This window comes from Pseudomonas sp. G1002, assembly GCF_013385455.1.
GTDB lineage: Bacteria > Pseudomonadota > Gammaproteobacteria > Pseudomonadales > Pseudomonadaceae > Aquipseudomonas.
Genome location: NZ_JACAPY010000056.1, coordinates 1 through 49,307, shown reverse-complemented (window position 1 = coordinate 49,307; position 49,307 = coordinate 1). Strand labels below are relative to the sequence as shown.

At 61.4% G+C, this 49,307-nt stretch carries 49 protein-coding genes; 33 read left to right on the top strand and 16 right to left on the bottom strand.

Annotation, left to right across the window (positions count from 1 at the left end):
- Positions 1-352: 352 nt before the first annotated feature.
- The gene (locus tag HX801_RS30370; RefSeq protein ID WP_003211652.1) at positions 353-655 is read right to left on the bottom strand and encodes a DUF2288 domain-containing protein; all 303 of its coding nucleotides are present in this window, start codon (positions 653-655) and stop codon (positions 353-355) included.
- 340 nt (positions 656-995) lie between these two features.
- Here HX801_RS30370 and HX801_RS30365 point away from each other — a divergent pair, with 340 nt between their 5' ends.
- The 10 genes from HX801_RS30365 (at position 996) to HX801_RS30320 (ending at position 8,714) form a co-directional block, all read left to right on the top strand.
- Positions 996-2,123: a branched-chain amino acid ABC transporter substrate-binding protein gene (locus HX801_RS30365; protein WP_087693197.1), complete on the top strand. Its 1,128-nt coding sequence runs from the start codon at positions 996-998 to the stop codon at positions 2,121-2,123.
- A 45-nt stretch (positions 2,124-2,168) separates the two neighbouring features.
- On the top strand, positions 2,169-2,351 hold the full coding sequence (locus HX801_RS30360; protein ID WP_003211657.1) for a hypothetical protein: 183 nt from the start codon (positions 2,169-2,171) through the stop codon (positions 2,349-2,351).
- Complete coding sequence (gene livH, locus HX801_RS30355) at positions 2,351-3,274, top strand: high-affinity branched-chain amino acid ABC transporter permease LivH (RefSeq protein WP_017137212.1); 924 nt, start codon at positions 2,351-2,353, stop codon at positions 3,272-3,274. The genes HX801_RS30360 and livH overlap by 1 nt, the downstream gene beginning before the upstream one ends.
- Positions 3,271-4,524, top strand: a complete 1,254-nt coding sequence (locus tag HX801_RS30350) for a high-affinity branched-chain amino acid ABC transporter permease LivM (protein WP_003211661.1) — start codon at positions 3,271-3,273, stop codon at positions 4,522-4,524. Before livH ends, HX801_RS30350 begins: the two co-directional genes overlap by 4 nt.
- Positions 4,521-5,288 carry a high-affinity branched-chain amino acid ABC transporter ATP-binding protein LivG gene (livG, locus tag HX801_RS30345; protein WP_003211663.1) on the top strand — a complete coding sequence of 256 codons (768 nt, stop codon included), beginning with the start codon at positions 4,521-4,523 and terminating at the stop codon, positions 5,286-5,288. Before HX801_RS30350 ends, livG begins: the two co-directional genes overlap by 4 nt.
- A 1-nt stretch (position 5,289) precedes the next feature.
- The gene (locus HX801_RS30340) at positions 5,290-5,991 is read left to right on the top strand and encodes an ABC transporter ATP-binding protein (RefSeq protein ID WP_003211664.1); all 702 of its coding nucleotides are present in this window, start codon (positions 5,290-5,292) and stop codon (positions 5,989-5,991) included.
- Positions 5,992-6,251: 260 nt separating this feature from the next.
- Positions 6,252-6,557 carry a DUF2282 domain-containing protein gene (locus HX801_RS30335; protein ID WP_003211666.1) on the top strand — a complete coding sequence of 102 codons (306 nt, stop codon included), beginning with the start codon at positions 6,252-6,254 and terminating at the stop codon, positions 6,555-6,557.
- A gap of 26 nt (positions 6,558-6,583) precedes the next feature.
- Complete coding sequence (locus HX801_RS30330) at positions 6,584-7,459, top strand: DUF692 domain-containing protein (RefSeq protein WP_003211668.1); 876 nt, start codon at positions 6,584-6,586, stop codon at positions 7,457-7,459.
- Complete coding sequence (locus tag HX801_RS30325) at positions 7,456-8,232, top strand: DUF2063 domain-containing protein (RefSeq protein WP_087693196.1); 777 nt, start codon at positions 7,456-7,458, stop codon at positions 8,230-8,232. The genes HX801_RS30330 and HX801_RS30325 overlap by 4 nt, the downstream gene beginning before the upstream one ends.
- The gene (locus tag HX801_RS30320; protein ID WP_003211673.1) at positions 8,229-8,714 is read left to right on the top strand and encodes a DoxX family protein; all 486 of its coding nucleotides are present in this window, start codon (positions 8,229-8,231) and stop codon (positions 8,712-8,714) included. Before HX801_RS30325 ends, HX801_RS30320 begins: the two co-directional genes overlap by 4 nt.
- Here the strand turns inward: HX801_RS30320 and HX801_RS30315 are convergent.
- Positions 8,711-9,619 (bottom strand): LysR family transcriptional regulator, encoded by a 909-nt coding sequence (locus tag HX801_RS30315; RefSeq protein WP_003211675.1) that lies wholly within the window; start codon positions 9,617-9,619, stop codon positions 8,711-8,713. The two genes, HX801_RS30320 and HX801_RS30315, sit on opposite strands and share 4 nt — an antisense overlap.
- Before the next feature lie 104 nt (positions 9,620-9,723).
- Here HX801_RS30315 and HX801_RS30310 point away from each other — a divergent pair, with 104 nt between their 5' ends.
- Positions 9,724-10,323, top strand: coding sequence for a short chain dehydrogenase (locus tag HX801_RS30310; protein ID WP_003211677.1), 600 nt, complete (start codon positions 9,724-9,726; stop codon positions 10,321-10,323).
- A 16-nt stretch (positions 10,324-10,339) separates the two neighbouring features.
- Here the strand turns inward: HX801_RS30310 and HX801_RS30305 are convergent, their stop codons facing one another.
- Positions 10,340-10,699: a hypothetical protein gene (locus tag HX801_RS30305; RefSeq protein WP_003211679.1), complete on the bottom strand. Its 360-nt coding sequence runs from the start codon at positions 10,697-10,699 to the stop codon at positions 10,340-10,342.
- 172 nt (positions 10,700-10,871) lie between these two features.
- On the opposite strand from HX801_RS30305, the gene HX801_RS30300 reads away from it, so the two are divergent.
- Together HX801_RS30300 and HX801_RS30295 are read left to right on the top strand one after the other, a co-directional pair.
- Positions 10,872-11,543 carry a COG3650 family protein gene (locus HX801_RS30300; protein WP_003211681.1) on the top strand — a complete coding sequence of 224 codons (672 nt, stop codon included), beginning with the start codon at positions 10,872-10,874 and terminating at the stop codon, positions 11,541-11,543.
- A gap of 107 nt (positions 11,544-11,650) precedes the next feature.
- A complete protein-coding gene (locus HX801_RS30295) occupies positions 11,651-13,264 on the top strand; it encodes an NAD(P)/FAD-dependent oxidoreductase (RefSeq protein ID WP_102368251.1) in 1,614 nt (537 codons plus the stop codon).
- Between the two features lie 135 nt (positions 13,265-13,399).
- Here HX801_RS30295 and HX801_RS30290 read toward each other — a convergent pair whose 3' ends face one another.
- Positions 13,400-14,497: a PLP-dependent cysteine synthase family protein gene (locus tag HX801_RS30290; protein WP_173406096.1), complete on the bottom strand. Its 1,098-nt coding sequence runs from the start codon at positions 14,495-14,497 to the stop codon at positions 13,400-13,402.
- A gap of 213 nt (positions 14,498-14,710) precedes the next feature.
- On the opposite strand from HX801_RS30290, the gene nhaA reads away from it, so the two are divergent.
- Positions 14,711-15,898 carry a Na+/H+ antiporter NhaA gene (gene nhaA / locus HX801_RS30285; RefSeq protein ID WP_003211688.1) on the top strand — a complete coding sequence of 396 codons (1,188 nt, stop codon included), beginning with the start codon at positions 14,711-14,713 and terminating at the stop codon, positions 15,896-15,898.
- An 81-nt stretch (positions 15,899-15,979) separates the two neighbouring features.
- Here nhaA and HX801_RS30280 read toward each other — a convergent pair whose 3' ends face one another.
- From HX801_RS30280 to dinG, 6 genes are all read right to left on the bottom strand, one after another.
- A complete protein-coding gene (locus HX801_RS30280) occupies positions 15,980-16,444 on the bottom strand; it encodes a glycine zipper 2TM domain-containing protein (RefSeq protein ID WP_003189251.1) in 465 nt (154 codons plus the stop codon).
- A 281-nt stretch (positions 16,445-16,725) separates the two neighbouring features.
- Positions 16,726-17,373, bottom strand: a complete 648-nt coding sequence (gene pdxH / locus HX801_RS30275) for a pyridoxamine 5'-phosphate oxidase (RefSeq protein WP_003211693.1) — start codon at positions 17,371-17,373, stop codon at positions 16,726-16,728.
- A gap of 27 nt (positions 17,374-17,400) precedes the next feature.
- Positions 17,401-18,564, bottom strand: coding sequence for an OmpA family protein (locus HX801_RS30270; protein WP_023659118.1), 1,164 nt, complete (start codon positions 18,562-18,564; stop codon positions 17,401-17,403).
- Between the two features lie 142 nt (positions 18,565-18,706).
- Positions 18,707-19,852, bottom strand: a complete 1,146-nt coding sequence (locus HX801_RS30265; RefSeq protein ID WP_177023316.1) for a serine hydrolase domain-containing protein — start codon at positions 19,850-19,852, stop codon at positions 18,707-18,709.
- 92 nt (positions 19,853-19,944) lie between these two features.
- A complete protein-coding gene (locus tag HX801_RS30260; RefSeq protein WP_177023315.1) occupies positions 19,945-22,272 on the bottom strand; it encodes a beta-galactosidase in 2,328 nt (775 codons plus the stop codon).
- 95 nt (positions 22,273-22,367) lie between these two features.
- Entirely contained in the window at positions 22,368-24,512 is a 2,145-nt protein-coding gene (dinG, locus tag HX801_RS30255) for an ATP-dependent DNA helicase DinG (protein WP_008432096.1), read from the bottom strand.
- 99 nt (positions 24,513-24,611) lie between these two features.
- On the opposite strand from dinG, the gene HX801_RS30250 reads away from it, so the two are divergent.
- Entirely contained in the window at positions 24,612-25,076 is a 465-nt protein-coding gene (locus HX801_RS30250; protein WP_003213709.1) for a CopD family protein, read from the top strand.
- Positions 25,077-25,178: 102 nt separating this feature from the next.
- Here HX801_RS30250 and HX801_RS30245 read toward each other — a convergent pair whose 3' ends face one another.
- The 3 genes from HX801_RS30245 to HX801_RS30235 all read right to left on the bottom strand — a co-directional run bounded on the left by HX801_RS30245 (position 25,179) and on the right by HX801_RS30235 (position 27,047).
- A complete protein-coding gene (locus HX801_RS30245; protein ID WP_003213707.1) occupies positions 25,179-25,937 on the bottom strand; it encodes a hypothetical protein in 759 nt (252 codons plus the stop codon).
- A complete protein-coding gene (locus HX801_RS30240) occupies positions 25,930-26,223 on the bottom strand; it encodes a DUF1145 domain-containing protein (RefSeq protein WP_087694264.1) in 294 nt (97 codons plus the stop codon). Before HX801_RS30240 ends, HX801_RS30245 begins: the two co-directional genes overlap by 8 nt.
- Before the next feature lie 128 nt (positions 26,224-26,351).
- Positions 26,352-27,047: an OmpA family protein gene (locus HX801_RS30235; RefSeq protein ID WP_008432103.1), complete on the bottom strand. Its 696-nt coding sequence runs from the start codon at positions 27,045-27,047 to the stop codon at positions 26,352-26,354.
- 180 nt (positions 27,048-27,227) lie between these two features.
- Between HX801_RS30235 and HX801_RS30230 the strand changes: the two genes are divergently transcribed.
- From HX801_RS30230 to HX801_RS30215, 4 genes are all read left to right on the top strand, one after another.
- Positions 27,228-27,725, top strand: coding sequence for a DUF6231 family protein (locus tag HX801_RS30230; RefSeq protein ID WP_008432105.1), 498 nt, complete (start codon positions 27,228-27,230; stop codon positions 27,723-27,725).
- 4 nt (positions 27,726-27,729) lie between these two features.
- Positions 27,730-28,200, top strand: a complete 471-nt coding sequence (locus HX801_RS30225) for a YchJ family protein (protein ID WP_177009888.1) — start codon at positions 27,730-27,732, stop codon at positions 28,198-28,200.
- 61 nt (positions 28,201-28,261) lie between these two features.
- Positions 28,262-28,762, top strand: coding sequence for an LEA type 2 family protein (locus HX801_RS30220; RefSeq protein ID WP_177023314.1), 501 nt, complete (start codon positions 28,262-28,264; stop codon positions 28,760-28,762).
- A complete protein-coding gene (locus tag HX801_RS30215; RefSeq protein ID WP_003213695.1) occupies positions 28,759-28,959 on the top strand; it encodes an SEC-C metal-binding domain-containing protein in 201 nt (66 codons plus the stop codon). Before HX801_RS30220 ends, HX801_RS30215 begins: the two co-directional genes overlap by 4 nt.
- A gap of 140 nt (positions 28,960-29,099) precedes the next feature.
- On the opposite strand, the gene HX801_RS30210 is transcribed toward HX801_RS30215, so the two are convergent.
- Both HX801_RS30210 and HX801_RS30205 read right to left on the bottom strand, forming a co-directional pair.
- Positions 29,100-30,491, bottom strand: a complete 1,392-nt coding sequence (locus HX801_RS30210) for an ATP-binding protein (RefSeq protein WP_087694265.1) — start codon at positions 30,489-30,491, stop codon at positions 29,100-29,102.
- Positions 30,488-31,198: a response regulator gene (locus HX801_RS30205; RefSeq protein WP_003213692.1), complete on the bottom strand. Its 711-nt coding sequence runs from the start codon at positions 31,196-31,198 to the stop codon at positions 30,488-30,490. Before HX801_RS30205 ends, HX801_RS30210 begins: the two co-directional genes overlap by 4 nt.
- Before the next feature lie 196 nt (positions 31,199-31,394).
- On the opposite strand from HX801_RS30205, the gene HX801_RS30200 reads away from it, so the two are divergent.
- The 5 genes from HX801_RS30200 (at position 31,395) to HX801_RS30180 (ending at position 37,612) form a co-directional block, all read left to right on the top strand.
- Positions 31,395-33,776 carry a TonB-dependent siderophore receptor gene (locus HX801_RS30200; protein ID WP_003213690.1) on the top strand — a complete coding sequence of 794 codons (2,382 nt, stop codon included), beginning with the start codon at positions 31,395-31,397 and terminating at the stop codon, positions 33,774-33,776.
- A 3-nt stretch (positions 33,777-33,779) separates the two neighbouring features.
- Positions 33,780-34,460 (top strand): Fe2+-dependent dioxygenase, encoded by a 681-nt coding sequence (locus HX801_RS30195; RefSeq protein ID WP_177023313.1) that lies wholly within the window; start codon positions 33,780-33,782, stop codon positions 34,458-34,460.
- Positions 34,461-34,488: 28 nt separating this feature from the next.
- Positions 34,489-35,604 carry an ABC transporter substrate-binding protein gene (locus tag HX801_RS30190; protein WP_177023312.1) on the top strand — a complete coding sequence of 372 codons (1,116 nt, stop codon included), beginning with the start codon at positions 34,489-34,491 and terminating at the stop codon, positions 35,602-35,604.
- Between the two features lie 164 nt (positions 35,605-35,768).
- On the top strand, positions 35,769-36,827 hold the full coding sequence (locus HX801_RS30185; RefSeq protein ID WP_134325843.1) for an iron ABC transporter permease: 1,059 nt from the start codon (positions 35,769-35,771) through the stop codon (positions 36,825-36,827).
- Positions 36,824-37,612, top strand: coding sequence for an ABC transporter ATP-binding protein (locus HX801_RS30180; protein ID WP_177023311.1), 789 nt, complete (start codon positions 36,824-36,826; stop codon positions 37,610-37,612). Before HX801_RS30185 ends, HX801_RS30180 begins: the two co-directional genes overlap by 4 nt.
- Before the next feature lie 158 nt (positions 37,613-37,770).
- Here the strand turns inward: HX801_RS30180 and HX801_RS30175 are convergent, their stop codons facing one another.
- Positions 37,771-38,322, bottom strand: coding sequence for a cysteine hydrolase family protein (locus tag HX801_RS30175; protein WP_134325841.1), 552 nt, complete (start codon positions 38,320-38,322; stop codon positions 37,771-37,773).
- A gap of 96 nt (positions 38,323-38,418) precedes the next feature.
- On the opposite strand from HX801_RS30175, the gene HX801_RS30170 reads away from it, so the two are divergent.
- From HX801_RS30170 to HX801_RS30130, 9 genes are all read left to right on the top strand, one after another.
- The gene (locus HX801_RS30170) at positions 38,419-39,063 is read left to right on the top strand and encodes a glutathione binding-like protein (protein WP_003213676.1); all 645 of its coding nucleotides are present in this window, start codon (positions 38,419-38,421) and stop codon (positions 39,061-39,063) included.
- Between the two features lie 233 nt (positions 39,064-39,296).
- Positions 39,297-41,738 (top strand): penicillin acylase family protein, encoded by a 2,442-nt coding sequence (locus HX801_RS30165; RefSeq protein WP_177023310.1) that lies wholly within the window; start codon positions 39,297-39,299, stop codon positions 41,736-41,738.
- Between the two features lie 232 nt (positions 41,739-41,970).
- A complete protein-coding gene (locus HX801_RS30160) occupies positions 41,971-42,975 on the top strand; it encodes a ligase-associated DNA damage response exonuclease (RefSeq protein ID WP_008432130.1) in 1,005 nt (334 codons plus the stop codon).
- Entirely contained in the window at positions 42,972-44,606 is a 1,635-nt protein-coding gene (locus tag HX801_RS30155) for an ATP-dependent DNA ligase (protein WP_177023309.1), read from the top strand. The genes HX801_RS30160 and HX801_RS30155 overlap by 4 nt, the downstream gene beginning before the upstream one ends.
- Before the next feature lie 329 nt (positions 44,607-44,935).
- Positions 44,936-45,715 carry a transporter substrate-binding domain-containing protein gene (locus HX801_RS30150; RefSeq protein ID WP_177023308.1) on the top strand — a complete coding sequence of 260 codons (780 nt, stop codon included), beginning with the start codon at positions 44,936-44,938 and terminating at the stop codon, positions 45,713-45,715.
- 57 nt (positions 45,716-45,772) lie between these two features.
- Positions 45,773-46,501, top strand: a complete 729-nt coding sequence (locus HX801_RS30145; RefSeq protein WP_102606225.1) for an ABC transporter permease — start codon at positions 45,773-45,775, stop codon at positions 46,499-46,501.
- Entirely contained in the window at positions 46,498-47,208 is a 711-nt protein-coding gene (locus tag HX801_RS30140) for an ABC transporter permease (protein WP_003209532.1), read from the top strand. The genes HX801_RS30145 and HX801_RS30140 overlap by 4 nt, the downstream gene beginning before the upstream one ends.
- A 9-nt stretch (positions 47,209-47,217) precedes the next feature.
- Positions 47,218-48,336, top strand: coding sequence for a succinylglutamate desuccinylase/aspartoacylase family protein (locus HX801_RS30135; RefSeq protein ID WP_177023307.1), 1,119 nt, complete (start codon positions 47,218-47,220; stop codon positions 48,334-48,336).
- A gap of 13 nt (positions 48,337-48,349) precedes the next feature.
- Entirely contained in the window at positions 48,350-49,114 is a 765-nt protein-coding gene (locus HX801_RS30130) for an ABC transporter ATP-binding protein (RefSeq protein WP_008432141.1), read from the top strand.
- Positions 49,115-49,307 lie beyond the last annotated feature (193 nt).

Sequence of the window (49,307 nt, the reverse complement as noted above, 5' to 3'; positions counted from 1 at the left end):
GATGGCCCGTCGCGGCGGCCCGCGGAACCGGGCCGGAGTGCGGGCATGCCGAGCCTAGGCGAGGCACCGAGTGGTGGGGCAAAGACCTTTTGGTTACTTTTGGGGCGTTTGCCAAAAGTGACCCGCTGTAAGAGCGGAACCATAGGTGGCCGTTACCTAAATAACGGATATGTACACATACCCAGAAACAATTCCCCCCGCACTCTGCCGCTACCAAAACTGTTCCCATGACGCGCACGTAACCCTCGCCTGTGACCTTTCTCTACGGCAAGGTGCCATCACCGCAAATGCAGTTACCCGCCTACACACTTAAACTCGGAAAAATCACGCACCTTTTTCGCGCATGCATTTCCTACACTGCCCTTTCCTGGATCAGAATCCACGGCGAAACCACCACCGCCCACAAACTCGGGTCCCGCTCAACCAGGTCCAATGCCCGCGTCGCAGACACCTCGCCAAGACTCCCCGCAGCCAGCCAGGCAGCGACTTTCTCACGGTTGTCCTCAGCCATGCCCTCGGCGGCCTCGATCAAATCCAGCCCGGCGTCGACCCACAATAGGGCACCCTTGGCAAAGAACGGCTCAAGCTCCTTCCAGGAAATTTCGGCAGTTTCACCAAGCAGCTTGGCATAGAGGGTGCTAGGTTCTTGCGTCATGGGAGTTCACCTGAAGAAAAAATCGGCGCAATCATACCGTCGAGCCCCAGGCAGAAAAACCCAGTTGCAAATGAGGCACCGAACGAAAGTGTCAGGAAAGCCAAGGATTGCCCGAAACTCTGGCATCACCCCGCCGCAATTCTGTCTTTTTCTTTCATTTAAGCGACATACCCGGGTTTTGCCCCCAGCAGCCAGCTTTTCAAGCGATCAACCGGCGCTCTACACTGTACCGGTACAGTTGCCAGGCCGCTGCCGGGGGATATCCGAGATATCTGATCCGGTTCTGCAGCTCACAAGGCCGCTAGAACTATAAAAAATACAACAGTAAGAGTGGAGCACTATGAATAAGGCTACTAAGCAGATTTCCAAACTGTTTGCCGCTATGGTCCTGGCCGGGGTTGCCAGCCATTCGTTCGCAGCTGACACCATCAAGATCGGTATTGCCGGCCCTAAAACCGGCCCTGTGACCCAGTACGGCGACATGCAGTTCATGGGTGCCAAGCAGGCCATCGCCGACATCAACGCCAAGGGCGGCGTAGATGGCAAAATGCTCGAAGCCAAGGAATACGACGACGCTTGCGATCCAAAACAAGCCGTGGCCGTAGCCAACAAAGTGGTCAACGACGGCGTCAAGTTCGTGGTCGGTCACCTTTGCTCCAGCTCCACTCAGCCAGCATCCGACATCTACGAAGACGAAGGCGTGATCATGATCACCCCGGCTGCCACCAGCCCGGAAATCACGTCCCGTGGCTACAAGCTGGTCTTCCGCACCATCGGCCTGGACAGCGCCCAGGGCCCTGCCGCCGGTAACTACATCGCCGACCACGTGAAGCCGAAAGTCGTAGCCGTTATCCACGACAAACAGCAATACGGTGAAGGCATCGCCACCGCCGTTAAACAAACCCTCGAGAAGAAAGGCGTGAAAGTTGCCCTCTTCGAAGGCATCAACGCTGGCGACAAAGACTTCGGTTCGCTGATCCAGAAGCTCAAGCAAGCCAACGTCGACTTCGTCTACTACGGCGGCTACCACCCTGAGCTGGGCCTGATCCTGCGCCAAGCCAAGGAAAAAGGCGTGAACGCCAAGTTCATGGGCCCTGAAGGCGTCGGCAACGACTCCATCTCGCAAATCGCCCAGAACGCTTCCGAAGGCCTGCTGGTTACCCTGCCGAAATCCTTCGACACCGATCCTGCCAACAAGGCAATCGTTGAAGAGTTCACCAAGAACAAGCAGGACCCAACCGGTCCGTTCGTGTTCCCGGCCTACTCGGCTGTTGAAGTGATCGCCGGCGGTATCGCTGCCGCGAAGAGCGAAGACACCGCCAAGGTGGCAGCGGCCATCCACGCCGGTACCTTCAAGACCCCGACCGGCGACCTGAGCTTCGACGCCAAGGGCGACCTGAAGGACTTCAAGTTCGTGGTCTACGAATGGCACTTCGGCAAACCAAAAACCGAAGTTTCCCCTCAGTAAGCCAGGCGTTACTGGTCAACAAGCCCACTGTGCAAGCAGTGGGCTTTGTTTTACGAGGTTTATGGGCCTGTCACCCGCGATCCGGGCGCTGGCTCACCTGAAAATCTTAAAACCGTCACCAGCGGTTCGCTGGCAAACGCTTTGTGCAACCTGATCACAGAACAGGGCACCGAGCCGGAAATTGACTCCACCAGTGAAATGCGTATCGGGTTTTTAGGAGCGCTGTAATGCCTGAGATCTATCATTTTTTCCAAACGCTGGTTAACGGCATGACCGTTGGCAGCACCTATGCCTTGATAGCCATTGGCTACACAATGGTTTACGGCATCATTGGAATGATTAACTTCGCCCATGGCGAGGTGTACATGATTGGTTCCTACGTGGCCTTCATCGCCCTTGCCGGGCTGGCCATGCTGGGTATCCATTCCCTGCCGCTGTTGATGACCGCTGCATTCCTGGCGTCCATCGTCGTAACCAGTGCCTATGGCTACAGTATCGAACGCGTTGCGTACCGCCCCTTGCGTGGCAGCAACCGCTTGATCCCGCTGATCTCTGCGATCGGCATGTCGATTTTCCTGCAGAACACCGTATTGCTGTCCCAGGATTCCAAGGACAAATCCATTCCCAACCTGATCCCGGGGAGCTTCTCCTTCGGCCCAGGTGGCGCACAAGAAGTGCTGATTTCCTACATGCAGGTCCTGGTCTTCGTCGTCACCCTGGTGGCAATGCTCGGCCTGACCCTGTTCATCTCTCGCTCCCGTCTGGGGCGCGCCTGCCGGGCCTGCGCCGAAGACATCAAGATGGCCAACCTGTTGGGCATCAACACCAACAACATCATCGCCCTGACCTTCGTCATCGGTGCCGCACTGGCGGCCATCGCCGCTGTATTGCTGAGCATGCAGTATGGCGTGATCAACCCCAACGCCGGCTTCCTGGTGGGCCTCAAGGCCTTCACCGCGGCGGTATTGGGCGGCATCGGCAGCATTCCGGGCGCGATGCTCGGCGGGCTGGTGCTGGGTGTGGCTGAAGCCTTTGGCGCCGACGTATTCGGTGACCAGTACAAGGACGTGGTGGCATTCGGTCTATTGGTTCTGGTGCTGTTGTTCCGGCCGACCGGCATTCTGGGCCGTCCGGAGGTTGAGAAAGTATGAGCAGATATCTTAAATCGGCGTTTTTCAGCGCCTTGCTGGTCTGGGCCGTGGCCTTCCCGGTACTCGGGCTCAAGTTGAGCATTGTCGGGATCAACCTTGAAGTGCATGGCACCGGTCCCGTGACGTTGACCATCATTGCCCTGTGCTCGGTGTTGATGTTCCTGCGCGTGCTGTTCACCCAACAGGTCGGTGCGCTCCTCAAGTCCAACCGTGGCCCGTTGGTATCGCCCAAGGTCAGCCAGTTCCTGACCCTGCCGCGCACCCAGCGCTACATCATCATCGGCCTGATCGTGGCCGCGTTGATCTGGCCGTTCTTCGGCTCCCGTGGTGCGGTGGATATCGCGACGCTGATCCTGATCTACGTGTTGCTGGGCCTGGGCCTGAACATCGTGGTGGGTCTCGCCGGCCTGCTCGACCTGGGCTATGTGGGCTTCTACGCGGTGGGTGCCTACACCTACGCGCTGCTCTCGCATTACCTGGGCTGGGGCTTCTGGATCTGCCTTCCACTGGCCGGCATGGCGGCGGCCACATTTGGCTTCCTGCTGGGCTTCCCGGTACTGCGCTTGCGCGGTGACTATCTGGCGATCGTGACCCTGGGCTTCGGTGAAATCATCCGTCTGTTCCTGCGTAACCTCACCGATATCACCGGCGGCCCCAACGGCATCAGCAGCATTCCCAAGCCGACGTTCTTCGGGCTGACGTTCGACCGCACCGCGGCCGAAGGCATGCAGACGTTCCACGAGTACTTCGGGATCGACTACAACCCGGTGAGCAAAGTGGTGTTCCTGTACCTGGTGGCCCTGCTGCTGGCACTGGCGGCGCTGTTCGTGATCAACCGCCTGCTGCGCATGCCGATCGGTCGCGCGTGGGAAGCGTTGCGCGAAGATGAAATCGCCTGCCGTGCACTAGGCATGAACCCGACCGTCATCAAGCTTTCGGCATTCACCCTCGGGGCCACCTTCGCCGGTTTTGCCGGCAGCTTCTTCGCCGCGCGCCAAGGCCTGGTGACCCCGGAGTCGTTCACCTTCATCGAGTCGGCAATCATCCTCGCCATCGTGGTACTGGGCGGCATGGGCTCGCAGCTCGGCGTGATCCTCGCGGCGATCGTGATGATCCTGCTGCCGGAAATGATGCGTGAATTCAGCGAATACCGCATGTTGATGTTCGGCGCCATGATGGTGCTGATGATGATCTGGCGACCTCAAGGCCTGCTGCCCATGCAACGTCCCCACATGGAGCTGCGCAAATGAGCCGCGAGATCCTGAAAGTCGAAAACTTGAGCATGCGCTTCGGCGGTTTGCTGGCGGTCAACGGCGTGGCCCTGACCGTGCAAGAGAAACAAGTCGTGGCCCTGATCGGCCCCAACGGCGCCGGCAAGACCACGGTGTTCAACTGCCTGACCGGCTTCTACAAGCCGGCTGGCGGCACCATCCTGCTGGACGGCCAGCCGATCCAGGGCCTGGCCGGCCACGAGATCGCCCGCAAGGGCGTGGTGCGGACCTTCCAGAACGTGCGGTTGTTCAAGGACATGACGGCGGTCGAGAACCTGTTGATCGCCCAGCATCGCCACCTGAACACCAACTTCTTTGCCGGCCTGTTCAAGACTCCGTCGTTCCGCAAGAGCGAGCGCGAGGCCATGGAATATGCAGCGTACTGGCTGGACAAGGTCAACCTCACCGAGTTTGCCAACCGTCCTGCCGGCACCCTGGCCTACGGTCAGCAACGGCGCCTGGAAATCGCCCGCTGCATGATGACCCGCCCGCGGATCCTCATGCTCGACGAACCGGCCGCCGGCTTGAACCCGAAGGAAACAGAAGACCTCAAGGCGCTGATCAGTGTGCTGCGTGAAGAAAACAACGCCACCGTGCTGCTGATCGAACACGACATGAAACTGGTCATGAGCATTTCCGACCATATCGTCGTGATCAACCAGGGCACGCCACTGGCCGACGGTACGCCGGAGCAGATCCGCGACAACCCGGAAGTGATCAAAGCCTATTTGGGGGAAGCGTAAAATGCTGCAATTCGAAAACGTTTCCACTTTCTACGGCAAGATCCAGGCGCTGCACAGCGTCAACGTGGAAGTGCGCCAGGGCGAAATCGTTACCCTGATCGGCGCCAACGGTGCCGGTAAATCCACGCTGCTGATGACCCTGTGCGGTTCGCCCCAGGCTCACAGCGGCAGCATCCGCTACATGGGTGAGGAGCTGGTGGGCCAGGCCTCCTCCGAGATCATGCGCAAGAGCATTGCCGTGGTTCCGGAGGGCCGCCGGGTATTTGCCCGCCTGACCGTGGAAGAGAACCTCGCCATGGGCGGGTTCTTCACCGACAAGGGCGATTACCAGGAGCAGATGGACAAGGTGCTGCACCTGTTCCCGCGGCTCAAGGAACGCTTCAGCCAGCGCGGCGGCACCATGTCCGGCGGCGAACAGCAAATGCTCGCCATCGGCCGCGCGCTGATGAGCAAGCCCAAGCTGTTGTTGCTGGACGAACCGTCCCTGGGGTTGGCGCCGATCATCATCCAGCAGATCTTCGACATCATCGAACAGCTGCGCAAGGACGGTGTGACGGTGTTCCTGGTGGAGCAGAACGCCAACCAGGCGCTGAAGATTGCCGACCGCGCCTACGTGCTGGAAAACGGCCGCGTGGTGATGCAGGGCAGCGGCGAACAACTGCTGACCGATCCGAAAGTACGTGAGGCTTATTTGGGCGGTTGATGCCCATCTGGTCAATGTATGAGCGGGCTTTTGTGGGAGCGGGCTTGCTCGCGAAGGCGGTGGATCAGCCAACTTGTTGGGTGACTGACCCACTGCCTTCGCGAGCAAGCCCGCTCCCACATTTGCTTGGTGTGAACCAAAGACTTTGGCGAAACCTGAAATTTTTTCCCCCGGCTTTGTAACGAATCCCTTCCCCCTTTCTCTAGTGGTGTAAGCAGGCGAACATGCTTGCCAACCCAACCCACTGCTGGAGATACACCATGACTACCAAAACCCGCTCGCTGTCCGCCGCCACCCTCGTCCTGGCCCTGGGTTCGGCCCTGAGCCTGTCCGCCCTGACCACCACCGCCCACGCCGCCGATGACATGCAGAAATGCTTCGGTGTAGCCGAAGCCGGCAAGAACGATTGCGCCGCAGGCGCGGGCACTTCCTGCGCGGGCACCTCGAAGGTCAAGGATCAGGCCAACGCCTGGAAACTGGTCCCGGCCGGTACCTGCCTGAAAACCCCAAGCACCACCTCGCCAACCGGCTTCGGCCAGGAAGCTGCCTTCACCGCCAAGTCCTGAAACCCTGCACAGCCTGAGTACTGACGATGACGCTCTCATTCACCCACTCCATCTCCCAGGCTCAGGCGCCCGGCCTCCCCCGTCGGGCCGGGCTGGGGCTCAAGAACGAGCACTTCAGTGAAGTGCTCGAGACGTCCCCCGATATCGGTTTTTTTGAAGTCCACGCCGAAAACTACATGGTGGCCGGCGGGCCTTTCCATCACTACCTGGGCTTGATCCGCGAACAATACCCGCTGTCGCTGCACGGTGTAGGCCTGTCCATTGGCGGCGAAGGTCCGCTGAACGACGAGCACCTGGCGCGCTTGGCCACGCTGATCGAACGCTATCAACCCCACTCCTTTTCCGAACACCTGGCCTGGTCCAGCCACGGCCCGGTGTTTCTCAATGATTTGCTGCCGCTGGCGTATGACGATGAAACCCTGAAGCGGGTGTGCGAACACATCGACCAGGTACAAACCCGCCTGCAGCGGACCATGCTGCTGGAGAACCCGTCGACCTATCTGCAATTCCAGTGCTCCACCCTGGAAGAGACCGACTTCATCAGCGAAGCGATTCGCCGCACCGGCTGCGGGCTGCTGCTGGACGTGAACAATGTGTATGTGTCGTGCATCAACCATCAGCAAGACCCGCTGAAGTACATCGAGGCCTTGCCGTTGCACGCCGTGGGCGAGATTCACCTGGCAGGGTTTGCCGAAGACACCGACAGCCTCGGCGACCGTTTGCTGATTGACGATCACGGCGCCCCCATCGACAACGCGGTATGGCAGCTCTACCAGCACGTGCTCAGCCGCACCGGGCCGGTCGCCACGCTGATCGAGCGCGACAACCAGGTGCCGGCGTTCAGCGTGCTGCACGCTGAAGCACGCGAGGCCGACCGGTTTCTGCTGGAGGTGCGTGCATGAGCCGCCAGGACGTCTTTAGCCGCGCCCTGCTGTCCCCCGAGGAAAACTGCCCGCAAGGCTTGTTCAGCTGCAACGGCGCCGATCCGGCCAGTCGTTTTGCGGTGTATCGCAACAATGTCCATAGCTCGCTGATCAACGCGCTGGCCGCCGGCTACCCGGTCACCCTGCAACTGGTGGGCGATGAGTTTTTTCGGGCGATGGCCGGTGTGTATGTCCAGGGTTTCCCGCCGACAAGCCCTCTGATCAATGAATACGGCAGCGACCTGGCGGACTTTATCCAGGGCTTCGCCCCCGCCGCCAGCGTGCCTTACCTGGCTGACGTGGCGCGCCTGGAGCGATTGCGGGTGAGGGCCTACCACGCGGCAGACGCACAGCCACTGGATCAACAGGAGGTCATCGCCACCCTGCAACAACAGTCGGACCTGGGCGAACTGCGCCTGCAACTGCATCCATCCCTGGCCACCCTGAACTCGGCCTACGCCGTGGTGGCTTTATGGGCGGCGCATCAGACCGGCGAATCCCTCGCCACCCTCGACCCCTTCCATGCCCAAAGCGCGCTGGTGCTACGCAATGGCCTGCACGTGCAGGTATTTCACATCGACAGCGGCTCAGCGACGTTTATCAACAGCCTGAACAACGGTTGGCCATTGGAAATGGCCGTGGCCTACGCCCTCGATGCGGCCGCCGAATTTGACCTGCACCAATGCCTGGCCCTGCTGATCGGTCACGGCGCCATCACCCACTTGCACACAGAACCCAAGGTATCGCCATGAACACCACCGCTCCCGGGCTGATCCAACGGATCATCCAGTGCTTCGAGAAAATCCCCTACAGCCTGATCGCCTTTGTCGCACGCTTCTCTATCGCAGCGGTGTTCTGGAAATCCGGCCAGACCAAAGTGGAAGGCCTTGCCGTGGACCTGATCGGCGGGACCTTCCAACTGGGCTGGCCGCACTTGGCGCCGTCCACCCTGCCGCTGTTTCGCAGCGAATACCACGTGCCGCTGCTGTCTGCGGAAGTGGCGGCGCACATGGCTGCGTTCGCCGAGCATTTCTTCCCGGTGCTGATCCTCGTGGGGTTTGCCACGCGATTCTCGGCGCTGGCGCTGCTGGGCATGACCCTGACCATCCAGCTTTTCGTCTACCCGGACGCCTACCCGACCCACGGCACCTGGATCGCATTGCTGCTGCTGTTGATGGCCAAGGGGCCGGGCAGCTTCTCGATTGATCACCTGATTGCGCGACGCTACCGCTAAAGGCGATCGAGGGCTTCGCCGCTGCGCTTGAACCAGCCCACCAGATAATCTGCGAGTACCTGGGTGCGGCGCGGCAGGCCGCCCTGATACGGATGGACCAGGTACATCGGCATGCTGCGGGTCTGATAATCCCGCAGGAGCCAGCGCAGGCGACCGTCAGCCAATTCCGCGTGCAGCACGTAGGACGGCAAGCGCGCGATGCCCGCCCCCACCAGTGCAGCCTTCTTCAACAAGTTGTAATGGTTGGAGGCAAAGGTCCCGGATACCCGAACCCGCAGCAGCTCATGCTGTTGGTGATACAGCCACTCTTCACGACCACTGTAGTGGCTGTTCAGCAAGCAGTTGTGGCCCACCAGTTCCGCCGGCGTCAGCGGCTCGCCGTGCTGTTCCAGGTAAGCCGGGCTGGCGCAGGTCATCTCGTGCCAGGCGAGCAACGGCTTGGCGACCAGACGCTCGTCGTTGGCGACCTCCGAACGTACCGCCAGGTCGAAGCCATCCCGCGCCAGGTCCCGGTACTGGTTGTTGAGTTCCAACTCGATCTGCACCTGTGGGTACTCCCGGGAAAACTCCAGCAACAGACCGTCGAAGAAGGTTTCGCCCAGGGACACCGGAACCGTCATACGCACCGGGCCGACGAGATCATCCTTGAGCCTGGCCAACGCCTGACGTGCCCGCTCCACCTGGACCACCAACGCCTGGGCTTGCGGCAACAGCGCCGCACCCGCCGCCGTCAGGCTCAGGCGGCGGGTGGTGCGATGCAACAACACCACCGAAAACTGCGCTTCCAACTGGCTGATGCGCTTGGACAGTTGCCCTTTGCTGCAGCCCAGTTGCTGGGCCGCCAAGGTAAAGCTGCCGGCTTCGATCAACACGGCAAACGCGGCGAGGTCATCCATTTCGCTCATGGATTGTTTCCAATTGAAAACCAAAGGTTGCCTATTAGTGCACTTATCCGGGCAAAAAATCACTCTAGACTGAAACCTCACCTACACATCTGGAGGAAGGCACGATGAAAATCCTGTTGATTGGCGCAAGCGGTACCGTGGGTTCGGCGGTGAAGGCAGAACTGTCCCAACGGCATGAAGTGATCAGCATCGGTCGCAAAAGTGGCGACTTCCAGGTCGATATCAGCGACAGCGCCTCGATCCGCAAACTGTTCGAACAGACCGGCAAATTCGACGCACTGATCTGCGCCGCCGGCAGCGTCAACTTCGTGCCCCTGGGCGACATGAGCGAAACCGATTTTGACCTGGGCCTGCAAGACAAGCTGATGGGCCAGGTCAACCTGCTGCTGATTGGCCGCGAGTTCGCCAATGACGGCGCGTCGTTCACCTTCACCAGCGGCATTCTCAACCGCGATCCGATTCGTACCGGTGCTTCGGCTGCCCTGGTCAACGGCGCGCTGGATGCATTCGTGAAAGCCGCTGCGATCGAACTGCCCCGCGGCCTGCGCATCAACTCGGTCAGCCCTACCGTCCTGCTGGAAGCCATGGGCAGCTACGCGCCGTACTTCCGTGGGTACAAACCGGCTCCGGGTGCAGAAGTGGCGTTGGCCTACGCGAAAAGCGTGGAAGGCTTGCAGACCGGGCAGACGTTTATCGTAGGCTGACCAGCCTGAAAAGCCGTCACCGTTGAACCCAGGGCATCCATTTACGGAGCATGTCCTGGGGGACGGAAAACTGTATTTCTCGTGTGTTCAGCACACCCATGACAGTGGCGCCATCACTCACGTTGTAGCCGTCTACGTATGTCGAAACCTGCTTGTTGTAAGCCAGTAAAGTAATTGCAGCCGTGCGGGCCCTGGCCTCCGGGCTCAGCGTGACATTGACCGAAATAAAGTCCGGGCTACTGTCAGGCGTCCTCTTCACGGTGATCGAGATCTCGGTAAAGTCAGTGGCAGAGGAGTACTCCAGCCGCGCCGGTTCACTGCCCAGTGCAGAACCCGTCACCAGTAACAGCCCCCACAGATTCCATCGAATAGTCATCGCGGCTTTCCGAATAAAAGAGAAAGACGTTCCCATGACCGTTCAGATCCCTCTATAGGAAAAGTCCCAGCAGGGATGATCGCCCCCGGCACACCTTATTCAACCTGTGTCCCGGGCTTGTGATGCACCGCCAGCCTGCGTAACGTGGCGGCACTTATCAGGAGACCCGATAATGCGTGCCGCCCGTACCCTAGCCTTGTTTGCCCTGTTGCCCCTGTTCGCCGCCTGCCAGATGTTCGATAACGAGCCGGCCAAGCCCTCTCTCGCCGGGATGACCCGCATGCAGGGCGAGTTGACGGCGCAGGGTGACAAACTGCTGTTCCAGCCCTGCAACGACAAACGCAACTACGTGGTCAACGACACCGGTGGCACCAGCATCCTGCAGGAGGCCGCCTCCCTGGCCGGCCAGCAAGGCGCACTGTTTGCCGACCTGCGTGGCAAATTCTCCGGCGTCGCCAGCGGTACTCAGGGCACGGTGGACCTGCAACAGGTGTACCGCGTCGAGCGCTCGACCTCGGCCTGCGATGACCCGGACTTCAAGCGCATGATCCTGCGGGCCAACGGCCACAAACCGGCCTGGGCGATGAACGTCACCGCCAAGGGCATGGTGCTGGAGCGTGAAGGCCAGCCACCATTGGCCGTGCCGTATGTGGAAGAGCAATCGGGCGACGGACGGTTCAACCTGATGACCGAAGCGAATAACCAGCACATCGAACTGTGGGTGGCCCCGCAACGCTGTGTCGACAGCGCCAGCGGCAGCCTGCAGCACATGTCCGCCGAGCTTCGGGTCAACGGCCAGGTGCAACGCGGTTGCGCGTCGTTCGGCGGTTCGCGAGACGACTGATTGCGCCCTACGCTGTTTTAGCATGACGGGAAACCGCTGTTGGGGCTTATAATCGCCGGTTTGCAAAACAGCCGGCCTCTTTGCCCGCCGCCTACCGGATTCCTGTCATGTTACGAATCACCGAACTCAAGCTGCCCATCGACCATCCCGAAGAAGACCTGCGGCCTGCCATTGTGCAACGCCTGGGCATCGCCAGTGATGACCTGCTCGATTTCACCCTGTTCAAACGCAGCTACGACGCCCGCAAGAAATCGTCGGAGCTGTGCTTCATCTACACCATCGACCTGGAAGTCAAAGGCGAGGCGGCCCTGCTGCTCAAGTTCGCCGACGACCGCAACGTCAACCCGGCGCCGGACATCAGCTACAAGGTCGTGGGCCATGCGCCGGAAGGCCTGACCGAGCGGCCGATCGTCGTCGGTTTTGGCCCGTGCGGGATCTTCGCCGGGCTGTTGCTGGCACAGATGGGTTTCAAGCCGATCATCCTCGAGCGCGGCCGCGAAGTGCGCCAGCGCACCAAGGACACCTGGGGCCTGTGGCGCAAGAATGTGCTGAACCCGGAATCCAACGTGCAGTTCGGTGAAGGCGGCGCCGGGACCTTCTCCGACGGCAAGCTCTACAGCCAGATCAAGGACCCGAAATTCCACGGTCGCAAGGTGCTGCACGAGTTCGTCAAGGCCGGTGCGCCAGATGAAATCCTCTACGTCAGCAAGCCGCACATCGGTACGTTTCGCCTGACCGGCGTCGTGGAAAACATGCGCCAGCAGATCATCGCCCTGGGCGGTGAAGTGCGCTTCGAGCAGCGGGTCACCGACGTGCTGATCGAAGACGGCCAGTTGAATGGCGTGGTGGTGGATGGCGGCGAGCAGATCCTGTCCAAGCACGTAATCCTGGCCCTCGGCCACAGCGCCCGCGATACCTTCCGCATGCTGCATGGCCGTGGCGTGTACATGGAAGCCAAGCCGTTCTCGGTGGGTTTCCGTATCGAACACCCGCAGTCGCTGATCGACGCTGCACGCCTGGGCAAGTACGCCGGCCACCCGAAACTCGGGGCCGCCGATTACAAACTGGTGCACCACGCCAAGAACGGCCGTTCGGTGTACAGCTTCTGCATGTGCCCGGGCGGTACCGTGGTCGCGGCGACATCAGAGCCGAACCGCGTAGTAACCAACGGCATGAGCCAGTACTCGCGTAACGAACGCAACGCCAACTCCGGGATCGTGGTGGGCATCACCCCGGAAGTGGATTACCCGGGCGGCCCGCTGGCCGGGATCGAGTTGCAGGAACGCCTGGAATCCCACGCGTTCATCCTCGGCGGCAGCAACTACGAAGCACCGGCGCAGTTGGTGGGTGATTTCATCGCCGGCAAGCCGTCCACCGCCATCGGTACCGTGGAGCCATCCTACAAGCCCGGCGTAGCCCTGGGTGACCTGGCGCTGGCGTTGCCGGAGTTTGCCATCGAAGCCATCCGCGAAGCGTTGCCGGCGTTCGAGAAGCAGATCAAGGGCTACTCGCTGCACGACGCGGTCCTGACCGGGATCGAGACCCGCACTTCATCGCCGCTGCGGATTACCCGTAATGAGTCGATGCAGAGCCTGAACGTGAAAGGCCTGTTCCCGGCGGGCGAAGGTGCCGGTTATGCCGGTGGGATTTTGTCGGCGGGTGTCGACGGGATTCGGATTGCCGAGGCGCTGGCGCGGGATATGTTGGGCCTGGAGGCTTAACCACTGCGCTGAAAACGCAGCAGATCAAATGTGGGAGCGGGCTTGCTCGCGAATGCGGTGGATCAGCCGAATCATGTATTGGCTGACACTCCGCATTCGCGAGCAAGCCCGCTCCCACATTGATAATGCGGTGTTTTAGATATTGGCGCGCAGGATGCTTTCCGGCAACGGTTGCCCCCGCTCGACACTCGCCGCAACGGCCGCAATCAAACCCTCCAACTCATACCCCTGCCCTGCAAGCCAGGCCTGATCGTAATAGGTCGTGGCATAGCGCTCACCGCCGTCGCACAAGATCGCCACGATCGAGCCCGACTCCCCTGCCGCCTTCATCTGCTGCGCCGCGATCAACGCACCGATCAGGTTGGTGCCACTTGAGCCGCCTACTCGCCTCCCCAAGCGCTGCGCCAGGTAATGCATGGCCGCCAGGGACAGTGCATCCGGCACCTTGACCATCGCATCAATCACTTTCGGCAGGAACGACGCCTCAACCCGTGGCCGGCCAATACCTTCGATGCGCGAACCACAGTCCAGGCGCAGGCTGGCGTCGCCGCTCAGGTAGTAGTCGAAAAACACCGAACGCTCCGCGTCCGCGCACAACACTCGGGTGCAGTGCTGGCGATAACGCACATAACGCCCCAACGTCGCCGTGGTGCCACCCGTGCCGGGGCTGGAAATCAGCCAACTCGGCTCCGGATAACGCTCAAAGCGCAGTTGCTGGAAGATCGATTCAGCGATGTTGTTGTTGGCGCGCCAGTCAGTGGCACGTTCGGCATAGGTGAACTGGTCCATGAAATGACCACCGCTTTCCTGCGCCAGGCGCTCGGATTCGGCGTAGATCTGCGTCGGATCCTGCACCAGATGGCTCTTGCCCCCGTAGAACGCGATCTGCGCAATCTTTTCCTGGGAAGTGGTGGCCGGCATCACCGCAATAAACGGCAAGCCCAGCAGCCTGGCGAAGTACGCCTCGGAAATCGCCGTGGAACCGCTGGAGGCTTCGATCACCGGTGCACCAGGCTTGAGCCAGCCGTTGCACAACGCATAGAGGAACAACGAACGCGCCAACCGATGTTTCAGGCTGCCGGTGGGATGGCTGGACTCATCCTTGAAATACAACTCGATACCCGGCAAACCCTGCATTGGCAAGGGGATCAGGTGGGTGTCGGCGCTGCGCTGGAAGTCCGCTTCAATAATGCGAATGGCTTCGCGGGCCCATTGGCGGTTGTCGCTCATGATCGGTTTCTCTAAGGATTTCAGTCCTGATCTTAGGATGTTTCCTACACTCCACACAGATACAGTCATGACTCAATTGGACACACAATTTCCGGGGTCTGGCGCGCAAGTGATCAGACCGATCACTTATAACAAATAAGAATATAACTTTTGTTTTAACAACTAACGGTACGGGTTAGGGTACCCACCTATTGAACTTTGATTGGAGAGCATCCCTTGCCTCTGCGTAGCACTTTCACCCGTTTCTTCCAGCTGGAAGCCGCCAGCGGTCTGCTCCTGATCGCTGCTGCCGCTTTGGCGCTGATCATCAACAACTCACCGCTGTCGCACCTCTACGCGAGTTTTCTCGACGTGCCGGTGGTCGCACAAATCGGCGCCCTGAAAATCGCCAAGCCGGCGCTGCTGTGGATCAACGACGGCCTGATGGCCCTGTTCTTCCTGCTGATCGGCCTTGAGGTCAAACGCGAGTTGCTCGACGGCCAACTGTCCAAGCCTTCGCAAGTAGTACTGCCGGGAGCGGCAGCCATCGGCGGCATGGTCGTGCCGGCGCTGATCTATTGGGCGCTGAACAAGGACAACCCGGCCGCCCTGGGTGGCTGGGCAATCCCCATGGCCACCGACATTGCCTTCGCCCTGGGCGTATTGGCCCTGCTGGGCAAGCGCGTGCCGGTTTCGCTGAAGTTGTTCCTGATGACCCTGGCCATCATCGACGACCTTGGCGCAATCATCGTGATCGCCATCTTCTACTCCACCGACCTGTCCGGGGCGTCATTGGCCGGCGCAGCGGCATGCCTGATCGCCTTGATAGCCATGAACCGGCTGGGTGTGGTCAAGCTGGGGCCCTACATGATTGTCGGGCTGATCCTGTGGGTCTGCGTGCTCAAGAGCGGCGTACACGCCACCCTGGCGGGCGTGACATTGGCGTTCTGCATCCCGCTGCGCACCAAAAACGCCGAACCATCGCCGCTGCTGACCCTGGAACACGCCCTGCATCCCTGGGTGGCCTACGCGATCCTGCCGCTGTTTGCCTTTGCCAATGCCGGCGTCTCGCTGGTGGGCGTCAACCTGGAAAGCTTCACCCACCACGTGCCAATGGGCATCGCCGCCGGCCTGCTGCTGGGTAAGACCGTTGGCGTACTGGGTTTCACCTGGGTCATGGTAAAAACCGGCCTTGCCGCACTGCCCGCCGGCGCCAACTGGGGCCAGGTGCTGGGCGTGGCGGTCCTGTGCGGCATCGGCTTCACCATGAGCCTGTTTGTCGGCTCCCTGGCGTTTGTGCCGGGCAGCAGTGAATACGCGGGTATGGACCGGATGGGCATCCTGACCGGGTCGATACTGGCGGCGCTGATCGGGTATGCAGTGACGGCGATGGCCAGTCGCAAGCAGGCGCTCGTACAAGCCTGACCGTTAAGAACAATCGCTCCCCCAACAAAAAACCCCAACCGGCCACCCGGTTGGGGTTTTTCTTTTCCTGCAACCTTACCCTTAGCGAGTAACGCGGCTGGTTCCGTCCACCGTCATGATGCGGACGCGGTCGCCGATGCGGAAGATTTCGTTCTCTTGAACCGCCTGGACGTAGGCGCGCATGCTGCCATCATCTTCGCGGACGGTGATTTCAACACCCTGGGTGCGGGTCAGGCCTTCCTCGGTGGCCGAGCCCAGCAGGCCGCCGGCGACTGCGCCGATAACGGCGGTCACGATGCTGCCACGGCCGCCGCCGATGGCGCTGCCGCCAACGCCGCCGATGACTGCGCCCGCAGCGCCGCCGATTGGGGTCTTGGTGCCTTCGATTTTCACCGGACGCAGGGATTCGATGGTGCCCATGCGAACAGTCTGTACACGACGAGCTTCGTCACGGGAGTACGAGTCGCCGGTCAGACTCGAGGCGCAGCCACCCAGCAGCAGCGACAGGGTGGTAAAGCAGGCAACTAGTAAAACGGACTTACGCATAGCATCAACTCCAAAGGACAGGTATCCATTAAACCGCTGTGGCTTGCCGCCTGTCACGGCATGCCGGGCAGAAAATTGTTTTCATTCAGCCTTAGTACAGAGAACCTGTACCGAAAAACTCGACGAACGGTAGCAATCCCACCTCCCTCAGGATCTCGATGGACGCTGTCATCATTGTAGCTAACGGCCGCATAACGCAGCGCAGCGCTACCCATCCAAGGCCTCTGACTAGAGACTTCGGCGTGCAGCGCTACATTCAGGCGAGGTGACGAAAGGTGGGCTCAGGGCGCCAGGCGCTCACGGGTCCAGTCGGCCCCCTGCAAGCGGAAGTTCAAGCGGTCGTGCAAACGACTCGCGCGGCCTTGCCAGAACTCGATGCGCTCCGGCAGCAGGCGGTAACCACCCCAGTGTTCGGGGCAATCAGGCTGGGTATCGCTGAAGCGTTGTTCGGTGGCCTTGAGCAGCGCCTGCAACTCTTCGCGGTCCCTGATTACCCGGCTTTGCGGTGAAGCCCAGGCACCCAGGCGGCTACCCAGGGGACGGACCTGGAAGTAAGCATCCGACTCCTCGGGCGAGACCTTGACCACCCGACCTTCGATGCGCACCTGGCGCTCCAGGGTCGGCCAGAAGAAGGTCATGGCGGCAAACGGTCGCGCCGCGAGTTGTTCGCCCTTGGCGCTCTGATAATTGGTGAAGAAGGTAAAGCCCTGTGTATCCAGGCCTTTGAGCAGCAGGATCCGGCAGTGCGGGCGACCGTCCTGGTCCACCGTAGCCAGGGTCATGGCATTGGCCTCCACCGGTGGCTGTTCGGTTTTCACCGCGTCGGCGAACCACTGGTGGAACAAGGCAAACGGTTCATCCGGGGCCTGGGCCTCGCTCAAACCGTCCCGTGTGTAGTCACGGCGCATATCGGCCAGTGCCTGGGTCATGCGGCTTTATCCTTCTTGCTCAAATAATCAGTTCTTCGCCTGGTCGTTGGTAGCAGCTGGAGCGGCGGCCTTGGCAGGTGCTGGCTTTTTAGCAGCAGGCTTGGCCGGGGCCTTTTTGGCAGCCGGCTTGGCGGCAGCTTTCTTGGCGACGGTTTTTTTCGCCGGAGCGGCAGCTTTTTTGACCGGAGCAGCGGCTGGAGCAGGAACGTCCTGCACAGCGACCATTTCAGCCTTCGGCGGGTTGGCCGAGTTGTACTTGCTCAACAGGGCCAGCATGGTGGTGCGCTGGGTGAACATGATTTCCATGCGACGGTTCAGGGCGCGGCCCTGGTTGCTGTCGTTGGCGGCACGCGGCATCAGGTCACCCATGCCACGCAGCATCAGGCGGTCCTGCTTCAGGCCGCTGAGGCTGAAGATCGAAGCGATGGACTGTGCACGTTCCTTGGTCAGGGCCTGGCTCACCGGCTCGGCACCCGAGGTATCTACATGGCCCAGGACCAGTACGGCGGTCTTCGGATCGCCTTCAACGGCCTTGGCAACACGGGTGAACGGACCCAGGGTCACGGGCAGCAACATCGCCGGGCGTTTCGGGTTGTAGGAGCCATCAACCGGGGCAATCACCACCAATACGTTGTCACGGCGTTCCAGTTGCAGGTTGCTGTCCTTGATCGCGAGACGCAGGCGTGGCTCGTAGTCGTCCAGCCAGGCCTGGGTGATTTTTGGATCAGGCATCGGGATGTTGGCGACGTCGACCTTGGCCAATGGCTTTGGCTTGCTTTCGAACGGCCACCACCATTTGGTATCGGTATCCGTCTTGGCAACGGCAGGTGCAGCGGCCGGTGCATCAGCCGGTGCGCCGGAGGCAGGCGTTGCCGCCTTGAGGTCGGCCTTCAGGTCTGCCTTGGCGTCGTCGGCTTTCGACGAAAACGGCCACCAGCTCGAGCCGGTATCCGCCTTCGCAACCGGTGCAGGTGCAGCAGCAGCAGCGGGTGCTACCGGCGCTGGCGCCTTGGCGGCGACCGCCGGCTTGGCATCCGGTTTGGTGTCGGCCTGGCTCACTGCGTCCTTGGTAGCAGCCTTATCGGAGCCAAATGACCACCAATGCCCGCCCTCGGCATCATTTTGTGGGGTTTGTGCACAGCCAGTAATAGTGAGGCATAGCGCCAGTGCCAAGGACTTGTTCGATAACATGAGATATCCACAAAATGAGAAAAAACCAGGGGCCTGAATGACCCGTTAAACAGACGCTTTTGGAACATTAAAGTTACAACATTTTGCCTAGCGTCTTTTTGTATGTGCCTTTGTAACAAAAAAACGCAAGACAGCAAGCTATTTACAGACAACCGGCCAATATTCTTACCAACTTTTGCGCCCGCGGGTCCATAAGTACATAAGGGCCCAATGTATTGGTCACGAAACCAAAGGCTACATCATGTTCCGGATCGGCAAACCCCACCGAACCACCGGCCCCGGGATGCCCAAAGGCCCGTGGGCCAAGGCCGAACGTGGCGTTTGGCACGTGCGGTTGATCCAACATGCAACCCAGCCCGAACCGGGTTTGTGTCAATAAGGTTTTATCCGGGCCGATACTGTGTTCGCGGGTCAACTCTTCGAGCATATCGGCTTCCAGCAAACTACCGTCGAGCAGCCCACTATAAAAACCCGCCAGACTTCGCGCATTACCGTGACCATTTGCCGCTGGCTGCTGCATACGCCGCCATTCGGGTTTATTAGTGCTGGTCAGAATAGACGGTGGATTGGTAAATGCACGGGTAGTCATCGCCGTCGGCTCGCGCATCGTTACTTGAAGTAAACGTTGTGCCGCCTCATCGCCAACATTGCCCTTGCCTCGGGCTATATGGGCAACTCGATAAAACTCTTCATCTGCCAACCCCACATGAAAATCCAGGCCCAGTGGCCGTGCAACCCGGGCCACGATGGACTCGCCCGGCCCACGACCGTCGGCGCGGCGCAGCAACTCGCCCACCAGCCAACCATAGGTAATCGCCGCATAACCGTGCCCTTCCCCGAGCTTCCACCATGGCGCTTCGGCGGCGAGGGCGTCGACCATCATCTGCCAGTCGTACAGGGCTTCGGCGGGCAGCGTTTCACGCAGGGCCGGCAACCCGGCCTGGTGACAGAGCAGATGGCGCAGGGTGATGGCTTCCTTGCCCGCGGCAACAAACTCCGGCCAGTACTTGGCGACCGGCGCATCCAGCTGCAACTTGCCTTCGGCCACCAGTTGCAGCGCCGTGACGGCCGTAAAGGTCTTGGTGCAGGAGAACAGATTGGCAATGGTGTCGCTGTGCCAGGCCTCGGCACCGTCCTTGTCGGCGGTACCGGCCCACAAGTCGACGACGGTTTCGCCGCCAATCTGGATGCACAGCGCGGCACCACGTTCCTGAGGGTCGTCGAACAGCGCGGCGAAGGCTTCACGCACCGCTTCGAATTGAAGCTCGTAATGACCCTGAATCTGCACCTAAGCCCCCTTGGAAAAGTACTACAGAAAGTGGCCGACATTGTTCCAGCCATTGAGCGATTTGTGAACCCGCTCTCGTCGATCAGCCCCCATCAATGACCTTTGCCGGAATGCCCGCCGGAATGCTCTGCACCCGGCGCTGCTGCATTGCCTTCACGCCCGGGCTTGCCGCCCTCACCGGCGTGGACCGCTGCGTCAGCCTTGGCCTTTTCGGCCTCCTTGCCCAGCTGATCGACGGCAGCCAGGTTACTTTTGCGCACACTGTCGACAAACCCCTGGAACGGCACATCGGTGATGCCGACCAGGCCGAAGTGGCCGTTTTCGCCGTCAAGCAAACGGCCGGTAACCGGCTGGTCCAGGTACTGGAACCAATGCACGCCGACGATCGACGGCTCGGCCATGGCCTGCTTCAGGAAGTTGGCGTAGGCAACCCCACGATCCTCTTCCCGGGCCAACTGCGTCACGCCGCCCCAGAACGGGCCGCGGTCCGCCGAGCCGAAGTTGAATTCGGTGATCAGCACCGGCTTGTCCAACGTCCGGAGGGCCGCGAAGTCGTAGCCGTCCTGAGGCTTGAGGGTGTACATGTTGAAGCTCAGCACATCGCAATATTGCGCGCAGGACGCCACCGCTTCCGGCGTGCTGACCGCGTATCGGCCACCCAGCAACAGCTGGTTGGGCGCATGCCATTTCAATGCATCGGAGATGGTCTTGAAGTAGGCGTCGGCAAAGGTCTTCTGGAAGTACTTGAAGTCCGCTTCGATTTCCGGGTGCTCCGGGCTTGGCATTGGCGGCACAAAGCCCGGGTCTTCCATCAGTTCCCAGGCGGGCAGCTCGATGCCCCAGGCCCTGGAAAGCCCCTCCTGGTTGCGGTACTTGTCGCGCAATTGCTTGAGAAACGCGCGCTTGGCCGGCACGTCGGTGGTCATGCGCAGGGTGCCGTAGGCCAGGGCGTAGCGGGATTTCGCATCATCACCGGGACCGGCCCAGGCCAGTTCGTTGTCGGCAAAGAAGCCGATCAGCCACGGGTCGTCGCGATGGTCACGGGCGGCAATTGCCACCGCACGCTCGGTGGCCATGGCGAAGCGCGGGTCGAACGGGTCGGGCATGCCGCCCCACCAATCGGTGCCGGTGCTGATGCTCGCGTAATCACCGACGATCGACAGTGGCAAGGTGTAAGGCACGCGGTCGGCGGTCGCCAGCTGCGGCGCACTCCAGTTGCCGACAGTATTGAAACCCCAGGCCCGCAGGCGGTCGAGGGTGTGGCTGACCCAGCGTTTCTGGTCGAAACCTTCCGGAGCACAAGGTGCCGGCGGCACGCACGGCTGGCCATAGGTACGCTGCAGGTTGGCGCCATAGAAGTCGTACCAGCGGCCGACATTAAAGCTGCGCCCCTGATCGGCACCATTGCCGCTGCGGCTGTCACCGCTGCCGTAGTATTTGTCGAAAGGCTCGCCGGCCTTGGGCAGCGCGGCAAACATCCATTCGCGGCCCGCCACGTAGGTCTGACTGTTGTCCGGGGCGACGGTATTGACGCCCAGGGAGTAGAACGGATGGCCTTCCGGTGTCACCAGGTACCAGCGCCCGTCGCGCTTCTCGGTGCGGAAGAAGCCGCTGGCGTCAAAGGCCGGGCCCTTGTTCCAGCCGCCGAATTTGTCCAGGGAGGCCTTGTCGCGCTCGGCCAGCCAGCCCTTGAGCTGTTGCTGTTCCTTGACCGCTGCGGCCCTCAACTGCTCGTCGCTGCTGACTTTCTCCGGCCACCGGGCGCGGGTGGACTGCCCATAGGCGTCCACCAGATCGCTGTAGGTAGCCTTGAGTACCGGCGCGATGTCCTGCACGCCAAAGCGTTCGAGCAAGATGCTTTGGGCAACGTTCGGCTTGATCATCGACAGGGTCACCGACACGATCTGGCTGCGGTCGATCTCCCCTTCGCTGCTGGCCAGCAGCACGCGCTGGCCATCGACGGTGATCGGCATCGGCGGGCCGGCCTTCATCCCCTGGCTCAGGGGCGAGTTGGCTTGCAGCGGAATCAACAGCGTTTGCGCGGGACCGGCTGGCAGGTCGATACGGCTGAACAGCGTTCGGCCGTCATTGCTCTGCACCTTGACGTGCAGGGTCAGCGCCCAGTCCATCGCACTTTGAATTCGCAGGCTCATGGCACCGGATTGCGACCAGTCCCAGGCGCCGGTCTGCGGGCTGAGCACCAGGCTCGGTTCGGCCGCCGGGTTGAAGGTGATACGGCGCAGCACTTCGCCTTCAGCGGTTTGTTCGGCGTTGTATTGCGGCAGGCTGGCGTCCTGGGTCGCCACCTTGACCACATCGGCGGGCCGTACAAAGTTGAACAAGGTTTGTTGCCCGGCAGGCGCAGCCAGCAATGGCGCGGCAAACAACAGGGCAAAAACAGCGGGCAGCGTGCGAATCATGTGAACAAGGTTCTCCCAAACGGCCGGTGACTGGCCTGATGACGTGAAGCGATGGTGAGATAGACCACAAAGTGGGCGAATTCGCCCACTGGGCCTTAAGAAATTTCCCGCCGAAACGGCGGTAAAGCATTCAGGATAGCTTTCCCATAGCGCTGGGTAACCAGACGCCGGTCAAGCAAGGTGATGGTGCCGCGATCTTCTTCGGTACGCAGCAGGCGGCCGCAGGCCTGGACCAGTTTCAAGGAAGCGTCCGGCACCGAGATCTCCATGAACGGATTGCCGCCCCGGGCTTCGATCCATTCGGCCAACGCGGCTTCCACCGGATCATCCGGCACCGAGAACGGGATCTTGGCGATCACCACGTGTTCGCAGTAGGCACCGGGCAAATCCACACCCTCGGCGAAACTCGCGAGGCCGAACAGCACGCTGGAATCGCCGCCATCCACCCGCGCCTTGTGCTTGTTCAGGGTTTCCTGTTTCGACAGGTTGCCCTGGATAAACACCTGCTTGCGCCAGTCACGGTCGAGGCCGTCGAACACGTCCTGCATCTGTTTGCGGGACGAGAACAACACCAGCGTGCCCCGTGAGCCCTCCACCAATGATGGCAGGTCACGAATGATCGCCGCCGTATGTGCCGGCGCATCCCGTGGGTCGGCCTTGAGGTCCGGTACCCGCAGCACACCGGCGTCGGCGTGATGGAACGGGCTGGGCACCACGGCGGTGACGGCCTTCTTCGGCAGCCCGGCGCGCATGCGGAAGCGGTCGAAGGTGCCCAGGGCCGTCAGCGTAGCCGAGGTGACCAAGGCACCGTAGGCCACGTTCCACAGATTGCGTCGGAGCATTTCCGCCGCCAGGATCGGGCTGGCGTTGACCTCGATATCGAACAGCGCACCGCTTTCCGACAGGGTCAGCCAACGGGCCATGGGCGGGTTGTCTTCCGGGTCTTCGACGGTAAAGGCGGTCCACAACTCCCAGTTGCCCTGGGAACGGGACAGCAGGCTGCCAAACAGCGGGTACCATTCTTCAGCCTGGTTGCTGGCGATGCCGATATTGACCTCGCCATCCATGCCTTCCTTGAGCAAATCGGTGAGACGGGTGAACAAGTCGGTCAGGCGCGAAAAGCCCTTTTTCAGCTCGACGCCCATTTCGCGCATGTGCTCGGGGATCAGCCCGCCAACGAAACGATGGCGCGGCCGTTCGCGGCCTTCCACATCTTCGCCGGGCTTGAAGTCCGCCACCTGCTCGCAGGCGCTGAACATGAATTGCTGCTGGGTCTTGATCTCCCGCGCCAGCTCCGGCACCTGCTCGATCAACTTGCCCAGGTCGCCCGGCAGCGGGTGCTGGGCGAGCAACTTGGTGAGGTTCTTGGCCGTGGTTTCCAGCCAGTCGGCGGTGGAGCGCAGCCGCGTGTAGTGAGCAAAGTGGCCGATGGCCTTGTCGGGCAGGTGATGGCCTTCGTCGAACACGTAGAGTGTGTCGCGCGGGTCGGGCAACACGGCGCCGCCCCCCAGGGCCAGGTCGGCGAGGACCATGTCATGGTTGGTGACAATAACGTCTACCTTGCCCATGCCTTCCCGGGCCTTGTAGAAGGCGCACTGGCCGAAGTTGGGGCAATGCCGGTTGGTGCACTGGCTGTGATCGGTGGTCAGGCGCGCCCAGTCGGCGTCTTCCAGGGCATTGGGCCAGCTGTCGCGGTCGCCGTCCCATTTATTGCCCGCCAGTTTCTCGATCATGCTGGTAAACAGCTTCTGACTGACCTCATCGACTTCGATCTTGAAGCCTTCTTCTTCGAACAGCGAGGCAGTGGCGGTTTGCGCGTGACCTTCCTGCAACAGCACGTCGAGCTTGGACAGGCACATATAGCGCCCACGGCCCTTGGCCAGGGCGAAGGTGAAATTCAGGCCGCTGTTGCGCATCAGGTCGGGCAGGTCCTTGTAGACAATCTGCTCTTGCAGGGCGACGGTGGCGGTGGCAATCACCAGGCGCTTGCCGGCGGCCTTGGCGGTGGGGATCGCCGCCAGGCTGTAGGCCACGGTTTTACCGGTACCGGTGCCGGCCTCGACGGCCACCACGGCGGGGTCGCCACTGCGCCGACCTTCGTCGTCGGTGTCGATATCCCCGAGGACCTTGGCGACTTCGGCGATCATCAGGCGCTGGCCGTACCGCGGTTTCAAGCTCTTGGCTTCGAGAAAACGCGAGTAGGCGCCCTGGATCGTGGTTTTGAGTTCAGTGCTGATCATGGATAGTCGGGCGCAAAAAACGCTGGATAAATTTTCAGTGGTTCGGATCGGCCGCTATCATACCCCGCTAATTAATCCCGCGCAGAACGGAGTACCCCAATGACCGTCTTTAGCTTCGCTTACACCCTGCATGTACTGGCCGCCCTGATCTGGGTCGGCGGTATGTTTTTCGCCTGGATGATCCTGCGCCCCGCCGCCATGGCCGCGCTGGACGGGCCGGCCCGGCTGAAACTCTGGGTAAATGTGTTTCAACGTTTTTTCGTATGGGTCTGGGTGGCGGTGCTGGTGTTGCCGATCAGCGGTGTCGGCCTGCTGCAACTGCGCTTCAGCGGGTTTGAGACCGCGCCGCGTTATGTACAGGTCATGATGGGGCTATATGTGGTGATGACGGCGCTGTTTATCCGGATTCAGGCGCTGAAGTTGCCGGAGCTGCGCGTGGCGGTGGCGGCTGAGGATTGGCCGGCCGGGGCTGCGGCCTTGGGGCAGATTCGTAAATTGGTGGGGATCAACTTGATAGTGGGGTTGGTGCTGGTGGCGATTGCTTCGGCACGGCCGATGTTCTGAAGCGCCTAGTAGACCGCTTTCGCGAGCAAGCCCGCTCCCACATTTGGAATGCGTTTCAAATGTGGGAGCGGGCTTGCTCGCGAAAGCGTCAGGCCAGTCGCCTCAGAGCCTCTGAATGGTCACAGCACCCGCAGGCCCCGCTGGCCCCGGCTGCCCTTCCAACCCGGCCCGGCCCTTTTCGCCGCCATCCGCGCGGTACACCAGGCACCCCTTGGACTGCCCGCCTTTACCCGGCTTGCCCGCCGTGCCCGCCAAACCGCCGGCTCCGCCGTCCACCCAGACCTTGATCTTCTCGCCCGGGAAGTCCTGCGGCAATTCCACACGGACCTGCGCGCCCGCCGCGCCCGGCAGCCCGTCGCCGCCGTTGTCGCCATTGGCACCGCGCCCGGCCGAACCCCAGGTGCAGCCAGGGTCTTCGCCGTTGGCACCATCCAGCCCGGCATAACCCTGGGCACCCGCGCCACCGCGGGCATCCACCGACAGCTCATCGGCCGTCAGCGAGTTAATCCGCAACACCAGGTCACGCCCCGCCTTGGCCGGGCGCTCATGGGTACCGGGAGCGCCGCGTGAGGTGATCTGGCTGCCCTGCTCCAGCTGCGCCTGACGCACCTGCAGTTGCAACGTGGTGCTACCGGGCACGATGGCGATTCGCGCGTCGCGGCCCAGGTGCAGTTCATCCACGGTCACCTGGGTGATATTGGCGGGAATCAGCAAGGTGCCGTAATCCGCCACGTCCAGTCGCTCCAGTTGCAACACACCACTGCTGTTGGGCAGGCGCATCAACGAGTTGGTCTCGACGCTGACGCTCTGGGCCAGGGCAATGGGGCTGACCAGCAGGGCCAACAGAAAAACCTTACGCATGATTGGCCTCCTTGTTTACATCATTAGCCGGTGTCGGCGTCGAAAAGCTCTGCACATGGAACATACCCACCAGCAGGATCTGCAAGCGGTCACGCCAGGGATGGGCACGGGTTTTCACACTGCCGTTGAACAACAGCAGTTCCAGAACATGGGTCAGCAACAACAGGCTGCCGGCCAGGTTGACCAACAGGTGGAACGGGTTGATCAGCGGTGTGATCAGGTTGACCACCACCACGACCCAGAACAGCAACGTCAAGAATTTACCCAGCCCCCAAAACACCTTCATCCCGCACGCTCCCCTTGCACATTATTCTTTGGGCGCACAGTAACGACTTCTACAGGCGTTGTGCCAGTGAAGGATTAAAAAATTGATGAAGGGGCCCCTGGGGATTCCACAGGGGCCTTGAGGCGGGGTCAGCGGTTGATCTGAATTTCCACGCGGCGGTTCAGCGCGCGGCCATCAGCGGTTTTGTTATCGGCTACGGGGTGGCTTTCGCCGGCGCCGGTCACGGAGACAAAACTGCTGCGCGGGATGCCGGAACTGACCAGGTAGTCGGTCACCGAATGAGCGCGTCGTTCAGAGAGTTTCTGGTTGTAGGCATCTTTACCGACACTGTCGGTATGCCCGCTGACGCGCAGCTGCGCACTCGGGGCCTCTTTTTTCAGGCGGGTGGCAATCACGTCGAGCTTGGTTTTGTCGGCAGCCGTGAGCTTCGCGGAGTCGAACTCGAAGTGCACGTCACGAATCACGATGGTTTCTTCCTTGACCACTACCACTTCCTCTTGAACCACCGCTACCGGCACCGGAGGGCAGCCATTGGCGTCGACCTGCACGCCTTTTGGCGTGCCAGGGCACTTGTCGCGACTGTCCGGTACGCCATCGCCGTCCTCGTCACCGTCGCCATGCACCCAGCAATAGGCGCCAGCCATGCCGCCAATCAGCAGTGCGCCGTAGCCTGCATAGGACGAGCTTTGGGTCGCACCAATGGCAGCACCGGTCACACCGCCGACGGCGGCACAGGTGGGCCAGTCGGTTTTTTGCAAGCCTGCGCAACCTGTCAATACTCCGGTTAGCAGAACCAAGGGTAGAGCTGTCCGCATGATGCTCATCTGACTTTCTCCTGAGGGGATCGGCGGGGGCCGACGAGTGGAGTAAAGACGGCTCTTTTCATCTGCGCCAGCGTGTCACACCCCAGTATTCATTGGGCCGAGCGGTTTATTCTCGCCGCCCGCTCTAGGCCCGCACGCTCAGGCAGGCTAGTCTCTACGGTCCTGATGTGAGGATCTTCGATGACTGCCGGTATTTCTTCCCGTACACCCCAGCAAGCGCTCGCTGCGCTGCTTGATCTTCACGCGCCCAAACGCCTGTTGTTATTGGGCGCCAGCCAGTTCCCGGCGCTGGATGCCTTTAAGGAAGCACACCCGGATACCGTGGTGTCCTTCGCCGAGCCCGGTCCCTTGCCCACCGACCTCGCGGCCCAGCGTTTTGACCTGGCACTGGCGGTCGGTTGCCTGGAACACCTGTCAAAACCTGCGGGCCTGACCCTGCTGGGGGGCATCCGCAACCTCAATGCCAGTCGCATTGCGGTGCTGGTGGACCTGGAGGCCTGCCACTGGAAAGACACCGATTTCTTCTCCCTGGCCCTGCAAGCCAGCGAGCGTTTCCAGCGCGACGATCAGGTTTTGACGCTGTTTACCTATGATCTGCTTGACTATAAACAGGTGCCGGATTGGCTGAATGCCCGCTTCTGGGCCAACCCGCAAAATTTCGGAAAGTATTGGTGGTAACCCGATGAGTACATCCATTTGCCCCTGCGGCAGTGGCAACCTGCTGGATGCCTGCTGCGGTCATTATCACGCCGGCCACCCGGCCCCCTGCGCCGAAGCCTTGATGCGTTCGCGCTACAGCGCCTATGTGCTGGGCCTGGTGGACTACCTGGTGGCAACCACCCTGCCTGCGCAGCAAGCCGGGCTGGACACCACCGCCATCGGCGCCTGGAGCGCCCAAAGCACCTGGCTGGGCCTTTCAGTGGAAAGCTCCGAGGTGTTCGGCGGCCAGCCGGAACACGCCTTCGTGACCTTTACCGCTCGCTGGCATGACAGCACCGGCGAACACAGCCACCGCGAGCGCTCATCTTTCGTACAGAACAATGAACACTGGTACTTTATCGACCCGACAGTGGACGTGAAGGCCGGGCGTAATGACGCCTGCGTGTGTGGCAGCGGGCAGAAATTCAAGAAGTGCTGTTCCGGCTACCTCTGACATTCATTGATACCCGACAGGCTCTCGCTTGCTATGCTGACTCTTCACACGGAGTAACGGCATGGTTTCTCAGGCGCGGGTATTCAGGACTTACAGCCTTCTGCTGGCATTGATGCTGGGGCTCTCCGGCTGCGCGTCGTGGTTCGCCGACGATACGCCCGCCCCCGAGGTGCGTCTGGTCAAGGTCGACCCCGTGCGGGTCAAGTTGCTGGAGCAGAAGTTCAAGCTGTATTTCCGCGTGGATAACCGCGACGACAACGACCTGACCGTACGCGGCCTGGTTTACAAGGTCAGCCTCGGCACGATGGTGCTGACCGAAGGCGAGTCCAACGAATGGCTGACCGTGCCACCCCACAGCCACGCTTTTTTCCGGGTATCGGTGCGCACCAACCTGTGGCCGCAGATCCGCGATGTGGTCGACATGCTGAAAAATCCACGCAATCCCGTGCCCTATCGTCTTGAAGGCGAGTTGAAAACCGGTTTATTTATCGGGAACGACGTGCAGGTGTTGCGCAATGGCGAGATAATCCCCGGCGATTTTATTCCGGAGCGACATCGATGACTCAGCAACCCCATGTCCATGGTCCTGACTGCAACCACGATCACGATCATCATGATCACGACCACGGCCATGTCCACGGCCCGAACTGCGGCCACGCTCACCAGGAGCCGGTGCGCAATACGTTGAAGGACGTGGGTCGTAACGATCCTTGCCCGTGCGGCAGCGAGAAGAAATTCAAGAAGTGCCACGGGGCTTGAGTTAAGAAACCCGATTCTCGAAACACTGCACATCCAAATGTGGGAGCGGGCTTGCTCGCGAAAGCGCAGTGTCAGTCAACCTCTCTGTTACTGATACACCGCTTTCGCGAGCAAGCCCGCTCCCACATTTAGCCTGCATTTCAAGGCCAGGATTTGCGCTGAAACTCCAACACCACCTCCAACCCCCCACCCTCCCGATTGCTCAAGCTCAACCGCCCGTCATGGGCACTGGCGATCGTATGCGCGATACTCAACCCCAGCCCGTAACCACCGGTTTCCACATTGCGTGAGCCTTCCACCCGGTAAAACGGCTCCATCACCTGTTCCAGTTGCTCCTGGGGAATCCCCGGCCCACGGTCGCTGATGACGATCTTCAAGCTGTCCGCCTTGTCTTCTACCCGCACCACCACCTCGGAGCCATAACGCACCGCGTTCTCCAGCAGGTTCTGCACACAACGCTTGAGACTGCGGGCATACCCCGGCAATGGCTGTTTGGCCCGCCCTTCTATCGTCACCGTCTCGCCCACGTCCTGCAGGTCCGCCTGCAAGCTTTGCAGCAAGGCGTTGATGTCGATGTTCTGGCGCTTCTCGTTGATTTCGCCGCTGCTGACGAAGTCCAGGGTGCTGGAAACCATGTGCTCCATTTCTTCCAGGTCGCTGCGAAAACGTTCTTTGGTGCGGTTGTCGTCGAGCATTTCCGTACGTAACCGCAGGCGCGTAATGGGCGAGCGCAGGTCGTGGGAAATCGCCGCCAGGAAGCGCGTGCGCTCGGCGATATTGGCGATCAGCCGCTGCTGCATGGCGTTGAACGCCTGGGCGGCGCGGCGCACTTCGGTGGGCCCATCGAGGGCCAGCGGTGGCCGCTGGATATCCCGGCCCAAGGCTTCGGCAGCCTTGGCCAGGGCGTTGAGCGGGCGAATGGCCAGGCGCACCGCCACCAGGGCAATGATCACCAGCACCAATACCCGCAGCAGATAAATGCGCATCACGTAATCGAACAGCAAGTCCATCGGGGAAGTACTGGTCCAGCCTTGTTCCTCGGTGGCCTGCACCTGCAGCCAGCGCCCGTCCGGCAAACGCAGGTCAATCAGGAATTGCCCCACCACAGGCCTGGAGCTGAGCAGAGTCGACAGCCCGGCATGCTGGCCCTCGGCATCCAGCAACTTGAGGCTCAACAGATGCAGGTTCTGGGTGTAGCCGGTTTTCTCCGAGAGCACTTTATTCAGCAAGCGCTCGGTGGCCTGGTCGCTGTCGCTGATGCTGCTTGTCACATCACTGGCCTGGTCACTCAGGGTCAGGCGAAAGCGCGGCGTATCGAGCAGCTTGATCAGCACATCCGCCTGCGCCGGATCGCTGTGTACCAGCCGCACCACGTCCGCCAGCCGCGTGGCGATCAGCCGGCTGGGGATTTCCAGCACCTGGCCGTGGCGCATGTCGTACCAGATGCTGCTGGTCAGGGCCTGGGCCGCGAGCATGCCGCTGACCAGGATCAGCACCAGCCGGCCGAACAGCGAACGCGGCAGCAGTTTCACGATTGCAGCGCCACGTCGTCGGCGGTGAGCATGTAACCCTCGTTGCGCACGGTCTTGATCAACCCGGCCGGCAACTGCGAGCGCAGTCGGCTGACGCACACATCAATCGAGCGGTCGAACGGCGTGCTGTCTTTGTCGAACACGTGGTTGAGCAAAAAGTCGCGGCTCAGCGGCCGGTTGGGATGCTGCAACAACAGGCGCAACACCCGGTAATCGGAGTTGCCGAGGCTGACCACCACGCCTTCCGGCGAAAGCAATTGGCGGGCCCGGGTGTCCAGCTGCCAGCCGGCAAAGCTGATGCTCGGTGCTTCATCGAGCCGCGCCCGGTCCGGAAAACTCTGCACCCGCCGCAGCACCACCTTGATCCGCACCAGCAACTCCCGCGGGTCGAACGGCTTGGGCAGGTAATCGTCGGCGCCGATTTCCAGGCCGACGATCCGGTCGATCAGCGTGCCCTTGGCGGTGAGCATGATCACCGGCGTGTTGGAGCTGACGCGCAATTCGCGGCACAAACTCAGGCCGTCTTCGCCGGGCAACATCAGGTCGAGGACGATCAGGTCGATGACATTCAGCGCCAGGCGGCGGCGCATTTCCTTGCCGTCGCCGGCGGTGGACACCTGGAAGCCGGCGTCACTCAGGTAGTCGCACAGCAATTGGCGGATTTGCGGGTCGTCATCAACGATCAGCAGGTGGTCTTGCTTGGCCATGGGGCAATTCGTCCGAAACTCAAAAGGCAGGAGATAGCCGAAACTTCAGCCAGGAGTACGCGCAAATGTAATGGAATGTTGTGGGAAGCGGTAATCACGCATCCACATTACAAAGCCACGGCATGGCGGCCGGTATCGGTCTTTAGACTACCGAATCTAAATGAGATTAATTGTAATTTAGCCTAGGTCACTCCGAATGCCATTGCCTACCCCGCGCGCCCTGTCGCTGCAATCTACCCTTGCGCCGATGTTCGGCCTGCTTGCCGCCGGCAGCGTTTCTCCCACCGCCTGGGCCGATGCGCCGGTGGCGGCGTCGAATGATTCAGTGCTGAGCCTGCCGGAAATCAAGATCGACGGTGAAGCCACTTCCGCCTTTAAAGTCGACCGGGTGACCTCGGCAAAAATCAGCCAGCCGCTGCTTGATGCCCCGCAAAGCGTAACCATCGTCCCGCAGCAAGTGCTCAAGGAGCAAAACGCGCAGACCTTGCAGGAAGTGTTGCGCAACGTGCCGGGCATCACCTTCATGTCCGGCGAAGGCAACCTGGGCTGGGGCGACCTGTTTTCGATTCGCGGGTTTTCCTCGGAGCAGAGCCTGACCGTCGACGGTGTGCGCGATGCCGGCCAATCGACCCGCACCGACACCTTCAACCTGCAACAGGCAGAAGTGTTCAAGGGCACCGGCTCGATCGAATCCGGCGTTTCCGCGGTAGGCGGCAGCGTCAACCTGGTGAGTAAAGAGGCGCATCTGGGGGATGCCAACAAACTCTCGGCCGGCATCGGCACCGACAGCTACCGCCGCCTCACCGGCGATTTCAACCAACAACTGAATGACACCACCGCCCTGCGCATCAACCTGATGAAGCACTACAACCAGGTGGCCGAGCGTGACGACGTGGACTACGACCGCTGGGGCATCGCGACCTCCCTCGGCTTCGGCCTGGGCACCGACACCCGCCTGTTTATCGACACCTTCTACCAGAAGGACGACAACACGCCGGACGGCGGCGTGCCGATCCAGCGCGGCACCGACGGCGACCGCATGCCGGGAGTCAAGCGCTCCAACTGGTATGGCGACTCGCACCTGTACACCCAGCAGACCAAAACCACTTCGCTGACCACCCGCTTCGAGCATGATTTCGACTGGAACGAAGCGACCCTGAAGAACCAGACCAAGTGGGAGCGTACCGACAACTTCGCGGTGCTCTCGCCCGCGCGCTTCTTCGCCGCCAACGGCAATGGCCAAAAAACCTGCACCGGCACGCGCTGTGCGACCTTGGGCTACACCGGCGTAGGACCGATCAGCCAAGTGCCCGGCAGCACGGTAAATGCCTACCCGGGATACGCCAACAGCGGTAACACCGCCTACGGTATTTTGCGAGGGAGCGACTTCGGCCAGTCGACGCGCTATACCATCCTCGACAACCAGACCGACTTCGCCTTCAAGCTCAATACCGGCGGGCTGGAACACGCGGTGGTCAGCGGGCTCGAGTTCTATCACGAGACCTACGGCGGCCTGAAACGCAACGCCGAAGTGCCAGCCGGCGACCTGTTCTTCGACATGAACGACCCGAACCACAGCTTCGCCAGCAGCGAAGTGACCAAGGGTGAAGGCCAGCCACGCTCAGTGATCGACAACGCCGGCATCTACCTGGGTGACACCATCACCCTGAATGAACAGTGGCAAGTGCTCGGCTCCCTGCGCTACGACAACTGGCAGGCCAAAACCACCCAGCGTGGCCAAGCGTCCATCGACAGCACCGACGGTGCCGTGAGCGGCCGGGTCGGCGCGGTGTACAAGCCGTTGCCTAACGGCAGCATCTACGTGTCCTACAGCGAAGCGGCACAACCGTCAGCCCTGGGTGCGTCGACCAACAACCAGATCTACGGCGCCGCGAGCACCAGCAACTACACCCCGGCCAAGTCGAAGACCTACGAGATCGGCACCAAGTGGGACATTGCCCACGACCTGCTGAACGTCACCGCCGCGATCTTCCGCACCGAACTGGACAACTCCTGGGAATACCAGGACGGCGAAAGCGCTCCGGTACGCGCCCTCCCCGCCAAGCGCGTAGACGGTGTGGAACTGGGCCTGCAAGGCAATATCAGTCCGCGCTGGACGGTGTACAGCGGGTTCTCCGCGCTGAAAAGCACCCAGACCAAAGGGGCCAACAAAGGCGAGGAAGCCAAGAACGTTCCCGACCTGACCGCCAACCTGTGGACCACCTACGCCGTCACCGACGACCTGAGCCTGAGTTACGGCGCGCAATACGTAGGACGCCGCCGCTACAGCGACAACAAATACGTCGGCGGCCTGAACAACAACAGCAGCTACGCCACCGGCCCGTCCGGCGTGTACGCGATCTACACCCGTGACCACGAAAAGGCCCCCGGCTACTGGCTCAACAACGTGGCTGCGCAATACAAAGTGACCAGGCAAACCACGGTCAACCTCAACCTGAACAACGTGTTTAACAAGTTCTACTACAGCCAGATCGGCGCGTCCCTGGACGGCTTCCAGCTCTACGGCATTCCGGGCGCCGGGCGCACGCTCACCGCCAGTGTCGACTATGAGTTTTAAGCCGTGCTGATCGAAATCCCCGGCCTGTTGAGTGCCGAAGAAGTCGCGGTGGCCGTCGCCACCCTGCTCGATCAACCGTGGGTCGACGGCAAGGTCACCGCCGGGCGACGCTCGGCCAGGGCGAAAAACAACCGGCAGCTGTCGGAAGACGCGCCGGTAGCGATTCGCCTGGGTGAGCAGATTCTGTCTCGGCTGTCGGACAACGCGCTGTTCATGTCCGCCGCCCTGCCGAAGAAAATCTACCCGCCGCTGTTCAACCGCTACAGCGGCGGCGAGGCCTTCGACTGGCATATCGACAATGCGATTCGCGGCCTCAAGGGTGTGCGCGAACGGGTGCGCACCGACATCTCCGCCACCTTGTTCCTGGCTGATCCGGCCAGCTACGACGGCGGCGAACTGGTGATCCGCGACACCTTCGGCGAGCACGCGGTGAAGCTGCCCGCCGGGCACCTGCTGATTTATCCCGGCAGCAGTTTGCACAAGATCAACCCGGTCACCCGCGGCGAGCGCATCGCCAGTTTCTTCTGGATCGAAAGCCTGGTGCGCGAAGACAGCCAGCGCCAACTGCTGCTGGACATGGACGTGGCGATTCAACGCCTCACCGCGCAACACGCCGACGACCACGCGCTGCTGCAACTGAGCGGCGCCTATCACAACCTTTTGCGGCGCTGGAGCGATGTCTGATGCGCCGCCTTCACCTGGAGTTCTCGCCATGCTGAAACCCCGCAACTTCCTCAAGCTGGGCGCGCTGTTTGCCGCGCTGATCCTCGGCCACGCCGAAACCGCCGCCGCCCATGAAGTCACCGACGTGCTGGGCCGCAAGGTCGAGGTGCCAGACCACGTGCAGCGCGTGGTGCTCGGCGAAGGCCGGCTGATTTCGGCCTTTGCCTTGCTGGACAAGGACGCGCCATTCCAACGGATTGTCGGCTGGCAGAATGACTTGAAACTGTTGGACGCCCACACCTATAACGCCTACGTGGCGAAATTTCCGACGGTAAAAGACATTCCGCTGATTGGCCAGGCGTCGGAGCAAAGCGTCAGCGCCGAGGAAATTCTTTCGCTGAAACCGGACCTGGCGGTGTTCAGCATTTCCGGCCATGGCCCGACTGAACACAGCCCGGTGGCGGACGTGTTGGCCAAGGCGGGCATTGCAGTGTTGTTCGTCGACTTCCGCATCAACCCGGTGCAAGGCACCCACGCCAGCATGACCGCCCTGGGCCAGGCCCTGGGCCGGGAAACCCAGGCCAAGGCGTTCCTCGACTTTTATGACCAGCACATCAAGGTGATCACCGACGCCGTCGCCACCTTGCCGGCCGGGCCGCGCCCGAGCGTGTTCCTGGAATTGCTGGCCGGCGCCTGGCAGGCACCGGGGCACACCACTGGCAAGAGCGGCATGGGTGAAGTGATCAAGCTGGTGGGCGGGCGCAACATCGCCGCCGACGTGGTGCCGGGGGCGCTGGGAGATATCAGTGTCGAGTACGCGCTGAAAGCTGACCCGGATGTGTATGTGGCCACCGGCAATCACAAGCCCGGGTTGATTCTGGGTGCTGGCGTGAGCAACGAAGACGCGCGTGCCGCGTTTGACGCCGTGCTGGCCCGCCCTGAGTTTGTGAACCTTCGGGCGATTCGTGAGGGCAATTCCCACGGTCTGTGGCATGACTTCTACAACTCGCCGTACAACCTGCTGGCGATTGAAGCGCTGGCCAAGTGGGTGCATCCGGAATTGTTCGCCAAGCTGGATCCCAAGGCGACCATGGAAGCGATGAACCAACAGTTCCTCGGCATGCCGCTGCAGGGTGCTTACTGGATTGATGGCAAACCCAAGTAATTCTTCTGTAGGAACACGGTAAGTGTGGGAGCGGGCTTGCTCGCGAATGCGGTGTATCAGTCGACATATTCGCTGACGGGTGCACCGCATTCGCGAGCAAGTCGAATCGTCGCACCGCCGCTCCCACATTTTGATCTCCATCGTTTTCGAGATTGTGTAATCCAATGACCACTCAAACCCTCGACCTCGCCACCGCCAGCCAAGGCTATCGCCGCCTGCTCGCGCGTCGTTGCTGGCTGCTGGCCCTGCTGGGTGGCGCGCTGATGTGCGCGATCCTCGTGGACCTGGCCAGCGGCCCGTCGGGCATGGGCCTTGGCGCCCTGCTCGATGGCTTGCTGCACCCGGCCCACCTGAGCGCCACCGACCAGGTGATCATCTGGAACGTGCGCCTGCCCTACGCCTTGATGGCGGTGTTGGTCGGTTGTGCGCTGTCGCTGGCGGGCGCCGAGATGCAGGCGATCCTTAACAACCCGCTCGCCAGTCCGTTCACCCTGGGGGTTTCCTCGGCGGCGGCGTTGGGCGCGTCCCTGGTGATTGTGTTTCCAGTGACGACGCTGTGGGTGTCGGCCAATACGGCGATTTCCATTTCAGCCTTTGTGTTTGCCGCCGCCTCGGTCTTTTTGCTGCAAGCCATGTCGCGCCTGCGCGGTGCCGGGGTGGAAAGCCTGGTGCTGTTCGGGATTGCCCTGGTGTTCAGTTGCAACGCGGTGGTCGCCCTGTTGCAACTGGTCGCCACCGAAGATGTGCTGCAACAACTGGTGTTCTGGACCCTGGGCAGCGTGACCCGGGCCAACTGGGACAAGCTCGGCATCCTCGCGTTGGTGGTCGCCGTGGTCATGCCCTTTTCCTTCGCGGCCGCGCCACGCCTGACCCTGTTGCGCATGGGCGAAGACCGCGCGCAAAGCTTCGGTGTCGATGTGAAGCGCCTGCGGTTTTTCTCGTTGTTGCGTATCAGCCTGCTGTCGGCCACCGCCGTGGCGTTTGTGGGAACCATCGGATTTATCGGCCTGGTGGGTCCGCACATCGCGCGGATTCTGGTGGGTGAAGACCAGCGCTTCCTGCTGCCGGCCAGCGCGCTTGTCGGCGCGTTACTGTTGTCGCTGTCATCCATCGCCAGCAAGCTGATCATGCCCGGGGTGATCGTACCCGTGGGTATCGTCACCGCGCTGGTGGGCGTGCCGATTTTCGTGTTGCTGGTGTTCAAGCGCGGGAGGCAGTTATGAGCAGCGGGCTGTCGATTCAGAACGCCCAGGTCAGTTATGGCCGGCGCCAGATTGTGCATGACCTGAGCTTGCCAACCCTGGCCCACGGCAGTTTGACCGCGTTGATCGGACCGAACGGTGCGGGCAAGTCGACGTTGCTGCGGGCTGTGGCGGGGCTGGAAAAGATGCAGGGCGTTGTCAGATTGGGTGACCTGGACCTGACGAAAATGTCCGTCGGTGAACGCGCCCGGCGTGTGACCTATATGCCGCAAAACCTTCCGCCGGGCTTGAGCCTGAGTGTGATGGAAAGCGTGATCGCCGCGCTGCGGGTGGCGAACGTCGAGGGCATTGCGCTTTCAAGCGACGCGTGCATGCGCGAGGCCTTTGATGCGTTGCAAAGGATTGGCATCGCTCATCTGGCGGATCAGCTATTGAGCACGTTATCCGGCGGCCAGCGGCAACTGGTCAGCCTGGCGCAACTGATTGCGCGCCGGCCACAGGTGATGCTGCTGGATGAACCCACCAGTGCGCTGGACTTGAACTACCAGTTGAAGGTCATGGATTGCGTGCGCGACCTGGTGCGGGAACACAACCTGATCGCCGTGGTGGTGCTGCACGACATCAACCTCGCGGCGCGCTATGCCGACCATATCGCGGTGCTGCGCCAGGGCCGGCTGTACGCCAGTGGCGCGGCGTATGACGTGCTGGATACGGCGCTGTTTGCCGAAGTCTATGGTGTGCGGGTACGCATCGAGCGATGCTCACAACAAACGTTGCAGGTGTTGGTGGACGGCGCGGTGGCTTAGATCCTCTGTGGCGAGGGAGCTTGCTCCCGTTGGGCTGCGTAGCAGCCCCAAAATCTGTGCACGCGCGTCTTCAGGCGGACTGAGGTGAGGCACTCGGGAGCGCTTCGCACTGGAGCTCCAGCCTGGTCCAGCGGGAGCAAGCTCCCTCGCCACAACGGTCACTCCAGCAACTGTTTGGAGGAAATCACTGTGGCGTACTCGCCGTGCAGGTTACCCAACGACATGGCATGTACCGCCTGCGCCGAATGCATCTGCCCGAAAAAGTCCGCCTTGTCGAAGGTGTAGCAGGCATCTTCGATAACCCACGTCTCAAACCCCAGGTTGCCGGCACTGCGGGCCGTGGCCTCCACCGAGTTATGGGTGGCCACGCCCACCAGCACCACTTGCCGAAGCCCGGCCTCATGCAACCTCGCTTCCAGCCCCGTCCCACAAAATGCGTCCGGCACCCGTTTCTGGATCAACTGCTCACCCGCCTGCGGAATAAATGCATCCTGAAACTCCACCCCCGACTGCTGCGGCCAGAACACCGATTCCGGCGAATGGGACAGATGCTGCACATGAATCACCGGCCAGCCTTCGCGCCGCCAATGCGCCAGCAACGCCTGCATGCGCGCCTCGGCGTGCGGATTATTGCGCCGTCCCAGCCTGGGATGATGAATGCCTTTTTGCTGGTCAATCAGAATCAACGCTGCGCCCGCACGAATTTCCATATCGATAGACCCAAATGTTTCATTGAATTTTCGTCACCCTAACATCACCTATACCTACAGGCATTCGCTCAAGCATCACCACCCTTGGAGAGCTTCATGATCGACCTGTATTACTGGACCACCCCCAACGGTCACAAAGTGTCGTTGTTCCTGGAAGAAGCCGGCCTGCCTTACGAGGTACACCCGATCAACATCGGCCAGGGCGATCAGTTCAAGCCCGACTTCCTGAAGATCGCCCCCAATAACCGCATCCCGGCCATCGTCGATCAGAACCCGACCGACGGCGGCGCGCCGATTTCCCTGTTCGAATCCGGTGCGATCCTGCTGTACCTCGCGGAAAAAACCGGCAAGTTCATTCCCCAGGACCTGCGTGGTCGTCAGGAAGCGCTGCAATGGCTGTTCTGGCAAATGGGTGGCCTGGGGCCGATGGCCGGCCAGAATCACCACTTCAGCCAGTTCGCCCCGGAAAAGATTCCCTACGCGATCAAACGCTATGTGGATGAGACCGCCCGCCTGTATGGCGTGCTGGACCGGCGCCTGGCCGACCGCACGTTCGTGGCCGGCGAGGAATACAGCATTGCCGACATGGCGATCTACCCGTGGATCGTTTCCCACAAGTGGCAGAGCCAGAAGCTGGAAGACTTCCCACATGTAGAACGCTGGTTCAACCACATCAAGCAACGCCCGGCGACGGTGCGAGCCTATGAGCTGGTGCAGAAGGTCAATCCGCCAAAATCCTGAAGGTCAACGGGATCAAAATGTGGGAGCGGGCTTGCTCGCGAATGCGGTGGATCAGCCACAACTCTTTTAGCTGATACACCGCATTCGCGAGCAAGCCCGCTCCCACACTGATTTGTGCCCGACTAGAAACCTTACGCAAATCCTGAAATAAGCATCGCCTCCCGCTTGCGTCGTTTCGCCGCGCTCACTAACGTAGCGCCTTTACTGACGCTACCCCCCGCAGGAGCTTTGCCATGGCCTCGCCAGCCCTCTCACACTTTCTTCCCCGGTTCGGCGTTGCCGCGGCAATTGCCAGTGCCTTGGGCCTGGCCGGTTGCCAGTTACAGAGCACCCAAGACACCCTGCCTCCGGTTTCCGGCGTACAGCCGATCAAGGGCCTGGCGCAGAACGTTTCGGTGCGCCGCAACAGCCAGGGCATCCCGCTGATTGAAAGCAGCACCTTCCACGATGCGCTGTTCACCCTGGGCTACGTGCACGCCAGCGACCGCATCACCCAGATGGTCACCCTGCGCCTGCTGGCCCAGGGCCGCCTGGCGGAAATGTCCGGGCCGGATGTGCTGGATGTCGACCGTTTCATGCGGGCGGTCAACCTGCGCAAAAGCGCCGGCGAGCTATATAACGCCTCGTCGCCGCGCCTCAAGCGCTTCTTTGAGGTGTATGCGCGCGGGGTCAACGCCTACCTGTTCCGCTACCGCGACAAGCTGCCGCCAGACCTGGCCCAGACTGGCTACAAGCCTGAATACTGGAAGCCGGAAGATTCGGCGCTGCTGTTCTGCCTGCTGAATTTCAGCGAGTCGACCAACTTGCAGGAAGAGCTGTCGTCATTGGTGCTCGCGCAAAAAGTCGGTGCCGACAAACTCGCCTGGCTGACCCCGAGCTACCCGGATGAACCGCTGCCAGTGGCCGAGTCCGACAAGCTCAAGGGCATCAACCTGGGCCAGATCCCGGGCCTCGCTGCGCTGACCAGCCTCAGCGAGCACCTCGGCCCCCTCAACACCCTGGGCACGTCCAGCTCCAGCAACTGGGCGATCGGCCCGCAGCGCAGCCGCAGTAACAAGAGCCTGCTGGCCAATGACCTGTCGACCTCGATGCAGGCTCCGTCGCTGTGGAACTACGTGCAGATCCGCTCGCCGAAATACCAGGCCGCCGGTGTGTCCATCGCCGGTTTGCCAACCCTGCTTTCCGGCTTCAACGGCAAGGTGGCCTGGAGCATGAGCCAGGTCTCGGGTGACACCCAGGACGTATTCCTGGAGAAGGTCAAGCGCCAGGGCAACGCGCTGTACTACGAGAACAACGGCAAATGGCTGCCCGCCATCGTGCGCAACGAAACCTACTTCGCCAAGGGCCAGCGGCCGATTCGCGAAGCGGTGTACGAAACCCGCCACGGGCCGCTGCTCAACAGTGCCCAGTCGCTGACCAGCGGCTACGGCCTGGCGTTGCAAACCGCCGATTTCAAGGACGACAAGAGCCTGGACGCGTTCTTCGACCTGTCCCGTGCGCAAACCGCCGGTAAAGCGTCTGACGCCACCCGGGAAATTCGCGCAATTGCCTTGAACATGGTCTTCGCCGACGCCAGCAGCATTGGCTGGCAAGTGACCGGGCGGTTCCCCAACCGCCGTGAAGGCGAAGGCCTGGTGCCATCGCCGGGCTGGGACGGGCGTTTCGACTGGGATGGCTACGCCGACGCGATGCTGCACCCCTACGATCAGGACCCGGCCCAGGGTTGGATCGGCACGGCCAACCAGCGCACCATTCCCCGTGGCTACGGCATGCAACTGTCCAACTCGTGGGCCGCGCCGGAACGCGCCGAACGTATCGCGCAACTGGCCGGCAGCAGCAAGCATGACAGCCGCAGCATGATTGCCATGCAGTACGACCAGACCACCACGTTTGCCGCCAAGCTCAAGAGCATGTTCCAGGCGCCGGGCATGGCCCACCCGCTGAAACAGGCAATCGATGGATTGCCGGTGGCAGACCAGGCCAAGGCGCGGGAAGCACTGGGCCGCCTGATGGCCTTCGACGGTCGGCTGGCATCCACCTCCGCCGACGCGGCGATTTATGAGTTGTTCCTGCAGGAAAGCGCCAAGCAGATTTTCCTCGACGAACTCGGTCCGGAAAACAGCGCCACCTGGAAAGCCTTTATCGGTAACGCCAACCTGTCGTACTCGGCGGTGGCCGACCACCTGCTGGGGCGCGAAGACAGCCCGTTCTGGAATGACGCCCGCACCGGGCAGAAAACCGACAAGCCGGCGATCCTCGCCCGCAGCCTGGCCGCCGCGATCACCGCAGGCGACAGCGCGCTGGGCGCCGATCACAAGGCCTGGCAGTGGGGCAAACTGCACAGCTACACCTGGAAGAACACCAGCGGCCAGGCCATTCGCGGCCCACTGGCCGCGGGCGGCGATCACAACACCCTGAACAGCGCACCGTATAGCTGGGGCCAGAGTTTCGACACGACCCAGGTGCCGGCGCTGCGGATGATTGTCGACTTCGGCCTGGCGGAACCGATGATGGGCCAAAGCGGCATCGGCCAATCCGGCAACCCGGCCAGCCCGAACTATGCCAATGGCATCGACCCGTGGCTGAAGGCGCAATACCTGAGCTTCCCGATGCAGCCACAGAACTTTGACGGGGTGTACGGGAAGACGCGGTTGACGCTGGTGCCGGGCAAGTAACCCGGTTTCCCTGACTCAACCGGATCAAAATGTGGGAGCGGGCTTGCTGTGGTGAGCGGGCTTGCCCCGCGTTGGGCTGCGAAGCAGCCCCATCAATCTGTGGTGAACCCGACGGGGGACAAGCCCCCTCACCACAGCAAGCCCGCTCCCACATTTGATTGCATGCATTCCGATAGAACTTCTCCACCCGCCCTCGCCTCATAATTAACAAGCCCACCTCCACGGCACGCCCATGGACCTTGTTATCGCCCGGCCCGAAGGCCTCTACTGCCCCGCCGGGGATTTCTACATCGACCCCTGGCGCCCGGTGGAACGTTCGGTCATCACCCACGCCCACGGCGACCACGCCCGCACCGGCAACCAACACTACCTGGCCGCCGCCCCCGGCGAAGGTATCCTGCGCTCGCGCCTCGGCCAGGACATCAACCTGCAAACCCTGGCCTACGGCGAAAGCCTGCGCCACCACGGCGTCACCTTGAGTTTCCACCCCGCCGGCCATGTCCTCGGCTCCGCCCAGGTGCGCCTGGAATACCAGGGTGAAGTCTGGGTCGCCTCCGGCGACTATAAAGTCGAGCCCGACGGCACCTGCGCGCCGTTCGAACCGGTGCGCTGCCATACGTTTATCACCGAATCGACCTTCGGCCTGCCGATCTACCGCTGGCAGCCCCAGGCGCAGATTTTTGCCGGGATCAACGACTGGTGGCAGGCCAATATCGCCGCCGGCAAGGCCAGCGTGTTGTTCTGTTATTCCTTCGGCAAAGCCCAGCGGATTCTCCACGGCATCGACGCCAGCATCGGCCCGATCCTCAGCCATGGCGCGGTCGAACCCTTGAACCGGGTGTACCGCGAAGCTGGCATCTATATCCCTGAAACCCTCTACGCAGGCGACTTCAAAAAGACCGACCCTTTGTTGCGCCAGGCCCTGATCATCGCCCCGCCCTCCGCCGGTGGCAGCACCTGGATTCGCCGCTTCGGCGACTACAGTGACGCCTTCGCCAGCGGCTGGATGCGCCTGCGCGGAACCCGGCGGCGGCGCGGCGTGGATCGCGGCTTTGTGCTCTCGGACCACGCCGATTGGCCCGGACTGTTATGGGCCATTGAGCAAACCGGTGCCGAGCGGGTAATGGTCACCCACGGTTCTGTGGGCGTATTGGTCAGGCACCTGCGGGAAAAGGGCCTGGATGCCCAGGGATTCACCACCGAATACGGCGATGACGAAGAGGAGGCCACGTCATGAAAGCCTTCGCCGAGCTGTACGCCAACCTCGACGCCACCACCTCCAGCAACGCCAAGCTCGCCGCCTTGCAGGCTTATTTCCTACAGGCGCCCGCGGAAGATGCTGCGTGGGCGGTGTACTTTTTATCCGGCGGCCGGCCCCGACAACTGGTGCCCACCCGGTTGATGCGGGACATGGCCACCGAAGCCGCGAGCATTGAGCCGTGGCTGTTCGAAGAGAGTTATCAGTCGGTAGGCGACCTGGCGGAAACCATTTCCCTGCTGTTACCGGAATCGCCCCACACCTCGGACGATGGTCTGGCCGTGTGGCTGGAAGAAAAACTCCTGCCCTTGCGTGGCCTGCCGCCAGAAGAACTGGCAGAACGCCTGCCCGCGTTGTGGGCACAGCTGGATCAGCCGAGCCTGATGCTCTGCATCAAGCTGATCACCGGCAGCTTCCGGGTCGGTGTGTCGAAGTTGCTGGTCACCCGCGCCCTGGCCGCCATGGCCGGGCTGGACAGCAAACGCGTGGCCCAGCGGCTGGTGGGCTACACCGACCTGTCGAACCGTCCGACGGCCGAAGGCTATTTGAAGCTGATTGCCGCCGAATCGTCCGACGAACACGCCCAGCGTGGCGGGCAGCCTTATCCGTTTTTCCTGGCCCATGGCCTGGCCCAGCCGGTGGAGCAGTTCGATGCCTTGCTCGGCTCCCCTGCTGACTGGCAAGTGGAATGGAAGTGGGACGGTATCCGCGCACAACTGGTCAAGCGCGAAGGCCGCTTGTGGGTCTGGTCTCGGGGCGAAGAACTGGTCACCGAGCGCTTTCCGGAGCTTCATGACCTGGAAAACAGCCTGCCCGATGGCACGGTGATCGACGGCGAAATCGTGGTGTGGAAGGACTCGGTGCAACCCTTCGCCCTGCTGCAACAGCGCATTGGCCGCAAGACCCTGGGCAAGAAAATCCTCGAAGACGCGCCGGTCGCCGTGCTCGCTTATGACCTGCTGGAACACCACGGCGAAGACTGGCGCAACCACACCCAGGCCGAACGCCGGGCGCAACTGGAGCTGGTGGTCAGCGACTGCGACCAGCCAACGTTGCGCACGTCGCCATTGCTGATCGGCGATAGCTGGCAAGACTTGGCAGAGCAGCGTGAGGCGTCCCGCAGCCTGGGCGTGGAAGGCATGATGCTCAAGGCCCGGGACGGGCTCTACGGCGTGGGCCGGACCAAGGACATGGGCGTGTGGTGGAAGTGGAAAGTCGACCCGTTCAGTGTCGATGCGGTGCTGATCTATGCCCAGCGCGGCCATGGCCGGCGCGCCAGCCTGTACAGCGACTACACCTTTGCGGTGTGGGACGGCCCGCCCGGTACTGAGCGTACGTTGGTGCCGTTCGCCAAGGCGTATTCCGGGCTGACCGATGAGGAAATGCGCAAGGTCGACGCCATCGTACGCAAGACCACCGTGGAGAAATTCGGCCCAGTGAGCAGCGTCACGCCGAGCATGGTGTTTGAACTGGGTTTTGAAGGGATTGCCCTGTCCAAGCGGCACAAGAGCGGAATTGCGGTGCGTTTCCCGAGGATGTTGCGCTGGCGCCAGGACAAGGCCGTCGAGGAAGCCGACAACCTGGCGACCCTGCAGGATTTACTGGCCTGACACGTCTCTCACGAACGCCACCGATCAATGTGGGAGCGGGCTTGCTCGCGAATGCGGTGTGTCAGTCAATACATGTACCGACTGATCCACCGCATTCGCGAGCAAGCCCGCTCCCACATTTGAAAACCTCACACGCCCCAAAATAATGCATAGATTGATCAATGCCCATTTTCGGGCATTTCCTACTGGCACAACTCCTTAATCTCACCTTTTAAAACGACCATTCGGAACTATGGTGCAGAAATTGCTACTTGAGTCCGGTCTGACACCGTTCAGTAACAGTCCTAACCGCGCCACAAGCGCTTATCTTGGTTTCCAGGGATTACATAATGAAAAAAGCATTGCTGACCCTTTCTGCACTGGCTCTGTGCATGGCCGCCGGTTCCGCGCTGGCCAAGGAATACAAGGAATTGCGTTTTGGTGTCGATCCGTCCTACGCGCCGTTTGAGTCTAAAGCCGCTGACGGCAGCCTGGTGGGCTTCGATATCGACCTGGGCAATGCCATCTGTGCCGAGCTGAAGGTCAAGTGCAAGTGGGTCGAAAGTGATTTCGACGGCATGATTCCAGGCCTCAACGCCAACAAGTTTGACGGCGTGATTTCCTCGATGACCGTGACCGAAGCCCGTGAAAAGGCGATCGACTTCTCCAACGAGCTGTTCTCCGGCCCAACTTCCCTGGTGTTCAAAAAGGGCGCGAACTACTCCACGCCTGAGTCCCTGAAGGGTAAAACCGTGGGCTACGAGCAAGGCACCATCCAGGAAGCCTACGCCAAGGCCGTACTGGACAAGGCCGGTGTCACCACCAAGGCCTACGCCAACCAGGACCAGGTGTACGCCGACCTGACTTCCGGCCGCCTGGACGCTTCCGTGCAGGACATGCTGCAAGCCGAACTGGGCTTTTTGAAGTCGCCAGCCGGTGCTGACTACGAAGTCAGCAAGGCCATCGACGATCCACTGCTGCCGTCCAAAACTGCGGTCGGTATCAAAAAAGGTAACAAAGACCTCAAGGCCTTGTTGGATAAAGGTATCAAAGCGTTACACGATGATGGCACCTACGCCACCATCCAGAAGAAACACTTTGGCGATCTGAACCTGTACAGCGGCAAATAATGCCTGGGGCGCCCTTCCTCTGGAGGGGCGCTTTTTTATCGCCATAGGTCCTGATTTATGTTCGAAGATCTTTTGCAAACCCTGGGGCTCAGTGCCTTCAGCTTGAAGGGTTTCGGCCCGCTGTTGCTGCAAGGCACCTGGATGACCGTCAAGTTGTCGGTGTTCTCCCTGGCCGTCAGCGTGTTGCTGGGCCTGCTCGGGGCTACTGCCAAACTGTCCAGCCTGCCGTTCCTGCGGGTTCCCGCGCAGATCTACACCACCCTGATTCGCGGCGTGCCCGACCTGGTGCTGATGCTGCTGATTTTCTACAGCCTGCAAATCTGGCTGACCAGCTTTACCGACTTTATGGAATGGGACTACATCGAGATCGACCCATTCAGCGCCGGGGTCATCACCCTGGGCTTTATCTACGGTGCGTATTTCACCGAGACCTTTCGCGGCGCGATCCTCGCCGTGCCCCGTGGCCAATTGGAGGCCGCCACGGCCTACGGGCTCACGCGTGGCCAGCGGTTTCGCTTCGTGACCTTCCCGCAGATGATGCGCTTCGCCCTGCCGGGCATTAACAACAACTGGTGCGTGATGCTCAAGGCCACCGCCCTGGTGTCGATCATCGGCCTGGCCGACCTGGTCAAGGCCGCTCAGGATGCCGGCAAGAGTACTTATCAGCTGTTCTATTTCCTGGTGATCGCCGCGTTTATCTACCTGTTGATCACCAGCGCGTCCAACTTCGTCCTGCGCCGCCTCGAACGGCGCTACTCCGCAGGCTCCCGGGAGGCAGTGCGATGATCGAACTTATCCAGCAATACTGGCGCCCCTTCCTTTATAGCGACGGCCAGCACATCACCGGGCTGGCCATGACGATGTGGCTGCTCAGCGCGTCGATCTTCATCGGCTTCCTGGTATCGATCCCGCTGTCCATTGCGCGGGTGTCGCGCAATCGCTGGGTGCGCTGGCCGGTGCAGTTCTACACCTACCTGTTTCGCGGCACGCCGCTGTATATCCAGTTGCTGATTTGCTACACCGGGATCTACAGCATCGCGGCGGTTCGCGCGCAGCCGGTGCTGGACGCGTTCTTTCGTGATGCGATGAACTGCACGATTCTCGCCTTCGCCCTCAACACCTGCGCCTACACCACGGAGATTTTTGCCGGGGCGATCCGCAGCATGGCCCACGGCGAAGTCGAAGCGGCGAAAGCCTACGGCCTCAGCGGCTGGAAGCTGTATGCCTACGTGATCATGCCGTCGGCCCTGCGCCGCTCGCTGCCGTACTACAGTAATGAAGTAATCCTGATGCTGCACTCGACGACGGTGGCCTTCACCGCGACCATCCCGGATATCCTGAAAGTCGCCCGGGACGCCAACTCGGCCACCTACATGACCTTTCAATCATTCGGTATCGCTGCGCTGATCTACCTGACCGTGACCTTTGCCCTGGTCGGTCTGTTTCGTCTGGCGGAGCGTCGCTGGCTGGCCTTTCTCGGCCCCAGCCACTAAGGAGCCTTCATGCGTCATCAGATTCATCCACTTGTGGCTCCGGTGCCGGGCACGGAGCGACAAATCCACAGTTTCCACTTCGGGCCGGAGCAGGCCGAAGGCAAGGTCTACATCCAGTCGTCACTGCACGCCGACGAATTGCCGGGCATGCTGGTGGCCTGGCACTTGAAGGCGCGCCTGGCGGAGCTGGCTGCGGCCGGCCGCCTGCGCAGCGAGATCGTGCTGGTGCCGATCGCCAACCCGACCGGCCTGGAACAAGTGTTGATGGACATCCCCCTGGGCCGCTATGAGCTGGAAAGCGGGCAGAACTTCAACCGCCTGTTTGTCGACCTGTCCGACGAGGTTGGCAATCAAGTCGAAGGCCTGCTGGGAGATGATCCTGCGCACAACGTCGAACTGATCCGCGATGCGCTGACCATGGCCCTGGCGGCGCAAACGCCCGTCACACAACTGGAATCCCAACGCCTGGTGCTGCAACGCCTGGCGTGTGATGCCGACATGGTGCTGGACCTGCACTGCGACTTCGAAGCCGTTGCACACCTGTACACCACCCCCGAGGCGTGGCCGCAGGTGGAGCCGCTGGCGCGCTATATCGGTTCGGAAGCCAGCCTGTTGGCTACCGATTCCGGTGGGCAGTCGTTCGATGAGTGTTTCACGCTGGTGTGGTGGCAATTGCAACAACGGTTTGGCGAGCGCTTCCCGATTCCGATGGGCAGCTTTTCCGTCACCGTCGAGTTGCGCGGCCAGGGCGACGTCAACCACGGCCTGGCCAGCCTCGACTGCCAGGCGATCATCGATTACCTGATTCACTTCGGCGCAATCAGCGGCGAGCCGGCATCGCTGCCGGAATTGCCCTACCCCGCCACACCGCTGGCGGGCGTCGAGCCGGTGGCCACACCCGTGGGCGGCTTGCTGGTATTCAGCGCGCTGCCTGGGGAATACGTGGACGCCGGGCAACTGATCGCCGAAATCATCGACCCCATTTCCGACCGCGTAACGCCAGTGCATTGCCGCAATGCCGGGCTGCTTTACGCTCGTTCGCTGCGGCGCATGGCCACTGCCGGGATGGTCATTGCCCATGTCGCCGGCACTGAAGCCTATCGCAGCGGCTACCTACTTTCGCCTTGAGGATGCACGCCCCATGTACAAATTGACCGTTGAAGGCCTGCATAAAAGCTATGGCGACAATGAGGTGCTCAAAGGTGTCTCGCTCAAGGCCAGGACCGGTGATGTGATCAGCTTGATCGGCGCCAGTGGCTCGGGCAAGAGTACCTTTTTGCGGTGTATCAATTTTCTTGAACAGCCCAATGATGGCGCGATGACGCTGGATGGGCAGCAGATTCGCATGGTCAGTGACCGCCATGGGATGCGCGTGGCGGATGATGCTGAGTTGCAGCGCCTGCGTACGCGGTTGGCGATGGTGTTTCAGCATTTCAATCTGTGGAGCCACATGAGTGTGCTGGAGAACATCACCATGGCGCCGCGCCGGGTGCTGGGTTGCAGCAAGAAGGACGCCGAGGATCGCGCTCGCCGGTATCTGGACAAGGTGGGGTTGCCGGCGCGGGTGGCCGGTCAATATCCGGCGTTTTTGTCGGGTGGCCAGCAACAGCGGGTGGCGATTGCCAGGGCGCTGGCGATGGAGCCGGAGGTGATGCTGTTTGACGAGCCGACTTCGGCGCTTGACCCGGAGTTGGTGGGTGAGGTGTTGAAGGTGATCCAGGGTCTGGCTGAGGAAGGCCGGACGATGATCATGGTGACCCATGAGATGAGCTTTGCGCGCAAGGTGTCGAGCCAGGTGCTGTTTTTGCACAAGGGGTTGGTGGAGGAACAGGGTGCGCCGGAGGATGTGCTGGGTAATCCGAAGAGCGAGCGGTTGCAGCAGTTTTTGAGTGGGAATTTGAAGTAGCCCGCAGGGGTTGGGTGTATATCCGTTATTTAGGTAACGGCCACTTATGGTTCCGCTCTTACAGCGGCTCACTTTTGAACAGCGCAAAAGTAAGCAAAACGCTCTTGCCCCACCACTCGGCTCCTCGCTTAGGCTCGGAGTGCCCTCACTCCGGCTTTGGACCGTGGGCCGCCGTCATGGGCCATCCCTGGCC

Excerpts from the sequence above, each read along its gene's own strand:
- HX801_RS30370 (WP_003211652.1), bottom strand. The coding sequence starts at position 655 with ATGACGCAAGAACCTAGCACCCTCTATGCCAAGCTGCTTGGTGAAACT.
- HX801_RS30365 (WP_087693197.1), top strand. The coding sequence starts at position 996 with ATGAATAAGGCTACTAAGCAGATTTCCAAACTGTTTGCCGCTATGGTC.
- livH (WP_017137212.1), top strand. The coding sequence starts at position 2,351 with ATGCCTGAGATCTATCATTTTTTCCAAACGCTGGTTAACGGCATGACC.
- HX801_RS30350 (WP_003211661.1), top strand. The coding sequence starts at position 3,271 with ATGAGCAGATATCTTAAATCGGCGTTTTTCAGCGCCTTGCTGGTCTGG.
- livG (WP_003211663.1), top strand. The coding sequence starts at position 4,521 with ATGAGCCGCGAGATCCTGAAAGTCGAAAACTTGAGCATGCGCTTCGGC.
- HX801_RS30340 (WP_003211664.1), top strand. The coding sequence starts at position 5,290 with ATGCTGCAATTCGAAAACGTTTCCACTTTCTACGGCAAGATCCAGGCG.
- HX801_RS30335 (WP_003211666.1), top strand. The coding sequence starts at position 6,252 with ATGACTACCAAAACCCGCTCGCTGTCCGCCGCCACCCTCGTCCTGGCC.
- HX801_RS30330 (WP_003211668.1), top strand. The coding sequence starts at position 6,584 with ATGACGCTCTCATTCACCCACTCCATCTCCCAGGCTCAGGCGCCCGGC.
- HX801_RS30325 (WP_087693196.1), top strand. The coding sequence starts at position 7,456 with ATGAGCCGCCAGGACGTCTTTAGCCGCGCCCTGCTGTCCCCCGAGGAA.
- HX801_RS30320 (WP_003211673.1), top strand. The coding sequence starts at position 8,229 with ATGAACACCACCGCTCCCGGGCTGATCCAACGGATCATCCAGTGCTTC.
- HX801_RS30315 (WP_003211675.1), bottom strand. The coding sequence starts at position 9,619 with ATGAGCGAAATGGATGACCTCGCCGCGTTTGCCGTGTTGATCGAAGCC.
- HX801_RS30310 (WP_003211677.1), top strand. The coding sequence starts at position 9,724 with ATGAAAATCCTGTTGATTGGCGCAAGCGGTACCGTGGGTTCGGCGGTG.
- HX801_RS30305 (WP_003211679.1), bottom strand. The coding sequence starts at position 10,699 with ATGACTATTCGATGGAATCTGTGGGGGCTGTTACTGGTGACGGGTTCT.
- HX801_RS30300 (WP_003211681.1), top strand. The coding sequence starts at position 10,872 with ATGCGTGCCGCCCGTACCCTAGCCTTGTTTGCCCTGTTGCCCCTGTTC.
- HX801_RS30295 (WP_102368251.1), top strand. The coding sequence starts at position 11,651 with ATGTTACGAATCACCGAACTCAAGCTGCCCATCGACCATCCCGAAGAA.
- HX801_RS30280 (WP_003189251.1), bottom strand. The coding sequence starts at position 16,444 with ATGCGTAAGTCCGTTTTACTAGTTGCCTGCTTTACCACCCTGTCGCTG.
- pdxH (WP_003211693.1), bottom strand. The coding sequence starts at position 17,373 with ATGACCCAGGCACTGGCCGATATGCGCCGTGACTACACACGGGACGGT.
- HX801_RS30270 (WP_023659118.1), bottom strand. The coding sequence starts at position 18,564 with ATGTTATCGAACAAGTCCTTGGCACTGGCGCTATGCCTCACTATTACT.
- HX801_RS30260 (WP_177023315.1), bottom strand. The coding sequence starts at position 22,272 with ATGATTCGCACGCTGCCCGCTGTTTTTGCCCTGTTGTTTGCCGCGCCA.
- dinG (WP_008432096.1), bottom strand. The coding sequence starts at position 24,512 with ATGATCAGCACTGAACTCAAAACCACGATCCAGGGCGCCTACTCGCGT.
- HX801_RS30250 (WP_003213709.1), top strand. The coding sequence starts at position 24,612 with ATGACCGTCTTTAGCTTCGCTTACACCCTGCATGTACTGGCCGCCCTG.
- HX801_RS30245 (WP_003213707.1), bottom strand. The coding sequence starts at position 25,937 with ATGCGTAAGGTTTTTCTGTTGGCCCTGCTGGTCAGCCCCATTGCCCTG.
- HX801_RS30240 (WP_087694264.1), bottom strand. The coding sequence starts at position 26,223 with ATGAAGGTGTTTTGGGGGCTGGGTAAATTCTTGACGTTGCTGTTCTGG.
- HX801_RS30235 (WP_008432103.1), bottom strand. The coding sequence starts at position 27,047 with ATGAGCATCATGCGGACAGCTCTACCCTTGGTTCTGCTAACCGGAGTA.
- HX801_RS30230 (WP_008432105.1), top strand. The coding sequence starts at position 27,228 with ATGACTGCCGGTATTTCTTCCCGTACACCCCAGCAAGCGCTCGCTGCG.
- HX801_RS30225 (WP_177009888.1), top strand. The coding sequence starts at position 27,730 with ATGAGTACATCCATTTGCCCCTGCGGCAGTGGCAACCTGCTGGATGCC.
- HX801_RS30220 (WP_177023314.1), top strand. The coding sequence starts at position 28,262 with ATGGTTTCTCAGGCGCGGGTATTCAGGACTTACAGCCTTCTGCTGGCA.
- HX801_RS30215 (WP_003213695.1), top strand. The coding sequence starts at position 28,759 with ATGACTCAGCAACCCCATGTCCATGGTCCTGACTGCAACCACGATCAC.
- HX801_RS30205 (WP_003213692.1), bottom strand. The coding sequence starts at position 31,198 with ATGGCCAAGCAAGACCACCTGCTGATCGTTGATGACGACCCGCAAATC.
- HX801_RS30200 (WP_003213690.1), top strand. The coding sequence starts at position 31,395 with ATGCCATTGCCTACCCCGCGCGCCCTGTCGCTGCAATCTACCCTTGCG.
- HX801_RS30190 (WP_177023312.1), top strand. The coding sequence starts at position 34,489 with ATGCTGAAACCCCGCAACTTCCTCAAGCTGGGCGCGCTGTTTGCCGCG.
- HX801_RS30185 (WP_134325843.1), top strand. The coding sequence starts at position 35,769 with ATGACCACTCAAACCCTCGACCTCGCCACCGCCAGCCAAGGCTATCGC.
- HX801_RS30180 (WP_177023311.1), top strand. The coding sequence starts at position 36,824 with ATGAGCAGCGGGCTGTCGATTCAGAACGCCCAGGTCAGTTATGGCCGG.
- HX801_RS30175 (WP_134325841.1), bottom strand. The coding sequence starts at position 38,322 with ATGGAAATTCGTGCGGGCGCAGCGTTGATTCTGATTGACCAGCAAAAA.
- HX801_RS30170 (WP_003213676.1), top strand. The coding sequence starts at position 38,419 with ATGATCGACCTGTATTACTGGACCACCCCCAACGGTCACAAAGTGTCG.
- HX801_RS30165 (WP_177023310.1), top strand. The coding sequence starts at position 39,297 with ATGGCCTCGCCAGCCCTCTCACACTTTCTTCCCCGGTTCGGCGTTGCC.
- HX801_RS30160 (WP_008432130.1), top strand. The coding sequence starts at position 41,971 with ATGGACCTTGTTATCGCCCGGCCCGAAGGCCTCTACTGCCCCGCCGGG.
- HX801_RS30155 (WP_177023309.1), top strand. The coding sequence starts at position 42,972 with ATGAAAGCCTTCGCCGAGCTGTACGCCAACCTCGACGCCACCACCTCC.
- HX801_RS30150 (WP_177023308.1), top strand. The coding sequence starts at position 44,936 with ATGAAAAAAGCATTGCTGACCCTTTCTGCACTGGCTCTGTGCATGGCC.
- HX801_RS30145 (WP_102606225.1), top strand. The coding sequence starts at position 45,773 with ATGTTCGAAGATCTTTTGCAAACCCTGGGGCTCAGTGCCTTCAGCTTG.
- HX801_RS30140 (WP_003209532.1), top strand. The coding sequence starts at position 46,498 with ATGATCGAACTTATCCAGCAATACTGGCGCCCCTTCCTTTATAGCGAC.
- HX801_RS30135 (WP_177023307.1), top strand. The coding sequence starts at position 47,218 with ATGCGTCATCAGATTCATCCACTTGTGGCTCCGGTGCCGGGCACGGAG.
- HX801_RS30130 (WP_008432141.1), top strand. The coding sequence starts at position 48,350 with ATGTACAAATTGACCGTTGAAGGCCTGCATAAAAGCTATGGCGACAAT.